The following is a 44,818-nucleotide window of genomic DNA, read 5'->3' on the forward strand; positions in this document are numbered from 1 at the left end:
GAGGCCGCCGCCCACGCGCTGCGCGCCGCACTGGCAGCCCGGGGCACCACCGTGATCAACCTGCTGTCCAGCCCCGGGAGCGGGAAGACGGCCCTGCTGGAACGCGAACTCCTCCTCGCACGTGAGCGGGGAGTGCCGGTGGCCGCCCTGACCGCCGATCTCGCCACGGAGAACGACGCCAGGCGCCTGGCCCGCTCCGGCGTTCCGGTCAAGCAGGTCCTCACCGACGGACTGTGCCACCTCGAGGCGGACATGCTGGGCCGGCATCTCGAGGGGTGGCTGCCGCACACCACCCGGCTGGTGTTCGTGGAGAACGTCGGGAACCTGGTCTGCCCCGCCTCCTACGACCTCGGTGAGGCCTTGCGGGTCGTACTCGCCTCGGTCACCGAAGGGGAGGACAAGCCGCTGAAGTACCCCACCGCCTTCGGGCTCGCCCAGCTCGTGGTGGTCACCAAGACCGACATCGCCGATGCCGTCGGATTCGACGAGCCGGCGTTCCGCGCCCATGTCGAGCAGGTCAACCCCGGAGTGGAGGTCGTCCTGACCTCCGCCCGCCTCGGCGGAGGGGTGGGCGTGCTGCTCGACCGGGCGATGGCGGTGGCGGACGGAGAGCCGGCACACGAACCGGTCATGGGCCGGCAGAACCGCGGTCACCACCACCACGGGGACGGCTCCCCGCAGATGAACGGTGCGCACACCCATCCCCACCCCCACGTCTGTGCGGACGACCCCGGGCAGTCCGCGTACGCGGCATCCGTCGGCCCCGCCGCCCAGCCCCGGGCGTGAGCGCTCCGCACCCGGGCGCTGTCGACGTCTCCGCACCACAGCGCCGCCGGGTCATGGTCCGGGGTGTCGTACAAGGCGTGGGCTTCCGACCGTTCCTGTACAGCCTGGCCACGGCCATGGAGCTGTCCGGCCACGTGAGCAACACCGCGGAAGGCGTGGTGGCGGAGGTCGAGGGGGCACCGTCCGCCGTGGCACTGTTCTGCGACCGGATCGCCGCGGAAGCGCCCCCGCTGGCCGTGGTGGAATCCGTCGACCACCAGGACGTTCCCGCATCCGGCGGTGCGGGGTTCACCATCATCGCCTCCCGGTCCGAGGGACGGGGGCGCACGCTGGTTTCGCCGGACGTGGCCACCTGTGCCGCATGCCTCGCCGAACTGGCCGATCCGGCCGACCGGCGCCACCGCCACCCGTTCATCACCTGCACGCACTGCGGCCCGCGCTTCACCATCGTCACCGGCCTCCCGTACGACCGGTCCCACACCACCATGGCCGGCTTCCCGATGTGTCCCGACTGCGCCCGCGAGTACGCCGATCCGGCCGACCGCCGGTTCCATGCACAGCCCGTCGCCTGCCCCGACTGCGGGCCCCGCCTGCGCCTGCTGTGCACCGTCGAAGGTGGCACCCCCAGGGAAGTGCCCGCCGCGGACCCCGTCGCGCAGGCCCGCAGGCTCCTGGCGGACGGCGCCATCCTCGCCGTCAAGGGCCTCGGCGGCTACCACCTCGCATGCGACGCCTCCCATGCCGAATCCGTGGCTCTGCTGCGCCGCCGTAAGGCCCGCGGCGACAAGCCCTTCGCCGTCATGGCCCGCCACACCGCCGACATCGAGCACCTCGTGCACATCGGTCCCGCGGAGCGCGCCCTGTTGACCGGCGGGGTGCGGCCCATCGTCCTCTTGCGGCGCCGCGCGGCGCAGCTACCCCGGGTCGGGGCCAAAGGAGTGTCGGACGCGGTCGCGCCCGGCAGTCCGGACCTGGGTGTCATGCTCCCGTACACCCCCCTGCACCACCTGCTGCTCGGCTTGCCCACAGACCCCGCCGGGCCGTGCCTGCTCGTCATGACCAGCGGGAACACGGCCGGCGAACCCATCGTCACCGACGACGCCGAGGCACTGGAGCGGCTGGCTCATTTGGCCGACGCCTGGCTCACGCACGACCGCCCGATCCAGGTGCCGTGCGACGACTCCGTGGTGCGGGTGTGCGACGGAGAACGGATGGTCCTGCGCCGCTCACGCGGCTACGCCCCCCTGCCGATCACCCTGCCGGTGCCCGTCAGGCCGACCCTCGCGGTCGGGGGGGACCTGAAGAACGCGTTCGGCCTGGCCGACGGGCGCCGGGCCTGGCTGTCCGCCCACATCGGGGACATGGACGACCTCGCCACGCAGTACGCCTTCGAGCGCGCCGAGCGGCAGCTGGAGTCGATCACGGGGGTGGAGCCCCTGGTGCTGGCAGCCGACCGACACCCCGGCTACCGCTCCGGCCAGTGGGCCGAGCGGCACGCGGCCGGCCGGCCTCTCGCGCGCGTGCAGCACCACCACGCCCACGTCGCGGCGGCGATGGCCGAGCACGGGCTGGACGGCACTCACCGGGTGATCGGCGTCGCCTTCGACGGCACCGGATATGGCGAGGACGGGGCAGTGTGGGGCGGGGAGTTCCTGCTCGCGGACTACGACGGATTCACCCGGTTCGCCCACCTCGCCTACGTCCCGCTGCCGGGCGGCGACGCCGCCGTGCACCGGCCCTACCGCATGGCCCTGGCCCACCTGCGCGCGGCCGGCATCGCCTGGACGGACGATCTGCCATGCGTAGCGGTCTGCCCGCCCGACGAACGGCGGGTGCTGGAAGCCCAGATGAAGCGGAACCTGAACTGCGCACCCACCTCCAGCATGGGCCGGCTCTTCGACGCCGTGTCCTCGCTCGCGGGGGTGCGCCACCGGGCGGGATACGAGGCGCAGGCCGCCATCGAACTGGAGGCCGCGGCGCTCACCGCCGCGCGCGCCGAGTCCGCCGCGGACGGCCGTACCGGCTACGCGTTCGCCCTGCGCCCCCCTGAGCGGGCCGTCGGGGGCGCGTGGACCGCCGACCCCGCTCCCGTCCTGGCGGCGATCGTGGACGACGTACGCGCCGGTTTCCCCTCGGCGCTCGTCGCGGCACGCTTCCACCGCGCGGTCGCCGCCCTCGTCCACCGCACCTGCGTCGTGGCACGCGAGCGGCACGGGCCGGACACCGTCGCCCTGACCGGCGGCGTGTTCGCCAACGTTCTGCTCTCCTCGGCCTGCGCCGAGGCGTTGCGGAAGGACGGTTTCACGGTGCTGCGCCACCACCAGGTGCCCCCGAACGACGGGGGACTGGCGCTCGGCCAACTGGTGATCGCCGGACACAGAACCGTCGACTGACGCCCCACCCGCACGGCGGGGGCAGGGACCACCACAGCGAGGAGAACCCCCATGTGCCTGGCGGTACCCGGGAAAGTGATGGACATCGAGGTTCGTGACGGCACGCGTATGGCCACCGTCGACTTCGGCGGCGTCGTGAAGGAGGTGTGCTTGGAATACCTGCCGGACCTGCAGGTCGGCGAGTACGCCATCGTGCACGTCGGGTTCGCCCTCCAGCGCCTGGACGAGCAGTCGGCGCGTCAGACGCTCGACCTCTTCGAGACTCTCGGCATGCTCCAGGAGGAGTTCGGAGATCCGTGGGAACTGGCCGCGGAGGCGGGCGGAGCCCCGTGGCCTGATGAAAGCGAAGCACCGCAGGAGGCCCAGAAGTGAAGTACATCGACGAGTTCCAAAACCCGGACCTGGCCCGGCGCCTGCTCGACGACATCCATTCCACGGTGACCAGACCATGGGCCCTCATGGAGGTGTGCGGGGGACAGACGCATACGATCATCCGGCACGGCATCGATCAACTCCTACCCGATCTGGTGGAGTTGATCCACGGGCCGGGCTGCCCTGTGTGTGTCACTCCGCTGGAGGTCATCGACAAGGCGCTGGAGATCGCCTCCCGCCCCGAGGTGATCTTCTGTTCGTTCGGGGACATGCTCCGTGTCCCCGGCACCGGCCGCGACCTGTTCCAGGTCCGTGGTGAGGGTGGCGACGTACGGGTGGTGTACTCCCCGCTCGACGCATTGCGGGTCGCCCGGGAGAACCCGGATCGCGAGGTGGTGTTCTTCGGCATCGGCTTCGAAACCACCGCGCCGCCCAACGCCATGACGGTCCACCAGGCCCGCCGGCTGGGCATCCGGAACTTCAGCCTGCTGGTGTCCCACGTGCGGGTCCCCCCGGCGATCGAGGCGATCATGCAGTCCCCGGACTGCCGGGTCCAGGCCTTCCTCGCGGCCGGACACGTCTGCAGCGTCATGGGCGTCGGCGAGTATCCGGCGCTGGCCGACCGGTACCGCGTCCCCATCGTGGTCACCGGCTTCGAGCCGCTGGACATCCTGGAAGGCGTACGCCGGACCGTACGGCAGCTGGAGCGCGGCGAGCACACGGTCGAGAACGCCTACTCGCGTGCGGTCCGGCCCGAAGGGAACCCCTCCGCCCTGGCCATGCTGGAGGACGTGTTCGAGGTCACCGACCGGGCCTGGCGCGGCATCGGAGTGATCCCCGACAGCGGCTGGCGGCTGTCCCCCCGCTACCGGGACTACGACGCCGAGTACCGCTTCTCGGTGACCGGCATCCACACCCAGGAGCCGGCCGAGTGCCGTAGCGGCGAGGTGCTGCAAGGCCTGCTGAAGCCGAACGAGTGCGAGGCGTTCGGTACCACATGCACCCCCCGCAGCCCGCTCGGGGCCACCATGGTCTCCAGCGAGGGGGCCTGTGCCGCGTACTACCTCTACCGGCGCCTCGACACCACCACCGCGCCCCTGGAGGCGAGCCCCGTTGCCTGACATCACCGATCTCCGTGCGCCGGACCTCACCGCCTGGACCTGTCCGGCCCCGCTGCGCGACCATCCCCGCGTGGTGATGGGCCACGGGGGAGGCGGTGCACTCTCCGCGGAACTGGTGCGGCACATCTTCGCGCCTGCCTTCGGCGGAGAGGTCCTGGCTCAGCTGGGGGACTCAGCCGCCGTATCGCTCGGCGGGGCCCGACTGGCCTTCTCCACCGACTCCTTCGTCGTGCGGCCGCTGTTCTTTCCCGGCGGGAGCATCGGTGACCTCGCCGTCAACGGCACCGTCAACGACCTGGCCATGAGCGGCGCCCGGGCCGCGTACCTGTCCTGCGGCTTCATCCTGGAGGAGGGTGTCGAGGTCGCCGTGCTGGGACGCGTGGCCGAGGCCATGGGGGCGGCCGCGCGGGCAGCGGGAGTGGAAATCGCGACCGGGGACACCAAGGTCGTGGAAGCCGGTCACGGGGACGGCATCTACATCAACACCTCCGGGATCGGTCTCATCCCGGCAGGGGTGGACCTGCGGCCGCAGCGCGTCGTCCCCGGCGACGTGGTGATCGTCAGCGGCGACATCGGCGTCCACGGAGTGACGATCATGAGTGTGCGCGAAGGCCTGGAGTTCGGCGTCGAGATCGAGAGCGACTGCGCGGCTCTCGGCGGACTCGTCGAGACCATGCTGGCGGTCACGCCGGACCTGCACGTCCTACGGGATCCCACCCGCGGAGGCCTGGCCGCCGCGCTCAACGAGATCGCGGCCGCTTCGGGCACCGGTGTGGTCATCCAGGAGCGCAGCGTTCCCGTCCCGCCGACCGTGGCCAATGCCTGCGCCATTCTGGGCCTGGATCCGCTGTACGTGGCCAACGAGGGCAAGCTGGTCGCGTTCGTCCCCCGCGAGCACGCAGACGCGGTTCTGGACGCGATGCGCGCGCACCCCCTGGGCGCGGCGGCGAGGGTGATCGGTGAGGCGGTGGAGGCACATCCCGGCATGGTGGTGGCCCGCACGGGCCTCGGGGGCACACGGGTGGTCGACCTGCCGATCGGGGAGCAGCTGCCCCGGATCTGCTGACCGCCACCTGACCGCGCCGCCGCAGGGGGCGGCGGCGCGAGCCGGGCTGTTCTAACCCCGCTTGTGCTTGTCGGGCGGGTCCTGCGGGTCCACGCCCGTGAAGGCCGAGGCGTCCTTGCTGCCGCTGGGCCGTTGGGATCGGCCCTTGCGGCCCCGGTCGTGCATACCTTCCTCCTCGCCCGCCTTGGCGTGGTCCTCTCCCCGGTCGCTGAGGCTCTTGGCCGTGTCACCCGGGACCGGCGCCTTCTCCTCTCGGGAGACCTTCCGGCCCGGGCCCTTCCCGGGGGCGTACTCGTCCGTATGGAACGAACGGTGTGCGCTCGGGTTGTCCTGCTGGCGCGTCTCGTCCACATCCGGTGCCCAGCCGTGCTGGTGCTTGCCCTGGTGCCTGCTCGGCCCCTCGCCGTGTGAGGGCTGGGACGACTCCGGCTTCTTCGCCATGATCTGGCCTGCCTGTCCTGTGACGGTGATGGCCGGCGGGTACGCGCGCCATCCCACGAATAGGTTGATTCTCCCATTTATGCGGATATTAGCCACATCAGGCACGGGTCTGCCGTCGGAGCCGATGACGGACCGCGGCTGCCTCCGGGCCACCGCCTTCGCCTCTGCCGCCGCCCCCGCTTCCGCGGCGGGCGGGGGAGTCCCTTAGTGACCCGAGTCGGAGATTTGTCGTTGATTGGGCATGAGTCGTCCTGGTCCGAAGATTCCGCCGTTGTCGGTCACTGATGCCCAGCGGGCGGTGCTAGGTGTTCCGTCCAGGGAGGTTGTGGACGGGTGACGCAGGTCTCGGCTGAGGCTTCTTGAACGGGTGAGGGCCTTCCGGGTGCGGTGTGGATTGCGACGTCTACACCGACCGAAAGGCCCTCATGCCCCCCGTAATGCACCCCTGACCGAGACCGGACGTCTGCGGCTGGCCCGCTGCGTGGTCGAGGACGGCTGGACCTACCGCCGGGCAGCCGAACGCTTCCAGGTCTCGCCCACCACCGCCCAGCGGTAGGCGGACCGGTACCGCATGCTCGGCGAGGCCGGGATGGCCGACCGGTCCTCCCGCCCGCACCACAGCCCGCGCCGGACCCCCACGCGCACCGAACGCCGGATCATCAACATCCGCGTCCTGCGACGCTGGGGACCGGCCCACATCTCCGGACTCCTGCGCATACCGGCCTCGACCGTGCACCGCGTCCTGACCCGCTACCGGATCGCCCGCCTCACCCACCTGGACCGGGCCACCGGCACCGTCATACGCCGCTACGAACGCGAGAAGCCCGGCGAACTGGTCCACGTGGACATCAAGAAGCTCGGCAGCATCCCCGACGGCGGCGGCCACAAGGTCCTCGGTCGCCCGGCGGGCCGCAAGAAGAAGTCCGGCGCCGGCTACCAGTACATCCACACCGCCGTCGACGACCACTCCCGCCTCGCCTACGCGGAGATCCACGCCGACGAGAAGAAGGAGACCGCCACCGGTTTCCGGGAACGGGCGCAGGCCTACTTCACCAGCGTCGGGATCAGCGTCGAACGCGTCCTGACCGACAACGGCTCCTGCTACAAGTCCCACCTCTGGCGCAACACGCCGGCCGCGGCCGGGATCACCCACAAGCGAACCCGGCCCTACCGGCCCCAGACCAACGGCAAGGTCGAACGCCTCAACCGCACCCTCCTGGACGAGTGGGCCTACGCCCGCCCCTACCGCTCAGAGCAGGAACGACGCGACGCGTTCCCGCAGTGGCTGCACACCTACAATCACCACCGCGGACACACCGCACTCGCAGGCAAACCACCCGCCAGCCGCGTCCCCAACGTCACTGGGCAATACACCTAGCCATCACGGAGACCACCGAGTGCGACGCCAAGGACCGGGTCTCCAACAGCGCTCCGGCGAGACGCCCAGCGGTCTGACCCTGATGTGCGCCCGCCTCTACAACCCGTCCACCGGCCGCTTCCTCTCCTCGGACCCGGTCGATGGCGGCAGCGCCAACGCGTACGAGTACGCCAACGCGGCCCCGGTCAACCAGCGGGACCTGGACGGCCGGATGTCCACGTCCTGGCGCAAGAAGATCATCGAGGCCAACGCCTGCATGTCGCTCGGATGGCGCGGCCGCGCCCTCGCCTTGGCGATTTCGGGAATGCTGCTCGCGACCTTCCGGAGCGGCGCGAAGAACAACGCGATCCGGCACTTGATGTGGCAGGCGAGCCTGACCTTCTACTTCGGCGCACGAGCGGCCAAGAGGCTGGGAGACGCGCATGAGTGGGGCCAGACCGGACGCGACACCCAGATCGACCAGCACAACAACTCCGTCGCCCGCAGCTTTGCCGTGCGGAACTGGTGGGCCATGCTGAGCCGGTACACCTGGGGCGTGTTCTGGGCGACCCTCTACTTCTTCGCACGCGTCTACTACTACAACGGCGTGCTGCGGAGAAAATAGGAAGGGAACCTTTGATCACCACACAAGCCCCCCGCCGCGGACCGTTCGTGGTCCTGGCCGTCCTCGTCGGCTGCGCGACCGGGCTCGCTCTGCTGGCCGGGTCGGCGTATCTGCTCTTCTACGGGTCGGAGGGCTCGTGCCAGGAGAGCAAGGCGGTCGAGCGCATGGCCCGGGTCTCGGCCGCGGCGCCCGCCGTCCCAGCCGGCGCCACGCCCGTCACGGATCGAACCTACGTGGAGTGCATGGACGACAGCGGCGATCCCTGGGTGATGGCGAACAGCGCCTACACCCACGACATGGACGCCAAGTCTCTGGTCGCCCACTACTGGGACACTACGAGCAAGGAAGGATGGAAAGCGGTCGGCACCCGGGAACAGGCCCCGGCCCGGTTCCGGAGCGGCTTCGGCATGTGCTTCCACAAGGAGGTCGATGGCGCCCCGGCGCTGCTCCGGGTGGGGGCCGACGGGCCGACAGAGTTCGCCGTGACCACGGAGTCCGCTCTGGACGGATCCACGATCACCTGCTGAACCGCTGACAGCGCACACAGGCGCCCGGCGGGGCCGACGGCCCGCCGGGCGCCTCTCGTTCCGGCGGCCCGCCCGTCGGGAAACCACGGGCGGGTCAGGCGGGCGCCGACAGGTGCGACACGCCGGCACCGGCTCCGCCTGCGCGGGCCGCAGGCCGGTACGAAGCGGTGGGGTGTTGTGGACCGGGCGCTGAGGGCCTTGGGGCTGCGCACCCAGGCGCCGGTGCAGCGGCATCCGGAGCCACGAGTTGCCATCGTCTTCGAGGAACCGCGACGCCAGTAGCCAGCTAGGGGGTGATGGTGGTCTGGACGCCGCCGACCATTGCCGCCCGACGGTGCGAGGGTAGGCGTGAAACGGCGTGATCGACCCCGCACAGCAGGTCGGCTACGGGAATGCCGTAGTGAGCCGACAGGCGGTCGAGGTCGGCCAGGGTCCACGCAGAGCCCCTGCCGGACGCGGCCTGCTTCCTGGACACCTGCCCCTGACTCAGCCTCAACCCCGCGGCGAGGTCGGCCTGCGTCTCTCCCGTGGCGTACATCAGGGAAGCGACCGTGAGTCGCAACAGGGCTTCTGTACTGGGCATACAGGAATCTCCCATCAGGCGTGAACTGCTTGCATGTCGGCCGGTAAGCCATCAAACAGCACCTGCCCCAACCAAGGGCGCACACGCCCCGCTGAGCGCCTCACGGAGGCTCTCCCGCTCAGCGAGGAGCACAGCGCAGACTCGGCGAGCTGGGTGTGAAGAAGGCCGCCCGGGCGCGCAAGGCCTCAGCGACGGCGCTCTCTTCGACCTCGCCGACACTGATCGTGACGGCGCCCTCGACCTCCGCGAATTCACCGCCCTGCGCACAGCACTGAACAACCCGGCCCCCAACGCCGAAGCGGCGTTCACGGCCCTGGACACCAACGGCGACGGCAGCATCAGCCGCGCCGACTACATCGCATCCATCCGCGCCCACGTCACAGGCGAAAGCTCTCCCATGGGCAGCGCGCTGTACAGCAGGCCTCTCTCCGACATCCCAGCGTGATGGTTCGACGGTCACCGCATGCTCGTGTTCACCCCGGCCGGCCCAGGCGGTCGGGTGCTGCTCCAGCCCGCCGCGGGTCGCTGGTTCAGGACCGTTGGCCGGACCTGACGGGGGCCGCCGAAGAAAGTTGCCGCACGGCCTGGTCCTTGATGGGGAACCACTGGGGTGGGTCGGGCGAGCCCTGGGGGGTGCACAGGGGGCGGATGGTCTCGGCGGCGTGGAGGATGCGGTCCGCGTCGTGGTCGGTGAGGTCGCAGTGGAGGGAGAGGCGTAGTGCGGTGCGGTTGTGGGGGGTGGCGGGGGGACAGAAGACGGAGGCGAACACGTCGTGCTCTTCCATTTGATCCCGGCCCGGGATCCACGGGCCGCCGCAGAAGACAGGTGACGGACATGCGACCAGAGGCCGCTCAGCGAATCGAGCTGATCTTCACCCTCCTGGACGTCACCGGCAACGGAGTCATCGACGCGAACGACTTCGACCTCATGACGGACCTGTTCTGAAGGCGGCGGCCGCATCGGACGACGGTGCCAAGGCCGACATCTTGGCTGCGTTCCGCAGCTACTGGACGACGCTGGCCACGGAACTGGACACCAATGGCGACGGGGTGATCACTGTGGAGGAGTTCCGTCCCTTCGTGCTCGATCCCGAACGCTTCGGTCCCACGACCACCCAGTTCGCCCAGGCGCTCTCCGCACTCGGCGACCCCGACAAGGACGGCCTGATCGAGCGCCCACTGTTCGTATCGCTGCTGACGGCGCTCGGCTTCGAGGAGGCGAACTGTCACGCCGGCTTCGACGCCTTCGCCCCTGACGCCCAGGACCGCATCACCGTGGCCACGTTCGCAGCCGGCATCAAGGACTGCTACGCCCCGCAGAAGGCCGGAATCCCCGGCGACGTGATGGTCGCTGCTCCAGCCGTCTGAGACGGCGGCTCACGACAAGATCGGGTGCCGGTGGCCATGCCGACGGGCTCGCTGGTCGTGGTGGGCGCCGTGGGCGGTACGTCCGGTTCCGGCTCGACGGTCCGTGGTTGGTCCTGGCCGAGGATGCCGAGGGGGAGGACGAGTTGCCGGGCTGGTCCACGGATACGGACACCGACGAGCTGGCCGCGCTGACGGCGGGGGAGTTCGGGACGTCGATGGGCCGACTGACTGCGCCGGGAACGGCGCCGTTGGCGGTGCCGGGGGAGGCTGATCGAACGTTTCCGGTCGCGGTCGGGCGGCCTGCGGGTGACGCTATCCTGGCCGGCTCGCTTGCGGGGCGCCGCCGTGGAGGGGGCGGTGGGCGGGGTGGTTCGTCACGGGGTGCCGACCTCTTCGTGCACTTCAGGGCGATCCAGGGCAACGGCTTCAAGAGCCTGAAGGAAGGGCAGAAGGTGTCCTTCGTCGCGGTGCAGGGCCAGAAGGGCATGCAGGCGGACGAGGTCATCGCGGAAGGGTGAGCCTGCCGCACCAGCGCCGCCGCACAGCACGGCCGCGGCCCGGAGCCGACTCGGCTCCGGGCCGACGCGAAGGGTGCAGCCAGGCCGGTGCAATGATCCAGGTGGCAGAAGCCGCGGGACGACGCCAAGGCCGCCCCGCAGCCGACTGTCACAGCCACCACGACCGCGACTGCGACGGTAACGCCAATGCTCACCCCGGCCCCCGCTCCGGCAACGGCGTCGACCCCTCCCGCCGCCTCCACGCCGGCACCCGCCGTGCTGTCCCCGTCCGAAGACGCGGCGCAGACCTCGGGGCCCCGGCAGGCGCCCCCCGCCCCTGGCGGCCCGCATTCCGGTTCAGGCAGCGGCGGCCGAGCCGACACCGACGACGGCAACGCTGACGGTTCCAACAGCGCGGTCGGTCACCGCAACTGCAGTGACGTGCGAGCCGCTGATGCTGACCCGGTCCGCCGCGGGGACCCCGGATACGGGCGTCACCTCGACCGTGACGGCGACGGGGTCGCCTGCGAGGAGACACCTCCACGCCCGACACCCCCGATATGGGCCGCAGTCACCAACTGCTGGACCGGCCGGCTGCGCACCGCGATGTGAAGGCCTGGTCTGTAAGGCGATTCCGGTGCCCCGGGCCTGAGCTCGGGGAGGAGTTCCCTCGACGGCATGCCTGCCGGGATAGGGGGGACCAGATCCGCCTCCGGGCAAAACCGGATCCGTCATCGCTTGGGCACTCGGGTTGTCTTCAGCCACCTCGCCCTCGGTCTTCAGGTTGAGACAGGCCGCTGCGGGCAGTTGGGCGCACCGTCCGGCTGAGCCCGGGCCAGGTATGCCGGTCGGGGGGACAGATCACCGTCCGCCCAGGTGCCCGCGGAAGGATGCGCGGGTTCACGATGGTTCCAGGAACGCCTTGGACGCTGCGTCTTCGCTCGTCCCGAGCCATCGCAAGGCGATGTTGTTTCCGGCTGGAAGCGTCGCCGGGCTTGGGCGGGTGACAAGGGCCCTGAAGTGCTCCCCGTAGGCGGCCAGGGTTTCGCCCGAGTGGCGGCCTGCGGGATCTCCGCCAACGGCGGCCAGAAAATTCGTGTCGGAATCTGACGACCGATGCCGGATGGGTGTCGGATGCGACATTCCGGCGAGCTGCCGCCGGTCACAGGTGCCCCGTCTCACTCGACCGAGTCGATTCTCAACACCCCGAGGCGTTCGGGCTTCTGTCTCAACGAGTGTTCAGGCGGCGTACGGCGCGAGCTTCGGCCCGTTCGACGGCTGCCCGGCCGTGGGTGTGGACGAGAGTGAGGTGGAACAAGGCCGGGGCGACGGGTGCCCAATGGTGAATACGGTCAGCCCGCAGAAGGTGGCCGACCACGTCCGCAGGCCGGAAGGGGATGTAGTCCTGGCTTTGGTGCTCCCAACGGTCGATCACGCCGCGTGTGAGGCGGGATTTCAGCGCGTTGGCCGTCAGCTCCGTCAGCTCGGCGGCGAAGTGGGCGCTCCACTGCCGGCGTTCGACGTCCAGGACGAGAGCAAGCATGGAGAGGGTGTATTCGTGGGGTTCGAGAGAAAGTTCCTCGCGCATGCCGCGGCGAGTGACCTCGTGCAGGTCCGGCGCGTGTCGACCGGCCGAGTCTATGTGGCGGGAGAGACCTTCGTTGACGGACGCTCCCCACAGACTCGGCCCGGACCGCACCTGGTCAGCCCGCCGACTCACGACCAGTAGGTGGTCGGCTGTGACCACGGCGACGTTCACTCCGAAGCTGCACTGCAGGAACGCCGGCGCGCGCATCGGGTCGCCCGGGTCGAGGTAGCGGCCGCGCGGAGTGGTGCCGTCGGGGAATCTGCGGTCGAGTTGCTGCGCGGCGAGGAAGGTGAAGTAGTCAGTGGGCCGCAGGCGCAGCAGGATGTCCGGGTGCTCCTCAAGGGGGGTCCGGGAGACTTCAAGGCTTTCCACGGCATAGCGGGGGCCGTTCCAGATCCGCACCCGGCTCCCTGGCACCTGCAGGTTCTCCTGCTCGGCTTCGATCTCTGCCCTCCAGGGGGCCATGTCTTCCGGCAGGGCCACCTCCCTGTTCACGACTTGGAGGCGCACGGCGTCCGGCGCGATGGCGTGGACGCCATCTCCCTCCACGATCAGCGCGGACGTGGTCAGGGGACCCAGGGAGAACGTCGACCACATCGAGACCGGGCCGTCCTCACGGTGGGTCAGTCTCCGTACCGCGGCCGCTGATGTGCGACGGAGCTTGTACCAGCCGTCCTGCAAGGGCTGTTGGAACAGCGTGGCGAAGATGATGCCGAAGACGGCCCCCACGATCCCGTTGGTAATCTCGATGTCGCTCACGGCTCCAGGATATCGGTCAGGTGTCTGGTGCTACCCGCAGTGATCGACACACCTCCGGCTGGCGGCCCAGGACAAGGGCGTCAGCCCCCACGCGCGTTGAGATCGCGGAGGCCGACCTCCCCGCCGTTCTTGCGGCGGCCTTCGGCCGGAACCTCGACGGAACCACTGCGGACCACCACCTGCAAGTCCTCCGTCGGTCAGCCACATGTGGATGACCAACCTTGTTGAGAACGGATAATAGGAGGTTAGAGCGGGAGAAGCGCCCCATCCGCTGCGCGGAAGGCTAGCCCCACGGCCTCAACCTCGACGTTCAAACTCTGGGTGCGATGGGTGACGCCGCCGTTGGTTCGGGGACCTTTATTGAGGCCATAACAGGCGGGCAGGGTGTTGCAGCGTTGGCCGGGGCCCTCGGAGGAGTGTGGACGAGGGCGAGCTCGTCGTGGGTCCGCGTGGGGTCGGCGAAGGAGACGGCGAGGACGAGGCACACCTGCAACATGGCTCGCTCGCCGGCGGCACCGTGCTGCTCGCTTCCGCGCTGCCGGTTCGAAGGTGGCGACGGCCTTGGCGGCGTCGGCTTGAGACCAGCGGCTGTCGCCGAGGACGCGATGGTGGCGACCTTTCCAGCCCAGAGTGGGAACAACAGCCAGGGCGGTGCGGAAGTCGCCAGAACGTCGGGCCAGGACGCGGCTGGCCTCGAGGGCGAGGCGGGCGTCGGCGACCTGCCGCATGCCGGTGTGGACGGCGTCGTTCTGGCAGAGGTCCGTGGGGGCCTTGGCCCGGTAGTACAGGGCCAGCCCGGCGGTAGCAGGACGGCGGTGAGGCGGTCGGCGTTGGGCTGGCGGTGCTCGCGCTGGCGGCAGGCGATCGCGGTGAAGCGCTCGGCTACTGCGACGGAGGCAGTGGCCGGTGCCGGATCCACAGGAGTGGCGCAGGGCGAGGGCTCCAAGACAGGTCGTCGGTGTAGACACAGGTGGCCTCCATGGACCAGCCCAGAGCAGCGGTCAAGGAACAGTCCCACCCACCGGCTTCATCGAGCGCCGCTACCGCTCCTGCTCCGAGCGATGGGCACCGGCCAGTGCTGCGGTCGCGCACTGCCATCGCCATGGCGCTCCGTTCATAACCGCGCCGCGCACCACCAATCGGCGAGGGCCTGGTGGTCGATGGCATCCAGAGCCAGGTCTTTGAAACGGCCAGGAGCGGCATCCTCGTCCTTCATGCGCATCATAGAAGCAGCATGCGAGCGCGGTTACTCCACGATCATCGTGAGGACCAGAGGAAGATTCCTGCGATGTGGGGAGTCCGGAGGTAAATGGTCGCGGTCTTCTCGTAGCGAGTGGCGATGCCTCGCCACTGTTTCAAGCGGTTGAGGCAGCGTTCGACCGTGTTGCGCTGCTTGTATGCCTCGCAGTCGAACGCCGGTGGCCTGCCGACTCGGCTTCCGCTCGACCACGTGGCCACGGCCCTGCTGACCGCCGCTGTCATGGATGTCATCGGGGGCGTGGCCAACGCCGAGCTGCTGGACGAACAGGCGTCGGTCGTCGCTGGCCTTCCCGGGCTCTCGTCGAAGGCGAACACCCGGTCCGGGACTCCAGTTGGTCCTCCGGTCATTGACTTACCGAAGGAAATGGAGTGACCGTCTCGGTGCTGTTCGTGTCGGTGCAGCACGCCCTCTCGTTCACCCCACGGGCGCAGAGCCGCTCGCGCAGGTGCAAGAGAGCGGCAGTGTCCGCGACGGTTGCGAGGTCGGCGATCAGGGTGGAGATGCGGGCTTCATCCCCATCACCGACCGCATGAACGATGTGCTCGATGATGTCCCGGACCCGCGAATGGTCTTCTGACCGCGGCTGTCGCATGGTCGCGTGATTCATTCTTCTTCTCCTGCCAGGACACAGTCGGCTGCATAGTGCGGGCAGGTGCGGTGGTGCCAGGTCACCGTCAGGCAATCCCCGACCCCAGCGATGGTGCGCGCCTGGCCGTCGGCTGCTCCCTCGGCGCAGTACGGGCACAGAAGAGTCTCCGTTTCCAACCCGGCGGGACGGTTGTCACCATCTGGTGCCGGCCGGTGGCCTGATGGTCCGTCCTGTTGCGGAAGCGCGCCGAAGACAGAGGCGCCTTCGGTGCGGTGAGGGCGGTGGATCATGAGCTGATGTTCCCCGCAATCGGACGACCGGAAGCCTTCACCTGACCTCAGTTTCCGAGGCAGGCTTCGCGGGTGGAAGAGTTCCGAGCTGCCCCACGGGCGTGCGACGTCACCGACTGATCGGCTCGAGCACAGCGCTGCCTGACCGGCCACGGCCTTCGCGAAACGAACGCACGTTAAGAGGAGTAGGCGCCTCACGGCACAGCGCGTCTCGCACAGGCTATGCTGGCCTCTTCGATCCGCAGCCACGGTCTCATCCGACATGCCGAACCATCCCGGACTTGGGCCAGGTGCAAGATCTCCGCTCACGCGTGAAAGGTCTTGTCGTGGAATGGTTCGAGCAGCATGCAACGACACAGGCGTCCGCAGGACTGTGCCTGCTGACCGTCGTCAGCCCGCGCAAGGACGAAGGCAGCAGCCCGACCGGCATCATCGGCCGCCACCTGGCACGAGAACTCCTGGCAGCGGGCCGACCCGTACGGGTGTTGGCGGAGGCGGACCAGTGCGAGGGCTGGCCCGAACCCGTCGAAGTCGTGAAAGGGTCCATCACCCAGCCGCTCGAGTCCGCCCGGGCGTTCGAGAAGGCCGGGGCTGTGTTCCTCGCCGGGGCGCATCCCGCAACCGTCCAAGAGGCTCTGGCGTTGGCGCGCGGCGCCGGCACGCGCAGGGTCGTGGTGCTGTCCTCCCACGGACCCGAGTACGAGGAAGCCAATCCGCCGGAGACCTGGTTCTGGCTCGCGATCGAGAAGGCGGTAGAAGGCTCGGGCATCGCCTGGGCCCACATCCGGCCATCGGCTGTGATGGGCGCCGCGGTCGAGGGCACCTACCCGGCGACGGGAGCCAACTGGGCCCACACCATCCAGGCCGACTCGGCCGCACACGAAGCGTTCCTCACCCACGGCCACTACCCCTTTATCCACGAAGAGGACCTCGCCGCTGTAGCAGCCGCCGCCCTGCTCCACGACGAGTACACGGGGAAGGTCCTCGAGGCCGTGGGGCTGCCCTTGAGTACACGCTCACGGGTACGGAGCATCGCCGCCGCTCTCGGCCGCACCATCAACACCGTCGACCTGCATCCCGACGAGAGCCGGGCCATCTGGCAACACCTCGGCTGGCCCGACGGCGCAATCGAGGTGACGCTATACGCACTCGAGGAATACGCCAGTCGATACGCTGAACTCGTGCAGTGGACCCGTAACCAACGACCGGCCGTGCAGGACATCATCGGCCGACCCCTGCGCACCTACGACGATTGGGTACGCGAGAACCTCGACTACTTCCGCTGCCCCGCAGACCAGAACCCAGGCGTCCATAGAGGCTAGGTGAGGCGCGAAGGCCAATGGGCGGTCCCGCCTAAGAGCTCGTAACAGGATCTTGTTGAGATGCCCTGGTCGGACGTAACCAGTGTGATGATTGGGCCGTTCGTGAGTGCGTGAGCACTCGGCCGTGGATCGGGACGACGACTTGGGGCACTGATCGAGCCGCTGCTGCCGCCCTGGCCGACGAGGTCGCCAGGGCCGCGGCCGGTGGCAGACCGGTTGTGTCTGCAGGGCATTCTGTACGTCCTGCACAACGACATCGCCTGGCAACTCCTGCCATCTGAGCTGGGCTTTGGCTCCGAGCAGACCTGTTGACGGCGCCTGGAGCTGTGGCAGCAGGCCGGGGTCTTCGACCAGCTGCAGCGCATCCTGCTCGCCGAGCTCAGCGCGGCCGACCGGCTCGACTGGTCGAGGGCGTGCGTGGATGGCTCCCACCCCCGCGCGAAAAGGGGGGAGCCGACACCGGTCCGTCGCCGGTCGACCGGCGGAAGACAGGCAGCAAACACCACCTGATCTGCGACGGACGCGACACCCACCGGTGATGGGTCGGTGTGTCGCCGTCGAAGAAGCCGATCGAAGGCAGCCGCCCACTCGCCCAGTCATAGACCCGCGGGCCTTTCGTTCCGTCACCACAGGAGGGCCGCTGCCAGGCGTCATCCGGTGCCACGGCTATCAGCTCGTCTATACGCCAGAACCCGGCCAGGCGCTTGACCTGCTGCGACTTCGCCACCGCCACCACATAACCCACCTGGTGCGGGCCCCTGTCTGTACTGCGTGTCGGATATCCGCCAGCGGAGCGGCAGCCAGGCCGGAAGACTGCCCCCTATGCCAGGCCTCCAACATCAATGTGCGCCATCCCTATCCAGGCGCTGCAGGCGCTGCAGGTGTTGATGCAGTTAGAGGTGTGGGGGCCACGCAACCGACGCCTGACAACCGGGTGGGGGACCTCGCGGCCCGAACGTGGAGGGCCCGCCGGGGGTTGCCCGCGCGATGCCGGAGCAGGGGAAGGCCTACTCCCCTTCTCCGCCCAACTGGCACCGCCGGCCAGCCGCTGCCGGGAGGTTGGCACCGGTTCCATTTCACGAGCACATCATGACCATCAAACGCAGAATGAGCCCCCATGACAACGACACGTGTGATTACGCAGAAGCAACTCGGCACCTCCGACGTGCTGGAACTGGCTGAGGTATCGGTCCCCACGCCGGGTCCCGGAGAGGTTTTGGTCCGTGTACACGCCACCGGTGTGAACCCCGCGGACTGGAAAGTCCGCAACGGCAAAGTGGACTTCTTCGGGCCCCCGCCCTTCGTCCTGGGCCACGAATTCAGCGGCACCGTGCAGCTCCTCGGCGTCGGAGTGACGCGATGCGCGGTGGGCGAGGAGGTCTACGGTTGGACCACCCCACCTCACGGCAGCCACGCCGACCACGTCGTGGTCACCGAGGACCGAGTCGCACCCAAGCCCCGCACCCTCGACCACGTCAGCTCCTCCGCGCTGCCCATCTCCGGCTTCACGGCCTACCAAGCGCTGGTCGCCATCGCCGACGTCCAGCGTGGCCAGCGGGTTCTGGTGCATGGCGCGGCCGGCGGGGTCGGCCACCTCGGGGTACAGATCGCCAAGGCCAGGGGTGCGTACGTCATCGGCACGGCCCGCGCGTTCAAGCACGCCTACCTGCGCCGTCTCGGCGCCGACGAGCTGATCGACTACACGGTGGAGGACTTCTCGACCCTGCGCGGCATCCACACCGTGCTGGACACGGTCAGCTACGAATACGGTCCCCGCTCACTGCTCACCCTCAAGCCGGGCGGCATCCTTGTCGACATCGTCGGCATCGGCGTGGACCGCACCAAGGTGATGGCCCGCGCCGAACGACTCGGTGTTCGGTTCGTAGAGTTCTACCTCGAGCCCACTCCCGCCGTACTGGCCGAGTTCGCCGAACTTGTCGACGCACACGGCATCAGCCCCACAGTTTCCCAGACGTTTTCGCTGAGCGATGCAGCGAAGGCCCACGACCTCAGCGAAACCGGTCGCGTGCGCGGGAAAATCGTGCTGGTGCCCTAAGACCGTGTCCTACTCGTGTTGCTCGCGACTGCAGAGTTGGAGGTTTGGATGGGCCGGGGACGGTTGCTGCGATGGGCTGCCTGCGCCGGGCTTGTGAGTGTCTTTGCTACGGGGACGGGATGCACGGAGCGTCCGGAGGGGGCAGAAGAGCCAGGCATGTCGGCCGCTGCCCGGTCATACCTGTCGAAGGTGCTGGACATCATGGAGAAGAATGCGCTTGTCCGTCATCAGGTGAAGTGGACGGAGGTGCGCCGCCGGGCGTCCTCGCAGGCCCGGGCCGCGCAGAACCCGTCAGACACCTACGACGCGATCCGCTTCGCCCTTCGGACAGTCGGCCATGGGCACAGTTCCTTCTTCGATGCCAAGCAGGTTGAAGAGGTGATCGAGGCTCCGCCGGGCTCTTCCTTCCAAGGGCCGGAGGCTCGCTCGCTGGGGGGGCGCATGGCGTACTTGTCACTCCCAGCAGTACAGGGTTCCGACGCCGCGTACGAGCGGTATGTGCGGCAAGGCCGTGAGGCGGTGGCGAAGGCTGACCGCCCGGGGGCATGCGGCTGGGTCGTGGACCTGCGCGGCAACCGCGGTGGGAACATGTGGCCCATGCTCGCCGTCGCAGGTCCGGTTCTGGGGGACGGCAAGGTCGGTATGTTCGTGGATGCCGATGGTAGGAAGTACCCGTGGACGATCCAGAACGGCAGCCCGCGCGAGAACGGCAGACCCTTCGACTGGGGAGACAGCGCTCCTGTGGCCAACCCCCACGCCCCGGTCGCGGTCCTGACTGACGGGGGTACTGCCAGTGCGGGTGAGGCGGTGGCGGTCGCCTTCCGAGGGCGGCCGCAGACCCGGTCCTTCGGCGAGGACACATACGGCGTCCCCACCGGAAACAATAACCATCGCCTCTCCGATGGTGCCATGCTGATCCTCACAGAGGTCAAGGACGCTGACCGTACCGGCCGTAGCTACGATGCGCCGATCTCTCCTGACGAGGAGATCCCCACCATGAAGCGAAAGAGCGGAGCTCAGGTTGACCAAGTTGTGGAGGCAGCGAAGAACTGGCTGAGCAAGCAGGCTGAGTGTCAGTGACGTCGGCGCAGGCGGCGGCTGCCATCGTGGCGGTGGCGGTCCGCGTCTGACGTTTCGCTGGTATCCCGGTGGGGCGGCGGGGCATGACGGTGATCACGGCCCACGTGATCAACGTTTCGGAGTGCTGGACGAGGGCCTTGACCCGGAATCTTGGACACGGGTTATGCATTTGGGCCAGGGTAGTCGATTTGTAGCGAGTTCTGTCGTAGACAACAGGCTGCATTGTCCGTCTCGGTTGCCTCGAGAGGCGGTGAATCCGGGACGCCCGGCGTCGGCGGTGGCAGAGCGGGAAACCAGGGCCGGAACCTTGGAGCGCCCCACCCGCCCGCCAACGGTATGCAATGGAGGTGCGGGGAGCGCGAGTGCACTGGCGCTGCCGGCCGCGGGTAGGCGCGGCAGCCCTTACGTGCCGGCCGCACCTCGCCCCCGGTCGGCAGCATCCACAGCGCTCAGCGCTCTCCCCTGCGCGGCTGCGCGGCAGTGGATTGTTACAGGCAGCGATCGGTCGCAGCCCGGCACCGACTCCGTCAGACATGCGCTGCTTGCAGAACGGGTGCGGCCGGTGCGCCTCGATAGGGTCCGGTCCACCCGTGACTGACAGAGCTGCCACCACCAAGCAAAGCCGTGGTCAGCGACAGAAGTGGCGTGCCGTCGGTCTTAGTGAGCGTTTGATTCTCGGTTGTCTGTTTCATTTGGCTTGGTTGTCTCGCCAGTTGTGGGTTGTTTCGTGGGTGAGGCGGCGGGTCATGAGGTTGATGGCGGCGAGTTGGATCATGGCTGCTGATCGTGGGGGTGGGTTTCGTAGTCGCGGGCCAGGCGGCGGTGATGCATCAGCCAGCCGAGGGTGCGTTCGACGACCCAGCGGCGGGGCTGGATGTGGAAGCCGCGGGTGGTGGGGTCGCGTTAGACGATCTCGAGGTCGATGCCGTGGCGGGCGGCGTGTTCGACGGTTTTGGTCTTGTAGCCGTTGTCGGCCCAGGCTTTGGTGAGGGTGGGGTGGCGTGCGGCGATGTTGGCGAGGAGCTGGGTGCCGGCGGCGGAGTCGTGGACGCTGGCGGCGGTGACGGTGACGGCCAGGAGGAGCCGAGTGTGTCGGTGACGATGTGCCGTTTGCACCCGATGATCTTCTTGGCCGGGTCGACGCCTTGGCTGGTGCGTGTTCTTCCTGCATGAGCGCGGACTGCTCACACCCGACCACCAGCGCACAACAGCCGCCAGCCCGTCACTGGCCCGCCTGGACGCCGCCCGCACAGACGCCTGGCACCGTCGGGCGATCGAAGCCAAGCTCCGACAGCTCCCCAACGCCATGGCCGACCAGATGAAGACCTGGGTCGCTGTCCGCCGCGGAGAGGGCCGCCGCCCCCACCCGCCCGCCGACCACACACGCATCCGCCGCGACCTGAACGTCGTTCTTCCTGTCCTGACCCTCTGGAGCCAGGACGGGCTGGACCTGCGGGAGATCGCCACCGCGCACGTGACCTCCGCCCTCGGCGACCGGCAGGGACACCAGGCCCGCGGCGTCCACCACGTCCTGCTCAGCGTCTTCCGCGCCCTCAAACAGGAACGCACCGTCTTCACCAACCCGCTCGCCGGGCTCTCCCTCACCACACCCGTACGACTTCCAGAACCACTGCCCAGCGACCGGCTCCGCGGCCTGCTGGACCGGGTGGACAGCGCGATGGGACGTCTGGCCGTCGGCCTGGTCGGCGTCCACGCCATCAAGGTCACCGACATCGCTCAACTGCGCATGAACGCGCCCGACCTTGCCCACGCAACCCTCACAGTCGACTTGCGCGGCCAGTTGCACACGGTCTATCTCGACACGCGGACCCACCGCCTCCTGGACGAATGGCTCCAGGAACGGCATGACCAGTGGCCCGCATCGCCCAACCCGCACCTGCTGGTGACGACGCACTCGGCGCACCACCCCGCCCTCCCGCCCGTCAGCTACTGCGCACTGCGCCGCGCGTTCGACCACACCGGAATCACCCCGCGCCAGATGTGGAGCGACCGCGTACTGGACGAGGCCCGGCAGACCGCCGACCCGGTACACCTGGTGCACCTGTTCGGCATCCATCCCGGCACCGCCGTCCGATACGTCCACGCCGCGGACCCCGACAAGGCGCTGCCCCGGATCCGCTGAGCCGGGCAGCGCTGTCCAGCCCGTCTGCAGCCCACGCCCTGACCGGCTTTCACATGGCCGGGTGCGCGCAGGCTGGCTCCCTCCGGGAGCCAGCGGCAGTGTTGAGCGAGCGCACCAGTAGCCAGCTACAGATCCGCAATCCAGGGATGCCCCGGGTGTACGCGGTCGAGTAGCTCGGCCAGGGTCTCGCGCTGAGCTGGGGACGGCGCGCGCGGGGCGGCATCCCGCCGCCCCGCGTGCGGTCCGTCAATGGCGGTCCTGGATCTTCAGGTCGCCGCGGGTCTGTACCCGGATGTGGTCGCTGGCGAGCATGGCGTGGGGGAAGCCGAGGTCGATCGCGCTGACCTCGTCCAGGCGTGCCATCTGGGATGGGGTCAGGTCGACCTCGAGGGCTCCCAGGTTCTCCTGCAGCTGTTCGACAGTGCGCGCCCCGATGATGGGCGCGGTCACCCCTGGGTTGTGCAAGGTCCAGGCCAGTCCGACCTGTGCAGGGGTCCGGCCCAGTTCCGCCGCCATTTCCTTGACGACATCCACGATGGCGAGGTTGCGCTCGGTCACTCCGCCCAGGGCCAGGTTGAAGCTCTTGCGGGCGCTCTCACTCTGGTCGGACGCCGGTGCGGTCAAGTCCTGGCGGCTGTACTTGCCGGTGAGGACTCCTCCTGCCAAGGGGGACCACAGCACGGTGCCCAGTCCCAGCTCCTTGGCCATCGGCAGAAGGTCACGCTCCCCGGTGCGTTCCACCAGGTTGTACTCCAGCTGTAGTGCCGTCAGTGGCGACCAGCCGCGCAGGTCGGCGATCGTCTGCATGCGTGAGGTCTGCCAGGCCGGGGTATTGGAGATGGCGACGTAGAGGATCTTGCCCTGGCGCACCAGGTCGTCCAGGCCGCGCAGGATCTCCTCCACGGGAGTGGTGGAGTCCCATACGTGCAGGTAGAGCAGGTCGATGTAGTCGGTGTTCAGCTGCCGCAGGCTGGTTTCGACCGCGCCGAACAGGCTCTTGCGGCTGGCGCCGCCGGAGTTGGGGTCATCGGGCTGGCGCAGTGTCGTGTACTTGGTCGCCAGGACCAGGCTGTCGCGCCGATTACGGGCGAACTCGCCGAGCATGCGCTCGGAGGTGCCGTTGGTGTAGGTGACCGCGGTGTCGATGAAGTTCCCACCGCGCTCGACGTAGAGGTCGAACAGTTTCCGCGCCTCGTCCTGCTCCGCGCCCCAGCCCCAGTCGTTGCCGAAGGTGGCCGCGCCGAGCGCGAGTGGTGAGACCCGCAGGCCGGAACGTCCCAGCTGCCGGTAGGTGTCGAGCGTGAGCGCCATCGCATTCTCCTGTGAAGTGTGGTTCCTGGCGTGTGTTGCGTGCGGGCCGGTCGTAAGCCCTTGGATGCTCATCCAGCTCCGAGCCCGTAGCCGCCGGCTACGGTGACGTCCTGGCCGGTGATATAGCTGGCGGCGTCCGAGGCGAGGAAGGCGACTGCCTCCGCGACCTCCTGGCTGGATCCGAAGCGCTCGAAGGGGATCTTCGCGCGCATCGCCTCCCGGCCGCTCTGGGGCACTCTCAGCTTGTCGAACAGCGGGGTGTCGGTGGCTCCAGGGCTTACGGCGTTGACGCGGATTCTGCGCGGAGCCAGTTCGAGCGCGAGCGAGGGCAGCATCGCCAGCAACGAACCGCGTGTTGCCGCCCCAACTGTGGCGCCAGGGCTGCCGCGACGGGATCCGATGCCCACGGTCAGGATGATCGAGCTGCCGTCGTTCATGAGGGGAAGGGCTTTTTGGAGGGTGAAGTACTGGCCCTTGAAGTTGAGGTCGGCGTGCTCGTCGAATGATTCCTCCGTCACCTCGGCTACCGGTGCCGGACGGAATATCCCGGCGTTGAGGAAGAGCAGGTCCAGTGACCTGAACCGCGCCGACACCGCTGACATCAGAGCGTCGGTGTCGGAGAGCACACGCGCATCGGATCGGACGACGAGCACGTCGTCGGGGAGCTCGGAGCATGCCCGTGCGAGGGAATCAGGATTCTGTCCAGTGACCGCGACCTGGTAGCCGTGGGCGTGCAGCAGCTCGGCCGTCGCTCTGCCGATCCCGGTCGTCCCTCTGGTGATGAGCGCTGTAGGCATGGCAAACCTTTCGTCGCTGCAGCAGTGGGCGAGACCACTCGACAAACGGGGACCTCCCCGCTTGTCTCACCGTACACTGAACCGGGGACATCCCCGATTCGCTCCCGAGCCTCATCCGCCCCTCACGATCGCGAAGGCCATGACACCTCCACGCAGCACCCTGCGCGCCGACGCCCAGCGCAACCGCGAGCAGCTGATCGCCACGGCCGCCGAAGCCTTCGCATCCGGACGCGCGATCTCGCTGGATGCGATCGCCAAGCGCGCGGGAGTGGGGAACGCCACCCTGTACCGGCACTTCCCCACTCGAGAGGATCTGGTCGAAGAGGTCTACCGGGACCAGATCCGCCCCTTGCGCGAAGACGCGCGCTCCCTGCTGGCCACCGACCCGCCCGCACAGGCCCTCCACGCGTGGATGCTCCGATTCGCTGACTGGGCCGGCGAACGACGCGGCATCTGTGACGCCCTGGTCGCCATGAGCGCTTCCGGCCGCTTCGGCACCGGACCGGTCTGTGACGAGGTTCAGCAGGTCCTGGCAATGGTGCTCAAGGCCGGCGTCACAACGGGAGAGCTGCGCAGCGACATCGACCCGACCGACGTAGGCGGCATCCTCGCTGGTTTGCTTTCCGTAGCCGGCGCACCCGAGCAGCGCCCCCAACTAAACCGCATGCTGGATGTCGTCGTCGACGGACTCAGGCCCCGCTAATGAGCTAACCCGTGCGCGATACCGCCGAGAACACCGGCCAACACGCGAGTTCCCCTTTCCGCGGGACCGAGATCCTGCGAACCTGCGCGTTTCTGCCTTCGACGTCTTGCAGTGGGACGGGGTGGAGCTCTTGATGCGCCCGTACTCGCAGCGGCGCGCGCTGCTGGAGGACCTGTTCACCACCCGCGCACTGCCGGCCCCGTGGACGCTGTGTCCGATGACGACAGACTCGGCCACGGCGCGGGAACGGCTGGATTCCTGGACGGACGTGTCCGGTGTCGAAGGCTTGCTGATCAAGCCCCTGACCAGCCGCTACCACCCTCATACCGCGGGTGGACCAAGATCCGCCGCCGGGACACCACCGAAGCGATCATCGGCGCGATCACGGGCACCCTGGTCCCCCCGCAGCTGCTCGTCCTCGGCCGCCACGACCAGGCCGGCCGACTGCGGGCGGTCGGCCGCACCGAGAGCGGGCGCAACGTGCACGCGACCCCTCGGATTCGGTGATCACAACGGTGCCGAGTGTGTCAGCGCCGGGCTGGAACAGTCCGGACTTCCGGCCACTTCGCCCGCCCTGGGGGCCGGTCCGCCTTACCTGAAGGTGATCGTCACCGTGCGTGTTGCCGAAGCCAACGTCACTTCAGCGAGAACGGTAGACGCGCAGTGCCTTGACCCTGGGGGCGCTCGCATGACCGCCCGGGACAGTGCGCCTACTGCGGTGGGAGCGGCCAGGGGGCGGCAGCAGTGGGAGCGAGGAGCACTGGACAAGCCTAAGGCGACCCTGGGCAAGCCCTTGGTGGAGGGATTGCCAGGCTCCTCTCACGGGCCGTGCCGTCCTGGGCGCAGGACGCGGCGTAGCTTCGAACAGGCAAAAGCCCCGGACATCCGCGATCCGGGGCTTCGCCCTGTATCAGGCTGGGCACGCTGCATCACGATTCGCGCGAGGCTGCGAACACGGAACGAAAGCTGCTCTTCTCCGCAGCCGCACTCTGGTGGGCGGCGTGGGCGGCGCCGGGGCCCTGGCGGCTTCACCAGGGGTCGGTATGTCGCCGGTGTGATCAATTCCGGGAGGCGAGGCTGCTGCGTTGTCGGGTAAACCGTCAAGACCCGGACACAGACCTTCCGTCGGAGGACTGCCGGACAGCTCCTGGGAGCGCTCAGCTCCTCAACGACTCCGCCACGACCGCCGCTGACAGCAGGAGTCCGGCACCGGCCATCACCTTGGCGCCGGTCGGGCGTTGGCGCGGGTCCGCCCCGGTGGCCAGCAGGAGCTGCAGCGCCGAGGGGAAGAACAGGAACATCCCGGCCATGGCGCCGATGAACGACCACAGCACCATCAGCGCCGCGATTGCGCCCGCGACATAGACGAAGGCCGAGGACGCTCGCGAGCCACTTCGGCCGGTGGGGTGACCGAGGTGAGGGCGCACGGGTCGCGCTCTGCGCGCAGCCGGGCATGTCCCGGAGGCTGTCATTCCGCCATCCCGTACCCGCCGATTCCCGCGGACGGGCCGTCATGTCGCCTGATTGGCTGAAACAAGCTACCCACGGGTAGTTCTGTGCTGGGGCTTTGCGAACGGACTGTGTCGCCAGGTCCGGAAATTTGGCTGAAAGAGCGCGGCCGGTCGGCTCTGTGCGCGAGCCGAGCTTGGATGGCTTCTCAGCCGCAGGCGCCCCTGAGCTGGACTTGGGCTGACGGGCAGTACGCAGGCCAGAGGTGGTTCCCGGGGTGAAACCTGGCCGCTCGTATGACTGTTGACAGAGGCTGATTACCTTGCGATCTTTTGCTCGCGGCGCCGATCGAACGGATGGTCGCCCGGCGCGGAATCGCCGTTTACGGCGGTCCGGCCACCGCTCGGGGCCGGGAGAGAGTGGGGGGCGGCATATGAGCCAGAGGACGCGTACCGCGGCCATCACGCGGATCACGGAGGCCGCAGCGACCGCAGCAACCACGACGACTCCGAGGGCCGCATCATGACCCTCGTGCTCGTCGGCGCCAATCCGATGGTGGCCCGCGAGGCGGCGAGCTTGCCCGGTGAGCTGGTCCACGTACAGCTGCCCGGCGCGCCCGCGCTCGACCCTGACGACCGCGTCCTCACCGTCGACTTCCAGGACCTGCCCGCCTTCCTCGCCTTCACCGACGAGGTGCTGCGGCCGCTGGCGCCCACGGCGGTCGTCTCTCTCACCGAACTCGGCCTGGAACCGGCCGCGATGGCCGCCCGCCTCCTCGGTGTCACCGGTGTCGACCCGGCCGTCGTCCGGGCCACCCGCGACAAACTGGCGATGCGGCAGATCCTGGAACGCACGGCTCCTCACCTGAACCCGGCCTTCGCGGCGGGCAACAACGCGGAGGCGGTCGCCAGGCTGTTCGCGGCCTACGGGCGGGCGGTTGCCAAGCCGGTCGACGGCGTCGGCAGTACCTCCATCGCGCTGATCGAGGGCATGGACGCGCTGCCGGCGGAACGCCGTACCTCCGCCACGCTGCTGGAGCAGTTCGCTGAGGGCAGGGAGTACAGCGTCGAGGCGCTCTCCGTCGGTGGCCGCCACACCGTCCTCGGCATCGCCGAGAAGGGCACCACGGACGGCTTCATCGAGGTCAGCCACATGATGCCGCCGCCGTCGCTGGACCCGCGTCGGCAGCTACTGGTTGCCGGTGCGGTTAAGGAGCTGCTCGACGCCATCGGCCTCACCGACGGCCCCAGCCACACCGAGGTCATGGTCGACGGCGACAAGATCGTGGTGATCGAGACCCACACCCGGCTCGGCGGCGATGGCATCGCCGACCTGGTCCGGCTCACCACGGGAGTCGAATGGCGCCGCGCGGCCGTCGGCTGGGCGCTCGGCGATGGGGTCCGCCGGGGACCCGCCACGGCCGCCGCCGCCGCGACCGTCTTCCTCACCGCCCCTCCCGGACGGGTGACGGCCGTCGCGCCGCCGCCCGCCCTCACCCACGGGGACATCCATGCCTGGGACCTTTCGGTCCTGCCGGGTGACGAGGTCCGCCCGCTGCGCTCCTCCTCGGACCGGCTGGGCATGGCCATCCTGATCGCCGACGGCGCCGACGCCTGTGTGGCGGCCGTCGCCGAGCTGGTCGCTTTCCCGGTCGTCACGACCGGCCCGTCATCCGTCTGACCCGATCCTGACTCTTCACCGCACGGGGGATACATGTCTGACCAGAACGCTCCTATTTCTTACGATTTCCACGGAGATGCCCCGTTCTCGATGCCCTTCAAGGACATCAAGCCCGAGGACATCCACATCTACCTCGACCTCGACACCAAGGTCGGAAAGAACACCTGCGGGCAGAAATGTACGCACTGTTGGTTCGTCAACTACGAGAAGGTCTACGACAAGTCGTTCGCGATGGAGGAAGGCCCGCTGATCCTCGCCGGACTCCAGTCGCACGGCTACCACGTCTACCCACGCTACGTGGACAGCTTCGCCTATGACGGCGAGTTCATGAGGATCTACGGACCGGCCAACAACCGTGAGTTTCGGCAGGAGTCCGACCACACGCCGACCGCGACGATGGCGAAGGGCGACGCCTGGACCAGTGGCCGCCCGCTGCTCGCCGACAACTGGAGCGAGCTGCTCGACCTGGCGGCGGAGAACGGCTACGGCACCATCTCCATCACCTACCACGGCGTGATCGACGAGGACCTGAACGTCATCGACCACAGCACCTACCCCATCAAGGGCGTCTTCTCCGGTTCCGACACCGAGGAGGTCGTGCGCCGGATCGCCAAGTACAACGAGAGCGTGGCCCCCAAGGACGCCTTCCGGGTCAACATCGGCGTCACCGTCGGCACCCACAACCACGGCCGTACCTCACTGGAGCGCTACGCCCGGTACTTCAACAAGCTCGGGGTGGCGACCGTACGCTTTAACAACTTCACCGACCACGGCGGCCGCCACCCCGAGCTCCGGCTCTCCCGCGAAGACATCGAGCAGGCGTACCGCGACTTCAAGGCCATCCACGAGACCGTCCCGCTCACCTTCCAGCTGGGCGTCAGCGAGGACTTCGGCACCTTCGGCATCAAGGCAATGGGCTTCCCCAGCCATGTCGGCTGGTGCCGGGCCGGCCGTCAGCTGTTCGCCGCGATCCCCGCGCAGGAGGAGGTTCTCTCCGAGGACGCCGAGAGCCGCCGCGAGAAGATCGGCGACGTCGTCGGCTGCGTGAACACCTTCGAACCGCACCTGGGCATCGTCGTCCGCTCGGTGGCCGCGCCCCCGGCGGGGGCAACCGACGCGGGACCGGTCGTCACGTACAGCATCGAGTTCGACCACGACGAGATCGAGGCCTTCACGGCCAAGCGCATGTCCGGCGTGTACAAGGACGGCTGCTTCGCCACCGAGCTGTCCGAGGAACTCGGCCTAATCTCCCGCGTCCCCGCGCGGCGCCGGCTGCCGCTCCTCGTCGAGTCACAGGCCTGAGGCCACAGCAAAAAGGGAAGGGCAACCGCCGCATGCACCACATCCTCGTCTTCGCCAAGACGCCCTACGCCAAGACCCCGTACGACCAGTGGCTGGCCGGCTCGGGGATCGTCCCGGTCATCGTGACCGCGACGGAGTATGCGGCGGGATATGCCCACCTCCCACACGTCTACGCCTTCGACGCGTACGACACCAACCAGCTGGTGGAGAAGACCGCGCTCCGGCTGGCCCGAGAGTTCGCGGTGAGGGCGGTCTTCGCCCGCGCCGAGGCGGACGTCGTCCGAGCCGCCCAGCTGCGCGACCTTCTGGACCTGCCGGGCCAGCGGACCCACAGCGCGGTCGCCTTCCGAGACAAGGTGGTCATGAAGGACCACCTGGCGGGCGGGCCGGTGGAGATCCCGGCCTACCGGCGGCTCGACTCCGCCTACACGGCACTCGCGTTCGTCGCAGAGCACGGCTATCCGGTCGTCGTCAAGCCGGTCTCGGAGTCGGGCTCGCTGGGGGCCGCGATCATCCGTGACGAAGCGGAGCTGGACGCGTACCTGGCCAGCCCGTGGCGCGGCATCAGCGAGATCGAGGCGTTCGTACCCGGTCAGATGTACCACGTGGACGGGCTGGTGGCGGGCGGCGAGGTGGCCTTCGTCCACCCCTTTCGCTACCTCAATGACTGCCTCTCCTTCCGGGACAACGACTGGGTGGCCAACCTGCCGCTCACCGCGCAGGACCCGGCGTACGACCGGCTGGTGAAAGCCGCCCGGGCGGTCCTGGCGGAGCTCCCCACCCCGCCGCAGACTGCCTTCCACGCGGAGTTCTGGATCACGCCCGACGACCGGCTGGTGTTCTGCGAGATCGCCAGCCGCACAGGCGGCGGCATGATCAGCGCGATGGTCCGGCACGCCTTCGGGATCGACCTGGACAAGGAGTGGCTGTATGCGGAGTGCGGCCTTCCGTCGACCCTCCCGGCACCCTCCTACCGGCCCGCCGGGGCACTGTGCATCCCCCCGCAGAACGGGGTGCTGGAACACCTGCCGACCGGCGGTGAGCCGGAGTACGTCCGTGAGGTCACGGTCACCGGGGAGGCCGGCCAGGAGTTCCACGGAGGCGTCAAGTCCGGCCTGTTCCTGGCCGGTTACATCATCGACGGCGACACGGAGGAGGAAGTGGCCGAGCGTCTCGAACGGGTGGCCGATTGGTTCTCCGGCCAGGCCAGGTGGCGGTCCGCCGAGCCGGCTGGAGGCGCCGAGTGAACACCGATTCCGTCACCGTCACCGCCCTCGAACCGCTGCCCGGTCCCCTGGTGGCCGCCGACTGGCTCGCGCCGCGGCTCGGCACGCCCCGACTGGTGCTGCTGGACGCTTCCGTGGGCGCTCACCGCGGCGCCGAGCGGCGTATCCCCGGCGCCCGGCCGTTCGATCTCGACGGCGACCTGTCCGACCACTCCGCACCAGTGCCGCACACCATGCCCGGCGCGGAAGCCTTCACCGAGGCTGTGCGCGGCCTGGGTATCAACGACTCCGACACCGTGGTGGTTTACGACGGCGCGGGCATCTACTCCAGTGCCCGCGCCTGGTGGATGCTTCGGGCGATGGGCTTCGACCGGGCCGCCGTGCTCGACGGCGGGTTGCCCGCCTGGGCCGCCGCGGGTCTGGCGGTGGAGCCTGTGCCGGCCGCCTACGACGGCCCGCGCGGCGGCTTCACCGCGCGGCCCCGTTCGGGGGTGCTCGTCGGCAGCGGCGAGGTGGTCGCGGCGCTGGCCGACCCGGCGGCGGCAGTGCTCGACGCCCGCACCCGCGAGCGGTACGCCGGTACGGCCCCCGAGCCGCGGGCGGGCCTGCGCGGCGGCCATATGCCGGGGGCGGTGAACCTGCCCTTCGGGGACCTCCAGAAGGAAGGTCTGATGCGCCCGGCGGCGGAGCTGCGGGAAGCGTTCCGCGCGGTGGCCGGGGACCGGGAGCGGCTGTACTTCAGCTGCGGATCCGGGGTCACCGCGTGTGTGCTGGCGCTGGGCGCGGACCTGGCGGGCTATCGCGACCTGGCCGTTTACGACGGCTCGTGGAGCGAGTGGGGCATGCCCTCGCGGCTGCCGGTGGTGACGGGCGACGCCGTCGGCGGCGCGGCCGGCGGAGTGTCCGCGGGAACGTCCGGGGGCGGGAGCACCTCGCCATGAGCGGTGCGCTGACCGCCAAGTGGCGGACCTTCACCGACCTGGAGGCCGGCCTTCGGGCACTGATTGTGCTGTCCTTCGTGGTCGCCCTCGGCAGCTACATGGTCACGCCGTTCATCGGGGTGCTCATGGTCCAAGGCGTCGGCCTGGACGTCCGGGTCGCCGGGATCCTGGTGGCTGTCGCGACCTTCATCCAATTCGGCGGCAGCATCCTCGGCGGCCCGGTCGTCGACTGGCTCGGGCTCAAGCGGACGATGGTCCTCGCACTCACCCTGCGGACCGTCGGGTTGGTCCTGCTGGGCCTGGCCGTCCAGTTTCCGTGGGCCGCGTACCCGGCGGTGGTCCTGGTCGCGGGCGGTCCGGCGCTGTACCTCCCGGCGAACAAGGCGTACATCGTCACCAGCGTCTCCGACGAACTGCGCCCGCTTTTCCTCGGGGTGAGCAGCGCGGCTCTCAATGCTGGGATGGGGCTGGGGCCGCTGCTCGCCGCACTGCTGATCGACGCCGATCCGGTCGCGCTGCTGATCGGGCTGGCCGTGCTGTTCACGTTGATCACGGCGGCGCACCAGATCATGCTGAAGCCGGTGGTACGACGCCTGCCGGAACCGGAGTCGGCCGCAAAGCCGGAACCGCAGCCGGCCGCCGGGCCCGCCGCCGCGAAGCCCGCGGCGGCCAAGCTCAGGGCGCTGCGTGGCGCGCTCCGCCCGGTGATCTTCACCGCCTTGGCCTTCTACCTCTACTTCTTCTTCCAGAGCTTCATGGGCCTGTACGCCGCCGCGGTGTCCAACATCCAGGTGCTCGGCTGGGTGATGCTGCTCAACTGCGCCATGGTGGTGCTGTTCCAGCCCCCGCTGGCCGACCGGATCGCGAACGCCGACTACCGCTGGCTGGTGGTCGGTTCGTTCGCCCTGATGGCGCTCGGCATGGCAGCCATGTCGCTGGGGAACACCCCGGCGCTGCTGGCGGGCACTGCCCTGTTCACGCTCGGCGAAATCTTTCTGTTCCTCCGCTGCGACCTGGAACTCGTCGACCGGGTGCCGGGCAACCCGGCCTTCGCCTTCGGCGTCCAGCGGCTGACCGCGGGCATCGGCGGACTGCTGTCGGGCGTCGTCGGAGGATTCGTCTTCGCCTACTACGAGGGCGCCGGCGACCTGGACACGTTCTGGATCGTGGTGGCGGCGCAATGCGCGGCCGCGGCGGTGCTGGCCCTGCTGTTCGGCGGCGGTCGGCATATGCCCGTACCCGAGGAGCCCACGCCACCGAAGCTGGCACCGGCACCTGAGCCCGAAGCCGCGTCGGCACTCGCGCCCGAGACCGCGCCCGACCCGGCGGTGGCGCCGTGACCGAGGCGGAACACACGCGTCCCACCCGCTTCGTACACGCCGGCTCCGCCCCTCGCCGGCAGGGCGGCTACGTCAACCCGCCCGTCCACCGCGCCTCGACCGTCCTTTACCGGGACACGGCCGAGATGGACGCCTCCCAGGCGGACCCGCTCAAACGCGAAATGCCGGTGTACGGCAGATTCGGCACCCCCACCAGCCGCGCCTTCGAGCAGGCGCTGACCGAGCTGGAGGGCGGCTACGCGACCGTAACGACCTGCTCCGGCCTGTCCGCGATCACCACGGCGCTCCTCGCATATGTCCGGGCCGGCGACCACATCCTCGTGAGCGACTCCGTATATCTGCCGACCCGGAAGTTCTGTGACTCCCTGGCCGCGCTGGGGGTAGACACCGAGTACTACGACCCGTGCGCGGGCGGCGCGGTCGCGGAGCTGATCCGCCCCCGGACACGGCTGCTCTACCTGGAGTCCCCCGGATCCACCACGTTCGAGGTGCAGGACATCCCGGCGATCACCGAGGTCTGCCGGGCCCAGGGCGTCGTCACGATCGCCGACAACACCTGGGCTACGCCCGCCTTCTGCCGACCGATGGAGTTGGGCGCGGGGGTGGATGTGGTGGTGCACTCCGCCACCAAGTACCTCACCGGCCACGCCGACAGCATCCTCGGCGCGATCGTCTGTACGACGGACAGCTTCCCCGTCGTGCGCGGTGCGGCCGTCCGGTTGGGTCAGTGCGCGAGCGCAGACGAGGTCTACCTCGGGTTGCGCGGGCTGCGCACCCTGAGCGTCCGCCTCGGCCGGCATCAGGACCAGGCGCTGGAGCTGGCACGCTGGACCGCCAAGCAGGAAGGCGTAGCGGGCGTGCTCCACCCGGGTCTGCCAGAGGATCCTGGATACGCCCTGTGGCGCCGGGACTTCGATGGCGCGGCGGGCCTGTTCGGCATCGAACTGGAGCCGGGGGCGGGCTTCGGCAAGCCCGCCGTCGACGCGATGCTCAACCGGCTCCGGGTCTTCGGCCTCGGCCACAGCTACGGCGGCTACGAAAGCCTGATCGTTCCCGCCGACCCCGTCTCGCACCGGCTGCCAGGCACCTGGGCGGCCCGTGGCCCGCTGCTGCGCGTGCATGTCGGTTTCGAGGGGCTGGAGGACTTGAAGGACGACCTGACGGCGGGTTTCGAGGCCCTCTTCGCGGCCCGGTAGCCGGATACCCGGCAGGGCCGGGCCTGCCCGCGCTGGACGAGTTGGTGCCATGGCACCTCACCGCATTCTGCATCCCGTGCCGCCGCCCGTCGCCGCGTCGCCCAGCGGGCTGGCGTGGGGCTCGCTTCTCCCAGCTTCACCGGGCACTGCACCAGTCGGCCCGGAGCGATGCCCCGGCCAGAACTCTGTAATGACGTTGCCCCCCGCTCAAATGTTGCCGAGCCGCATTCGTGAAATCAGATATCTTCCGCCACAGATCACGTTGGGCAGCCGTGATGGCGGGTTCTGCGAGACTTCTTGGCCTGCTTGTCGCTGCCGGCGCCCCACCGCCCAGTAGATCTCGTCGCTCATCGCCTCCCCGTCGGACTCTCGGATGCACTGCAGTTTGCGGTCAGCACGTCCCGACGGCGCTCCGATCTACGTGATCCTGGACAACCTGTCCGCCCACAAGAACGCGCGATCTTGCGCTGGGCAGCCCGGAGCAAGGTCGAGCTGTGTTTCACGCCGACGAACGCGTCCTGGGCGAACCCGATCGAGGCGTACTTCGGGCCGCTGCGACAGTTCACTCTTGCCAACTGCCGCCGCCCCAACCACACCGTTCAGACCCGCGCGCTGCACGCCTACCTGTGCTGGCGCAACCAGAACGCCCAGTACCCCGACGTTCTGGCCGCGCAACGTCGCGAGCGCGCGCGTCCGCAGTCAAAATGGCATCCATTGGGGAGGCCGGCCCGTCGCTGCAGTGGCCTGACCAGCACCGGATTGCTAGGAGGTCTCCTTGTGGACGGCTTCGATGTTGTTGCCGTCCGGGTCGCTGACGAACGCACAGTAGGCGCGGTACTGGCTCCACGAGCGGGGCTCGTGCCGGGAGACGCCTCCCGCCGCTACCGCAGCCACGTGGAACGCGTCCACCGCATCCCGGCTGACCGCCGTGAACGCGATGTGCACCCCCGTCGTTACGGCAGCCTGGTCCTCCGAGCGTTCCAGGGACAACGACGGCGTGTTCTGCTCCGGTCTCCAGTACTCGGCGACACCGTCGGCCCGATAGCCGACGCCGATCCCCAGCGCCTCCAGCGCAGAGGTGTAGAATCGTTCGCTGGCCTCGAAATCCGAAGCGAACACCCCGAGATGATGGACAAAGGACGCCATTGTCTCCATGACGACCGAGCCTACGGAAGAACGCGAGCGACACACCCCGCGACGCTCGACACCACCCCCCGGCGAACCTTCCCGGTCAGAGCACTAGCTTCCCTGCTGGCCCCGCAGGTCAGGTCACCCCGAGTGCCGTGAGTGCGGCCACGTGATGCTCGGCGTTGGTTGTTCAGTGGTGCGGCGTTGAGTTTCCAGTGGGTGTCGTGTGCTGTGACCTGGTGGTTTGTGGTTGCTCGGTTCGTGTTCTGAACGGTCGGAGCTGTTTTTTCGCTGAAGGGTGCTGCCGAACCTGGGGTGGAGTTTGCGCTGAGTCTGTAGGGGTGAGACGTGAGCGCGTTCAGGCCCGCCCTGTCGGTAGTCACTCCACGGCCGAACTCATGCGGGCTCGCGTCTCTTCGAGACCCATGTCCTTCCGCATCGCTTGCCGGAGATCATGGAGTTTGGCCCAGTAGGCCCAATGGACTGGCCCATGTTCGGGCGAGTCTGGCCCCAGCCCTGTGGCCAGGCGGTCGCGGAGCTGTTCCAGACTGACGATCAGCTCGGTCGAGGCTTCGACGACGAATGGTGGGGCAGCTAGCCGGACGCGTTCACGCGCGGATTCCACGTCGCTCGCTCGGTACCCCTCACGCACGCCAGTTTCAAGATCGCTTGCGGATATGCCTGCGAGCGCTGCGGTCCGCATGGCCTCGGCGGCCGTGCTGATGGCCGCCAGGAAGTCTGCGTAGATCTCTCTGCGGTGTTCTTTCCATTGGCGTTCATCATCACGATTGGCGCGTGCTCTATCGGCGAACAGAGTGGAAGCGATGCCGATAGCGGCGCCAATGAGCGTGGATAGGGGCGCTGTCCAGTCCATGTCAGGAGACTGCCCGGTGTGGGCTCCGGAGTCCACCCCCACCCGGAGCCCGTCTGCTCCAAGAGAGGGGCAGAGAGGGAGGCGTCAGCGCGGTAGTGGCCGCGGCGTTCACCAGTCAAACTTCGGTGACACGCGCTCAAGGTTCGTTGACGGCAGGACACTCAGACGTCCGGCTCGGTGGACCCTGGAAGGGGGTAGTGGGAAGGGGACAGGGTGCTGGATCCTCCGGTCGAGCCGATGCTCGCGCAGGCGGTCGAGACGATCCCGCCTTCGGGTCTGCTGGCTGGCGGGGTGGCGTATGAGCAGAAGTTCGACGGGCACCGGATGCTGGTCTTCATTCCGTCCGAGCCGAGCGGCCGGGTGCTGCTCCAGACCCGCCGCGGTTCCCTGGTCCAGGACCGGTTTCCCGATCTCGTCACAGCCGCTGCGGAGCAGCTGCCGCCCGGACTGGTCCTGGACGGCGAGGTGCTCGTCTGGGATCCCGAGGCGGGCCGGCTGTCCTTCGAGGGGTTGCAGCGCCGGGCCGCTGCCCGCGCCCGCACGGCTCCCGCGCTGGCTGCCCGCCTGCCCGCCTACTTCGTCGCCTTCGACATCCTCCAGAGTGAGGGCGGGGTGGAGCTGCTGTCTCTGCCGTACCGGGAGCGCCGACGCAGGCTCGAAGTGCTCTTCGCAGCGCGGGACCTGAGCGCGCCGTGGACGCTGTGCCCGATGACCACCGACGTCACCAAGGCGCGAGAGTGGCTCGAGGACTGGACGGACGTGTCCGGCGTCGAAGGACTGGTCATCAAGCCCCTGACCAGCAAATATCTCCCGAACTGCCGAGGCTGGACCAAGGTACGCCGCCGCGACACCACCGAAACCATCGTGGGCGCGATCACCGGAACCCCTACCCGCCCGCAGCTCCTCATCCTCGGCCGCCACGACCAGATCGGCCGCCTGCGCCCGGTCGGTCGCACGGTGCCTCTGCGGGTGGATCAGGTCTGCCACGTCGCGGAGCACCTGGTCCCAGCCGGCCCCGGGCATCCGTGGGAGGGGGCCCGGTTCACCGCCACGTGGGGGTCCCGTGACGTCCTCGATATCACCGTGGTCCGCCCGGACCTGGTCGCCGAAGTCAGCGCCGACCGTGCGATTGACCATGGCGGAGTGTTCAGCCACCCGCTCCGCTTCAAGCGGATGCGCCTGGACGTGGCGGCGGCGGACGTGCCGCTCTTCGGCCAGGGCCCTGCTACCGCGGCCACTTGAACCAGGTCAGCGTGCGGTGTTTGTTGCTCAGAATGATGAAGGAAAAAGTCAGTGGCCAGGATGAGAGACTTCAAGGCTGCCTACCAGCCCGAAAGCCGAAACGGCCCGTCATCGAAACTGACGGACCGTTACGGATGATTAAGAGTGAGGCACCGCATTGAGGCTAGTGATCTTCTGAGGGCATCTTCAATTACTCGTTGAATTCGCCAGAATGCGTGCATTTACCTGCCGAGATCTGATAGGCATTCGTCGGGTATTCGCCCCAGCAGATAACCATCGTATAAGAGCCGGCGTTAGTGATGTCGTGGCCCTTGGTGTCGCAGCCTTCGTCGCCGCCGTCGTTAAGCGTCATCACCCTCTGGTAGCCTTCGAGGTTGTAGTAGTTGTTGAAGAAAAGCGCCCCATACACACCCTGGCCGTCGGAATTTGTGTCGCAGATCTTGAAGACGTCTCCGTCATCGATATGCGTCATCTTGCCGTGCTTAAAGCTGATGGACCTGTCTGAAAACGCGGTAAAGTCGTCGTCGGCAGCTGCCGGATATGCTGAGGCGAAAACCATCGCGGCGGAACTTGCGCAGACCCCTGCTGTGCGGGCAAATTTGGACGTGAACATTGTTCCTCCTGGCGGGCCGCTTTATTCGCGGGTCGGAATCAAATTAGTGGTTGGCGATTGCCGGTTGGCAGACTGTCATGTGCTCATCAGATTTTCCAAACGGGGAGCCTTGTTGTGATGGGGGTCACGCTGCTGTGTCCGGATAGAGCCGGATGGATCCCGAATAGCGGTTGCGGGCCGCCTGTTTGCGTCCTGCTCCAACTGTCCAGACTCCCGCAGGGTCCGAGGCAGTCAACCTTTCCAGTAAGGCGCCCGTACGCCCGCTGCGCGCCCCGTAGCCACTCTCGGCCCCCCTACGTCGGGCTGGTGGCTGATGGGCGCTCAGCGGGCCGCCTAAGGCTGCACGTTGCCCATGTTGGGACGGGGGATGGGGCTGGCCCAGGTGGCGGGGGCGGGGCGTTGGGGCATGAGGTCGGGGACCGGGTGGAGCGGGGGTTCGATGAGGGCGCGCCCGTCGCCGGTGAGTGGGTGCGCGGTGAAGCCGGCGGCGCGGACGTCGTTGACGGCCGCGAACGTGATGAGCGTTCCGACCGGCTGCGCTGCGGCCTGCTCGATGACGCGAAGCAGCTCGTCCGCCCAGTCGACTGGGCGTCCGTTGCGGTCGGTGCGCTCTGCTCCGGGTGGCAGGTGGAGGATCAGGCCGCCGGGGTGCCGGTGACGTGGAGGTCATCGTCTGCCGGGGTGACTGTGGTGACCTTGTCGGCTCGGATGCGGGCGTTCCCGACGCGGAACCATACCCGGGAGCGGGCTGCGCTTACCATGTCCGGGCCTGTTGGGCGATGGACGGCTGGGGGCTGCTGGTGGTGACCATGCAGCCACGGTCCCAGGAACGGCGTGGGGCTTGGAGGCAGTTCGAGAGATTTCAGCAGAGGGTACGGCCGGTGTCGGGGGATGTCGGACCGCCCTAACCATGAGGCTGCGCGCTGCACGGGAAGATCATCTTTATGGTAATCTCCCTCCTGCTCTCACTAAGGGGATTTAGATGAATGTTACACGAGGGAAACTTCGCCTCGCTATAATATCCGGCGTCATATCGAGCGCCACTCTCCTCACCATGGGGAACGCCACCGCCGCAATACAGGCTCCGCTGTATAACTTGCAAAGCGGTAAATGCCTGACTCCCTATGGGGGCAGTTCAAGTAACGGTGCCAATGTAGTGCAGTGGGATTGCAATGGGTCTTCCGCTCAAAAATGGTACTGGGGCGACAACTACGAGATAAAGAATGCCAACGGAAAATGCCTGACTCCCTACGGGGGTGGTACACAAAATGGCAATCACATGGTCCTGTGGGAATGCAACGGTGACCCCTCGCAACAGTGGAAGGGTACCGACATAAACATTGCCGTGCTGGTCAACGGGAAATCCGGGAAATGTTTGACCATTTACGGTGGAAGTTCCTCGAATAATGCCCAGGCCACACAGTGGACATGCAACTTTAACTCTTACGCGCATATGTGGGGCGCCGGGTAAGCATATATGCAGTAACGGGAGCCATCTTGAAGTAATCCGCTGGGTGTGAGTGTGCGGGGTGGTGACAGCGGTTGGGTGTCAGCCGGTGGCTGTGCTGGGTAGGGGCTGGGTGAGGTCTCCGATGCCGTCGATCTGGTCGGGTGTGAGTGCCGGTGAGAGTGGCCAGTTGAAGGCTTGGGGGTCTGGCCAGAGTTTGGTGGCTGTACCTGTGGGGTCGAGCGTTGTGACGAGGTCGGTGTGAAGCGTCTCTGAATCGGCCTCGGCGATGAAGAGCGCGACGTGGTTGATCACGAGGGTGGTCACGTGCCCCAGGCTTTGCTCGGCCTCGACGCCGACGACCCAGGTGTCGCCGTCTTCGTCGGTTTCTGTGATGGGTGTTCCCGGCAGGGGGATCTTGACCTGGTAGTGCCTTGTTCTGGCGCTGGGGTGAGGTTCACATGCTGCGGCCCAGACGGTGAGGTTCGCCGGCGGGGTATTGGTAGTCATGATGTGGGTGCGGTGGTCTGCCGGGACGGCGTAGGGATCGCTTTCCACGCGTGCTCTGACCATGGCAGTCTTGGCCGCCCAGGTGGCGAGGACCTCTGCGTCGGCTGCGCTGACGTGCGTGTGCTGGCCGCGGAGGAGGGGTACCAGGGTCTTCTCCGCGAGGACTTCCAGGGTGTTCATCCAGCCCTGGTTGCAGTCGCGGCAGACGTCGTTGAGCTTCTGGTCCAGGATGGACTGGGGTATCTCTCGTGCCTTCGCCACCGGCATTCCGGTTTCTGCGTCGACTCGGATGAGTATCTCGGTTCGCTGTTTCGGGGCTTCCCAGAGAACTTGGTTGGCGAGTTCGCGGCGGAGGACGTGCTCGCCGGACATTTTGACTTCGGGTGCTGACCGGCCGCAGAACAGGCACTTCTTCATTCGAGCATGGTGCCTCGTCGGCCCCTTGGCTGTCCGGGGTTTCGCCTTGTGCCTGTAGGCGCGCGAACAGCTGATCTTGGCTGTCATGGGGTGACCAAGCTGCTGCCATGGGCTGCATAGCAGCAGGGCGGTTGGCTGTCATGGGGTTGCCCATTCCTGTGTGCGCCTGGCCGGGGTCGGGCTGTGCTGGTTGGCATGGGTGAGGAGTTGCGGTTGGCGCGTGGTGTGGTGGTGCGTCGGTTGTTGGCGGTGGATCAGGGACCGGGGTCGGTGTCGTCGCTGCATGTGCGGGTGATGGCCGAGGCCGCGGGTGTGACGGTCCGGACGGTGTGGAAGTGGCTGGCGGAGGCGCGTGAGGGCCGCCTGGAGCCGGCAGGGCGGCAGGACGGGTTCACTCTGGATGACGAGCAGTGGCAGGTTCTGGCTGAGGTGGGCGGGAACGTCGCGGCGTTGCACCGGCGGCTGACGGCAGACGGATCGCCGTCGCCGGGGAGTGCGCCGTCGTTGGGGACGTTGCATCGTGTGGTGCGCCGGGATCTGCAGGCGGGCCGGGTACTGGAGGTGGCGCGGCCGTCCCGGAACCGGGTCGAAGCGGGCCGCTATGACCGGATCCTGGCCGAGCTGAAGTTGCAGCGGGCGGGTGAGGGCCTGCCGGTGGTTGACGCGGACCCGGCGGCCTCGCCTGGGCCCGGGACGGGCGAGGCCGCCGAGGATCACATCGGTGCGTCGCGGGGTGGGGTGCGGTTGTTTGTGCCGGGTGCGCGGGTGGTGTCGACGGCCTTGGTGGCTGCGGTGGTGGAAGCGGTGGGGCACACGGTGGCCGCGCGGGGGATTGGGTGTGTGTTCGGGGAGCCGGGGGTGGGGAAGACGGTGGCGGTGCAGCAGGCGCTGCATCTTCTGCCTTCCCGGGTGCCGGTCTGGCGGGCGGTGGTTGGGGTGAAGCCGGGCCTGCCGCAGATGCGCGCTTCGCTGCTGGAGGCGTGCGGGCTGCCGGCGGGATCTTTGGCGCATCGTGCGGGTGCGGCGGAGCGTGCTTTAGGTGAGGTGCTGAGAAGGCCGGGCGTGTTGTTCCTTGATGACGCCCAGCGCTTGTCTCCGCCGCTGCTGGACTATCTGCGGCTGTTGTGGGACGAGCCGGGGACGGCCGCGGCGCTGGTGTTGTGCGGGGCGGGCGCGGAGCGTGTGATCACTCGGGTGCCGGCGTTGAGGTCGCGGGTGTTGACCTGGCACCAGACCGCCGGGCTGGAACAGGGTGGGCTCGTTGAGACGCTGCGCCTCTTCCACGAGGTGTGGGAGGGCGTGGACCCGGCGGATGTGGTCTGGGCGGACTCCACGGTGGCGCGGGGAAACTTCCGGACCTGGGCGAAGATGACTTCCCACGTCTACGCCCTGGCCAAGCGAGGCCGGGATGTACATGTGGACCGTGCACTGATCGAGCAGGTCTGTGTCCGGCTGGGTCCTTACCCGTGACGGTCAGCGGGTGCAGGAGGGATCAAGACCGGGCGGCAGGGAGTGGTTCCATGATCAGTTCATCCGAGGCGGGAGAGTCGGCTCCGCTGGACGTGCCAAAACCATTGCCCGAGCTCCCGGGTCCGGCGCTCGCGGCGTTGCGCGGTCCTGCGGTTCAGCAGCTGCTGCGGCTGCGGGGCCAAGGGAGGCTTTCGCGGGGGCATGTGCGCCTTGCGGGGGAGTGCCTGGGGGTATCGGAACGGACTGTGTGGCGGTGGCTCGCGCAGGCCGAAGCCGAGCCCCGTATGGCGGACCGTCCGGGGGAGCGGCCAGCGGACCGGTTCGAGGTGACGCCGCAGGTGCGGGTGCTGCTGGCGTACTGGCGAGGGAACGCCTCTGCGGTCCACCGGCAGCTGATCGTGCGTGCTCGGGCCGCAGCGGGGGAGCCGGCCGCGTCGGTGCCGGGTGGGGTGCCCGTGGAGGCGGTGCCGTTGTTGGATCCGGTGCCGTCGTTGTCGACGTTCCTGCGCGCGGTGCGTCGTGACCTGACCGTGGGCGAGCGCGCGGGTCTGGCCCGGGGCCCGGAGGTGGCCCGGGCGCACGACGTGTTCGGTCGGCGCCCCCGTGTGTGGCGGAACCACACGTGGGAGGCCGACCACGTCCAGGCACCGCTCCTGGTCGACGCCGACGGAGAACGGGTGCGCCCCTGGGTGACGTGGTTCATCGATGTCGCGACGAAGGTCATCACCGGTACCGCGGTCACCCCTGGCCATCCGTCCCGGGCCTCGATCCTGGCCGCTTTGCGTGCCGCGGTGCTGCGCACCGGCCCGTACGGGCCGGCGGGCGGCATCCCTGAGCACGTGCGCGTCGACCGGGGCCGGGACTTCCTGTCGAGGACGGTCTTGGCGGCCTTCACCGAGCTGGATACCAAGTTCGAGGATCTGCCTGCCTACAGCCCTCATCTGAAGGGCACGGTGGAGAACCTCAACCGGTGTGCCGACCGCATGCTCTTTGCCGTTCTGCCCGGCTACACGCTCACTCCCAAGCCTCGGCGTGCCAAGAAGAAGTCCGAGCCTGACGACCTGGTGCCGCTGACGTTCGCCGAGTTCACTGCGGAGGTCATGGACTGGGCGCGGTGGTGGAACACCGAGCACCGGCCCGCCGACCTGGGCGGTCGGACTCCCGTCGAGGCATGGTTGGCCGACCCCACGCCGCTCTCGGACATCCCCGAGGCCGCGTTGTGGGGGCTGATGCTGGAGGACGACGGCCGGGTGCGGAAGCTGAGCAGCCACGGGGTGCGCTGGCGGGGCCGGGACTACCTGGGCGCCTGGATGGCAGGCCAAGCAGGCCGCAGCGTCCGGATCCGGCACATGCCCCACCACGATCACGAGATCGAGGTCTGCGATCTGGCCGGCCGCCACCTCGGTACCGCCCACCTTGCCGACGCCGCGACACCCGAACAGCTCGACGAACTGCGCCGCACCCGCACCGTGCGGGCCCGACGCCTGCGCGAGGAGACGAAGAAGGCCGAGGCCCTGCGCCGGCAGCGCTTCGCCCCGGCCACCGCTCCGACGCCCGCGCAGCGCCTGGGCGCCGTCACGGCAGCTGAAGCCGATCAGGAACTCGCTGCGGCATCCGACAGCGACATGGCGGCCTTGGCCCTGCCCGACCTCATCCCGCACGCCCCGCCGCCCGATGACTGGAACACCCCAGACTCCCTGCGCCCTGCCATCCGGGAAGAGAAGCCATGACGAGCCAGCTGCCGCCGAGGGAGACCGATCACTACGCCCCGCTCGCGGACGCCGCGGTCGTCACGACCCGGGCGCTCTTGGCGGCCCGGGAGAACATCGCCGACACGATCGATGCCAGGGCGATGATGTGCCTCCACGGCCCGGCAGGTGTGGGCAAGACCCTTGCCGCGAACGTCTGCCTGCGTGAGCTTGAGCGGACCCGTGGCGAGGAGGTCTGCCGGATCGCCTTCCGCGCCCGCCCGACCGCCCGAGCGGTGCGCCACGAGCTCTTCGCTGCGCTCGGTCTGCCGGGTGAACCCCCGCGTCACCCGTCCGAGTTCGATCGGCTGCTGCTGGACTCGCTGGCCGCGCAGCCGCGTACGCTGGTCGTGGATGAAGCTCAGTGGCTTAATCGAGAGACGTTCGAATATTTCCGGTTCGTCTGGGACCACCCGTACTCGCAGATCGCGATTGTCTTCGCCGGCGGCGAGGGGGCGCACACGGTGTTGCGGAAGGAGCCGATGCTCTCCTCGCGCATCTTCATCTGGCAGCACGTCACCAAGCTCACTCTGGAGGAAGTTCAGCAGGTCATCCCCCTCTACCACCCTGTCTGGGCACGGACTGATCCCGTGGACATCGCCTTCGCCGACCGCCACGCGGCTCATGGCAACTTCCGTAACTGGGCCCGGCTAACAGCCCACACTCTGACCGCACTTGAACGGACAGGCCGCGACCACCCTGACCGGGAGGTGCTGCGCTGGGCGTTCAGCAGACTGGGCAGTTGGAGTGGCTGATGACGGATCGCTGCGGCACCCCAGACCGTAGGTGCCGCGGGTCAGCGGAGCGGACCATGGCCTTAGATCCTGAGCTGATCCGAGAGCTATTTTGAACCATGCTGCTACTGGTCCTGGAGGCGGAGCCGGAAGGATCCGGTGGGGGAGCGGAGCGGACACACCCAACGGGCCGAAGGCCCGGACCCCGTGAAACGGGGTCATCCAAGCCTGCGAAGCAGGCAGTTCGGATGGAGCGCAGCGGAACCCGAACAGTCCGGAGCGCAGCGCAGGACTCCGGCCCGAAGGGCCGGCTCTGGCTCGGCGAAGCCGAGCCCCGCCGAGCGCAGCGAGGCGGTTCATTGCCCTGGAGCGAAGCGGAGGGGCAAGGCGCCGAAGGCGCCCTCGGCCGAGCGCAGCGAGGCCAGTCTCTCCTGAGCGCGCAGCGCTCAGGTACCCGCTCCGCGGG

At 68.5% G+C, this 44,818-nt stretch carries 41 protein-coding genes and 6 pseudogenes (1 of these 47 running past the window's edge); 32 read left to right on the forward strand and 15 right to left on the reverse strand.

All coding sequences use genetic code 11. The features are described 5' to 3' along the window. The 5 genes in view from hypB to hypE are tightly spaced (at most 51 nt apart) and all read left to right on the forward strand, a layout consistent with a single transcriptional unit that may run on beyond the window. Positions 1-786, forward strand: the 3' portion of a protein-coding gene (gene hypB, locus AC07FY_RS19950; protein WP_479007931.1) for a hydrogenase nickel incorporation protein HypB. Its footprint begins 45 nt before the window's first position; only the last 786 of its 831 coding nucleotides appear in the window; its start codon lies beyond the left edge, outside the window; its stop codon occupies positions 784-786. Further along, positions 783-3,179: a carbamoyltransferase HypF gene (hypF, locus tag AC07FY_RS19955; protein ID WP_479007933.1), complete on the forward strand. Its 2,397-nt coding sequence runs from the start codon at positions 783-785 to the stop codon at positions 3,177-3,179. Before hypB ends, hypF begins: the two co-directional genes overlap by 4 nt. A 51-nt stretch (positions 3,180-3,230) precedes the next feature. Beyond that, positions 3,231-3,551: a HypC/HybG/HupF family hydrogenase formation chaperone gene (locus AC07FY_RS19960; RefSeq protein ID WP_479007935.1), complete on the forward strand. Its 321-nt coding sequence runs from the start codon at positions 3,231-3,233 to the stop codon at positions 3,549-3,551. Further along, positions 3,548-4,672 (forward strand): hydrogenase formation protein HypD, encoded by a 1,125-nt coding sequence (hypD, locus tag AC07FY_RS19965; RefSeq protein ID WP_479007936.1) that lies wholly within the window; start codon positions 3,548-3,550, stop codon positions 4,670-4,672. Before AC07FY_RS19960 ends, hypD begins: the two co-directional genes overlap by 4 nt. Further along, positions 4,665-5,738, forward strand: a complete 1,074-nt coding sequence (gene hypE / locus AC07FY_RS19970) for a hydrogenase expression/formation protein HypE (protein WP_479007938.1) — start codon at positions 4,665-4,667, stop codon at positions 5,736-5,738. Before hypD ends, hypE begins: the two co-directional genes overlap by 8 nt. Positions 5,739-5,789: 51 nt before the next feature. Here hypE and AC07FY_RS19975 read toward each other — a convergent pair whose 3' ends face one another. Beyond that, the gene (locus tag AC07FY_RS19975; RefSeq protein WP_479008009.1) at positions 5,790-6,179 is read right to left on the reverse strand and encodes a hypothetical protein; all 390 of its coding nucleotides are present in this window, start codon (positions 6,177-6,179) and stop codon (positions 5,790-5,792) included. 394 nt (positions 6,180-6,573) lie between these two features. Between AC07FY_RS19975 and AC07FY_RS19980 the strand changes: the two are divergent. The 3 genes and pseudogenes from AC07FY_RS19980 to AC07FY_RS19990 all read left to right on the forward strand — a co-directional run bounded on the left by AC07FY_RS19980 (position 6,574) and on the right by AC07FY_RS19990 (position 8,688). Further along, positions 6,574-7,557: pseudogene (locus tag AC07FY_RS19980) on the forward strand (IS481 family transposase). Between the two features lie 19 nt (positions 7,558-7,576). Next, positions 7,577-8,161, forward strand: a complete 585-nt coding sequence (locus AC07FY_RS19985; protein ID WP_479007940.1) for an RHS repeat-associated core domain-containing protein — start codon at positions 7,577-7,579, stop codon at positions 8,159-8,161. 11 nt (positions 8,162-8,172) lie between these two features. Continuing rightward, positions 8,173-8,688, forward strand: a complete 516-nt coding sequence (locus AC07FY_RS19990; protein ID WP_479007942.1) for a hypothetical protein — start codon at positions 8,173-8,175, stop codon at positions 8,686-8,688. Between the two features lie 286 nt (positions 8,689-8,974). Here the strand turns inward: AC07FY_RS19990 and AC07FY_RS19995 are convergent, their stop codons facing one another. Continuing rightward, positions 8,975-9,271 (reverse strand): helix-turn-helix domain-containing protein, encoded by a 297-nt coding sequence (locus AC07FY_RS19995; RefSeq protein WP_479007944.1) that lies wholly within the window; start codon positions 9,269-9,271, stop codon positions 8,975-8,977. Here AC07FY_RS19995 and AC07FY_RS20000 point away from each other — a divergent pair. Further along, the gene (locus AC07FY_RS20000) at positions 9,240-9,716 is read left to right on the forward strand and encodes an EF-hand domain-containing protein (protein WP_479007946.1); all 477 of its coding nucleotides are present in this window, start codon (positions 9,240-9,242) and stop codon (positions 9,714-9,716) included. The genes AC07FY_RS19995 and AC07FY_RS20000 overlap by 32 nt on opposite strands. An 85-nt stretch (positions 9,717-9,801) precedes the next feature. Here the strand turns inward: AC07FY_RS20000 and AC07FY_RS20005 are convergent, their stop codons facing one another. Further along, positions 9,802-10,056, reverse strand: coding sequence for a hypothetical protein (locus tag AC07FY_RS20005; RefSeq protein WP_479007948.1), 255 nt, complete (start codon positions 10,054-10,056; stop codon positions 9,802-9,804). Positions 10,057-10,106: 50 nt separating this feature from the next. Between AC07FY_RS20005 and AC07FY_RS20010 the strand changes: the two are divergent. The 3 genes and pseudogenes from AC07FY_RS20010 (at position 10,107) to AC07FY_RS20020 (ending at position 11,748) form a co-directional block, all read left to right on the forward strand. Then, positions 10,107-10,639, forward strand: a pseudogene (locus AC07FY_RS20010) (EF-hand domain-containing protein). 317 nt (positions 10,640-10,956) lie between these two features. Continuing rightward, on the forward strand, positions 10,957-11,157 hold the full coding sequence (locus tag AC07FY_RS20015) for a cold-shock protein (protein ID WP_479008011.1): 201 nt from the start codon (positions 10,957-10,959) through the stop codon (positions 11,155-11,157). A 186-nt stretch (positions 11,158-11,343) separates the two neighbouring features. Beyond that, the gene (locus AC07FY_RS20020) at positions 11,344-11,748 is read left to right on the forward strand and encodes an excalibur calcium-binding domain-containing protein (RefSeq protein ID WP_479007950.1); all 405 of its coding nucleotides are present in this window, start codon (positions 11,344-11,346) and stop codon (positions 11,746-11,748) included. A 616-nt stretch (positions 11,749-12,364) separates the two neighbouring features. Here AC07FY_RS20020 and AC07FY_RS20025 read toward each other — a convergent pair. Further along, positions 12,365-13,483, reverse strand: a complete 1,119-nt coding sequence (locus tag AC07FY_RS20025) for a hypothetical protein (protein WP_479007952.1) — start codon at positions 13,481-13,483, stop codon at positions 12,365-12,367. Positions 13,484-14,740: 1,257 nt separating this feature from the next. After that, positions 14,741-14,929 (reverse strand): annotated as a pseudogene (locus AC07FY_RS20030) (IS5/IS1182 family transposase); the annotation flags it as partial. Positions 14,930-14,963: 34 nt separating this feature from the next. On the opposite strand from AC07FY_RS20030, the gene AC07FY_RS20035 reads away from it, so the two are divergent. Further along, a complete protein-coding gene (locus AC07FY_RS20035; protein ID WP_479008012.1) occupies positions 14,964-15,116 on the forward strand; it encodes a hypothetical protein in 153 nt (50 codons plus the stop codon). Here the strand turns inward: AC07FY_RS20035 and AC07FY_RS20040 are convergent. Further along, positions 15,088-15,351, reverse strand: coding sequence for a hypothetical protein (locus AC07FY_RS20040; protein WP_479008020.1), 264 nt, complete (start codon positions 15,349-15,351; stop codon positions 15,088-15,090). The two genes, AC07FY_RS20035 and AC07FY_RS20040, sit on opposite strands and share 29 nt — an antisense overlap. Before the next feature lie 598 nt (positions 15,352-15,949). On the opposite strand from AC07FY_RS20040, the gene AC07FY_RS20045 reads away from it, so the two are divergent. Then, positions 15,950-16,945 (forward strand): SDR family oxidoreductase, encoded by a 996-nt coding sequence (locus AC07FY_RS20045; protein ID WP_479007954.1) that lies wholly within the window; start codon positions 15,950-15,952, stop codon positions 16,943-16,945. A 153-nt stretch (positions 16,946-17,098) separates the two neighbouring features. Next, positions 17,099-17,257 (forward strand): transposase, encoded by a 159-nt coding sequence (locus tag AC07FY_RS20050; RefSeq protein WP_479008014.1) that lies wholly within the window; start codon positions 17,099-17,101, stop codon positions 17,255-17,257. Between the two features lie 184 nt (positions 17,258-17,441). Here AC07FY_RS20050 and AC07FY_RS20055 read toward each other — a convergent pair. After that, positions 17,442-17,690 (reverse strand): annotated as a pseudogene (locus AC07FY_RS20055) (IS701 family transposase); the annotation flags it as partial. A 372-nt stretch (positions 17,691-18,062) separates the two neighbouring features. Between AC07FY_RS20055 and AC07FY_RS20060 the strand changes: the two are divergent. Beyond that, positions 18,063-19,001, forward strand: coding sequence for an NADP-dependent oxidoreductase (locus tag AC07FY_RS20060; protein WP_479007956.1), 939 nt, complete (start codon positions 18,063-18,065; stop codon positions 18,999-19,001). Positions 19,002-19,157: 156 nt separating this feature from the next. Beyond that, the gene (locus AC07FY_RS20065; protein WP_479007958.1) at positions 19,158-20,081 is read left to right on the forward strand and encodes a S41 family peptidase; all 924 of its coding nucleotides are present in this window, start codon (positions 19,158-19,160) and stop codon (positions 20,079-20,081) included. Between the two features lie 688 nt (positions 20,082-20,769). Here the strand turns inward: AC07FY_RS20065 and AC07FY_RS20070 are convergent. Further along, positions 20,770-21,229: pseudogene (locus AC07FY_RS20070) on the reverse strand (transposase); the annotation flags it as partial. A gap of 8 nt (positions 21,230-21,237) precedes the next feature. Between AC07FY_RS20070 and AC07FY_RS20075 the strand changes: the two are divergent. Then, positions 21,238-22,224, forward strand: coding sequence for a hypothetical protein (locus tag AC07FY_RS20075; protein ID WP_479007960.1), 987 nt, complete (start codon positions 21,238-21,240; stop codon positions 22,222-22,224). 246 nt (positions 22,225-22,470) lie between these two features. On the opposite strand, the gene AC07FY_RS20080 is transcribed toward AC07FY_RS20075, so the two are convergent. Then, a complete protein-coding gene (locus AC07FY_RS20080; RefSeq protein ID WP_479007962.1) occupies positions 22,471-23,535 on the reverse strand; it encodes an aldo/keto reductase in 1,065 nt (354 codons plus the stop codon). A gap of 68 nt (positions 23,536-23,603) precedes the next feature. Continuing rightward, positions 23,604-24,332 carry an SDR family oxidoreductase gene (locus AC07FY_RS20085; protein WP_479007964.1) on the reverse strand — a complete coding sequence of 243 codons (729 nt, stop codon included), beginning with the start codon at positions 24,330-24,332 and terminating at the stop codon, positions 23,604-23,606. Between the two features lie 139 nt (positions 24,333-24,471). Here AC07FY_RS20085 and AC07FY_RS20090 point away from each other — a divergent pair, with 139 nt between their 5' ends. Beyond that, a complete protein-coding gene (locus AC07FY_RS20090; protein ID WP_479007966.1) occupies positions 24,472-25,035 on the forward strand; it encodes a TetR/AcrR family transcriptional regulator in 564 nt (187 codons plus the stop codon). Beyond that, the gene (locus tag AC07FY_RS20095) at positions 25,004-26,131 is read left to right on the forward strand and encodes an ATP-dependent DNA ligase (RefSeq protein ID WP_479007968.1); all 1,128 of its coding nucleotides are present in this window, start codon (positions 25,004-25,006) and stop codon (positions 26,129-26,131) included. Before AC07FY_RS20090 ends, AC07FY_RS20095 begins: the two co-directional genes overlap by 32 nt. A 61-nt stretch (positions 26,132-26,192) precedes the next feature. Here the strand turns inward: AC07FY_RS20095 and AC07FY_RS20100 are convergent, their stop codons facing one another. After that, entirely contained in the window at positions 26,193-26,462 is a 270-nt protein-coding gene (locus AC07FY_RS20100; protein ID WP_479007969.1) for a hypothetical protein, read from the reverse strand. 544 nt (positions 26,463-27,006) lie between these two features. Between AC07FY_RS20100 and AC07FY_RS20105 the strand changes: the two genes are divergently transcribed. From AC07FY_RS20105 to AC07FY_RS20135, 7 genes and pseudogenes are all read left to right on the forward strand, one after another. Next, on the forward strand, positions 27,007-28,164 hold the full coding sequence (locus tag AC07FY_RS20105; protein ID WP_479007971.1) for an ATP-grasp domain-containing protein: 1,158 nt from the start codon (positions 27,007-27,009) through the stop codon (positions 28,162-28,164). A gap of 90 nt (positions 28,165-28,254) precedes the next feature. Further along, positions 28,255-29,466 carry a radical SAM protein gene (locus AC07FY_RS20110; protein ID WP_479007973.1) on the forward strand — a complete coding sequence of 404 codons (1,212 nt, stop codon included), beginning with the start codon at positions 28,255-28,257 and terminating at the stop codon, positions 29,464-29,466. Positions 29,467-29,498: 32 nt separating this feature from the next. Further along, the gene (locus AC07FY_RS20115; RefSeq protein WP_479007975.1) at positions 29,499-30,713 is read left to right on the forward strand and encodes an ATP-grasp domain-containing protein; all 1,215 of its coding nucleotides are present in this window, start codon (positions 29,499-29,501) and stop codon (positions 30,711-30,713) included. Then, positions 30,710-31,633, forward strand: a complete 924-nt coding sequence (locus AC07FY_RS20120; protein WP_479007977.1) for a sulfurtransferase — start codon at positions 30,710-30,712, stop codon at positions 31,631-31,633. Before AC07FY_RS20115 ends, AC07FY_RS20120 begins: the two co-directional genes overlap by 4 nt. Then, entirely contained in the window at positions 31,630-32,973 is a 1,344-nt protein-coding gene (locus AC07FY_RS20125) for an MFS transporter (protein WP_479007979.1), read from the forward strand. Before AC07FY_RS20120 ends, AC07FY_RS20125 begins: the two co-directional genes overlap by 4 nt. Beyond that, positions 32,970-34,169, forward strand: coding sequence for a cystathionine beta-lyase (gene metC, locus AC07FY_RS20130; protein WP_479007981.1), 1,200 nt, complete (start codon positions 32,970-32,972; stop codon positions 34,167-34,169). The genes AC07FY_RS20125 and metC overlap by 4 nt, the downstream gene beginning before the upstream one ends. 382 nt (positions 34,170-34,551) lie before the next feature. Next, positions 34,552-34,917: pseudogene (locus AC07FY_RS20135) on the forward strand (transposase); the annotation flags it as partial. Between the two features lie 14 nt (positions 34,918-34,931). On the opposite strand, the gene AC07FY_RS20140 reads toward AC07FY_RS20135, so the two are convergent. After that, positions 34,932-35,324, reverse strand: coding sequence for a VOC family protein (locus AC07FY_RS20140; RefSeq protein ID WP_479007983.1), 393 nt, complete (start codon positions 35,322-35,324; stop codon positions 34,932-34,934). A 352-nt stretch (positions 35,325-35,676) separates the two neighbouring features. Then, positions 35,677-36,171: a hypothetical protein gene (locus tag AC07FY_RS20145; protein ID WP_479007984.1), complete on the reverse strand. Its 495-nt coding sequence runs from the start codon at positions 36,169-36,171 to the stop codon at positions 35,677-35,679. 213 nt (positions 36,172-36,384) lie between these two features. On the opposite strand from AC07FY_RS20145, the gene AC07FY_RS20150 reads away from it, so the two are divergent. Continuing rightward, positions 36,385-37,413, forward strand: a complete 1,029-nt coding sequence (locus AC07FY_RS20150) for an ATP-dependent DNA ligase (protein WP_479007986.1) — start codon at positions 36,385-36,387, stop codon at positions 37,411-37,413. A 190-nt stretch (positions 37,414-37,603) separates the two neighbouring features. Here the strand turns inward: AC07FY_RS20150 and AC07FY_RS20155 are convergent, their stop codons facing one another. Next, entirely contained in the window at positions 37,604-38,026 is a 423-nt protein-coding gene (locus tag AC07FY_RS20155; protein ID WP_479007988.1) for a hypothetical protein, read from the reverse strand. A 1,054-nt stretch (positions 38,027-39,080) separates the two neighbouring features. Between AC07FY_RS20155 and AC07FY_RS20160 the strand changes: the two genes are divergently transcribed. Then, entirely contained in the window at positions 39,081-39,497 is a 417-nt protein-coding gene (locus AC07FY_RS20160) for an RICIN domain-containing protein (protein ID WP_479007990.1), read from the forward strand. 78 nt (positions 39,498-39,575) lie between these two features. Here AC07FY_RS20160 and AC07FY_RS20165 read toward each other — a convergent pair whose 3' ends face one another. Beyond that, a complete protein-coding gene (locus tag AC07FY_RS20165) occupies positions 39,576-40,400 on the reverse strand; it encodes a hypothetical protein (RefSeq protein WP_479007992.1) in 825 nt (274 codons plus the stop codon). 195 nt (positions 40,401-40,595) lie between these two features. Between AC07FY_RS20165 and AC07FY_RS20170 the strand changes: the two genes are divergently transcribed. The 3 genes from AC07FY_RS20170 (at position 40,596) to AC07FY_RS20180 (ending at position 44,373) form a co-directional block, all read left to right on the forward strand. Then, a complete protein-coding gene (locus AC07FY_RS20170; protein ID WP_479007993.1) occupies positions 40,596-41,870 on the forward strand; it encodes an AAA family ATPase in 1,275 nt (424 codons plus the stop codon). Between the two features lie 161 nt (positions 41,871-42,031). Next, positions 42,032-43,600: a Mu transposase C-terminal domain-containing protein gene (locus tag AC07FY_RS20175; protein ID WP_479008016.1), complete on the forward strand. Its 1,569-nt coding sequence runs from the start codon at positions 42,032-42,034 to the stop codon at positions 43,598-43,600. Then, positions 43,597-44,373, forward strand: a complete 777-nt coding sequence (locus tag AC07FY_RS20180) for an AAA family ATPase (protein ID WP_479007995.1) — start codon at positions 43,597-43,599, stop codon at positions 44,371-44,373. The genes AC07FY_RS20175 and AC07FY_RS20180 overlap by 4 nt, the downstream gene beginning before the upstream one ends. Positions 44,374-44,818 lie beyond the last annotated feature (445 nt).

This window comes from Streptomyces sp. NPDC045967 (genome assembly GCF_056430495.1).

Excerpts from the sequence above, each read along its gene's own strand:
- AC07FY_RS20110 (WP_479007973.1), top strand. The coding sequence starts at position 28,255 with ATGCCCTTCAAGGACATCAAGCCCGAGGACATCCACATCTACCTCGAC.
- AC07FY_RS20005 (WP_479007948.1), bottom strand. The coding sequence starts at position 10,056 with ATGGAAGAGCACGACGTGTTCGCCTCCGTCTTCTGTCCCCCCGCCACC.
- AC07FY_RS19960 (WP_479007935.1), top strand. The coding sequence starts at position 3,231 with ATGTGCCTGGCGGTACCCGGGAAAGTGATGGACATCGAGGTTCGTGAC.
- AC07FY_RS20115 (WP_479007975.1), top strand. The coding sequence starts at position 29,499 with ATGCACCACATCCTCGTCTTCGCCAAGACGCCCTACGCCAAGACCCCG.
- AC07FY_RS19975 (WP_479008009.1), bottom strand. The coding sequence starts at position 6,179 with ATGGCGAAGAAGCCGGAGTCGTCCCAGCCCTCACACGGCGAGGGGCCG.
- AC07FY_RS20065 (WP_479007958.1), top strand. The coding sequence starts at position 19,158 with ATGTCGGCCGCTGCCCGGTCATACCTGTCGAAGGTGCTGGACATCATG.
- AC07FY_RS20155 (WP_479007988.1), bottom strand. The coding sequence starts at position 38,026 with ATGTTCACGTCCAAATTTGCCCGCACAGCAGGGGTCTGCGCAAGTTCC.
- AC07FY_RS20180 (WP_479007995.1), top strand. The coding sequence starts at position 43,597 with ATGACGAGCCAGCTGCCGCCGAGGGAGACCGATCACTACGCCCCGCTC.
- AC07FY_RS20125 (WP_479007979.1), top strand. The coding sequence starts at position 31,630 with ATGAGCGGTGCGCTGACCGCCAAGTGGCGGACCTTCACCGACCTGGAG.
- AC07FY_RS20085 (WP_479007964.1), bottom strand. The coding sequence starts at position 24,332 with ATGCCTACAGCGCTCATCACCAGAGGGACGACCGGGATCGGCAGAGCG.
- AC07FY_RS20035 (WP_479008012.1), top strand. The coding sequence starts at position 14,964 with ATGGATGTCATCGGGGGCGTGGCCAACGCCGAGCTGCTGGACGAACAG.
- AC07FY_RS20040 (WP_479008020.1), bottom strand. The coding sequence starts at position 15,351 with ATGAATCACGCGACCATGCGACAGCCGCGGTCAGAAGACCATTCGCGG.
- AC07FY_RS20090 (WP_479007966.1), top strand. The coding sequence starts at position 24,472 with ATGACACCTCCACGCAGCACCCTGCGCGCCGACGCCCAGCGCAACCGC.
- AC07FY_RS20020 (WP_479007950.1), top strand. The coding sequence starts at position 11,344 with ATGCTCACCCCGGCCCCCGCTCCGGCAACGGCGTCGACCCCTCCCGCC.
- AC07FY_RS20165 (WP_479007992.1), bottom strand. The coding sequence starts at position 40,400 with ATGAAGAAGTGCCTGTTCTGCGGCCGGTCAGCACCCGAAGTCAAAATG.
- AC07FY_RS20060 (WP_479007956.1), top strand. The coding sequence starts at position 18,063 with ATGACAACGACACGTGTGATTACGCAGAAGCAACTCGGCACCTCCGAC.
- AC07FY_RS20145 (WP_479007984.1), bottom strand. The coding sequence starts at position 36,171 with ATGGACTGGACAGCGCCCCTATCCACGCTCATTGGCGCCGCTATCGGC.
- AC07FY_RS20170 (WP_479007993.1), top strand. The coding sequence starts at position 40,596 with ATGGGTGAGGAGTTGCGGTTGGCGCGTGGTGTGGTGGTGCGTCGGTTG.
- AC07FY_RS19995 (WP_479007944.1), bottom strand. The coding sequence starts at position 9,271 with ATGCCCAGTACAGAAGCCCTGTTGCGACTCACGGTCGCTTCCCTGATG.
- AC07FY_RS20140 (WP_479007983.1), bottom strand. The coding sequence starts at position 35,324 with ATGGAGACAATGGCGTCCTTTGTCCATCATCTCGGGGTGTTCGCTTCG.
- AC07FY_RS20105 (WP_479007971.1), top strand. The coding sequence starts at position 27,007 with ATGACCCTCGTGCTCGTCGGCGCCAATCCGATGGTGGCCCGCGAGGCG.
- AC07FY_RS20095 (WP_479007968.1), top strand. The coding sequence starts at position 25,004 with ATGTCGTCGTCGACGGACTCAGGCCCCGCTAATGAGCTAACCCGTGCG.
- AC07FY_RS20080 (WP_479007962.1), bottom strand. The coding sequence starts at position 23,535 with ATGGCGCTCACGCTCGACACCTACCGGCAGCTGGGACGTTCCGGCCTG.
- AC07FY_RS20160 (WP_479007990.1), top strand. The coding sequence starts at position 39,081 with ATGGGGAACGCCACCGCCGCAATACAGGCTCCGCTGTATAACTTGCAA.